Below are 55,205 nucleotides of genomic sequence, written 5' to 3' on the forward strand. Positions count from 1 at the left end.
TCGACAAGCTGCGCTGGTGGCGCGTGGAGACGGCGCGCACGCACAACGTGCCCGCCTACGTGATTTTCGTCGACGCCACCCTGCGCGAAATCGCCAAGGCCAAGCCCACCTCGCTGGAACAGATGCGCGGCGTGAGCGGCGTGGGCGAGAAAAAACTGGCCTCGTACGGCGACGAAATCGTCGCCATGATCCTGGAGATGATTTGATGGAAGCACTCTCGCCGGACCTGATTTATCAGGCCGTGAAAATCCTGGGCGCGCAGCCCGACGCCGAAGACGCGGTGGAAGCGCAAGTGCGCGCCCTGGTGCAAGACGACCTTACCGTGCGCCGCCTGGCCGACGTGGTGCCGGAGGCCTTCGGCCTGGTGCTGGCGTCGCACCTTCCCGGCGCCGAAAACATGACCTTGCCCGATACTTTCTGCGCGCAGGACGAGGACGGCGAATGGGTGGAGTTCCCCCAGCGCCGCGAGCCGATCTTTGTCGTCGCCGCGGATATCGCCCAGCACACCTTCCACAACGGCCCGCGCGCGCTGCTGCAAAATCTGGCCAGCCGCAGCTCCCTGCTGGCGGCCATCAACAAGGGCTTGAACGCGGGCGGCTCGCTCGATGGCACGACCCTGGGTCCGCCGTCCTTCTTTGGCCTGCCCGCCGCGCTGTACCAGCCGGCGGCATCGCCCGAGACGCCCTGACCACTTTACCTTGCCCCTGCCCTTGATAACGGAACGGTCCCGCGATGGAAACCAAATGGCTGGAAGACTTCATCTCGCTCGCTGAGACGCATAATTTCAGCCGTTCCGCGGCCCTGCGCCACGTGACCCAGCCCGCCTTTTCGCGGCGCATCCAGTCGCTGGAAAACTGGCTCGGCATCGACCTGGTGGACCGTACCTCCTACCCGACGCGGTTGACGCCGGCCGGCGCCGTATTCTACGAACAGGCGCTGGAAATGCTGGGACAGATCAACGGCGTGCGCGCCCTCTTGCGCGGCAAGCGGGCCGCCACGCAAACGAGCGTCGATTTCGCCGTACCTCATACCCTGTCGCTGACCTTCATGCCGAAATGGCTGACGGCGCTGGAAGAAGGTTTCGCGCCGATCAACAGCCGCCTGATGGCGCTGAACGTGCACGACGCCGTGCTGCAGCTGGTCGATGGCGGCTGCGATTTGCTGCTGTGCTATCACCATCCGCGCCAGCCGGTGCAGCTGGACCCGGGCCGTTACGACATGCTGGTGATGGGCCGCGAAACCCTGCGCGCCTATGCGCGCTGCGGCCAGGACAAGGTGCCGGACTTCGTCCTGCCCGGCAGCGCCAAGGAGCCGCTGCCCTTTCTCTCCTACACCAGCAACGCCTACCTGGGACGCATGGTGGAATTGCTGCTGGCAGACGCCAAGGCGCCCCTGTTCCTGGAAACCTGCTACGAAACGGACATGGCCGAAGGCTTGAAAATGATGGCGCTGGAAGGGCGCGGCATCGCCTTCCTGCCCGAATCGGCCGTCATGCGCGACGTCAAATACAAGCACCTGGCGCGCGCCGACGGCGGCGCGCCAGGCTGGGAAATCGAGCTGGAAATCCGTTTATATCGCGAGCGGCCGTCCAGCCTGCGGCCAGGCAAGCAGATCGTCGAAAGCCTGTGGCAATACCTGGTGCAGTCGCAAGATGGCAAGGCGCGCGGCGGCAAGCGCCGCAAACGCGCCATCGAGGCCACGACATCCTGACTGGCAATCCTAGCAATACAACTATGCAATAAATGCATAACCGGATGCGCACAAAGCATTGGCCGGGGCATGAGGCTATCGCCTACGATGCGGTTCCGCTGCGCGCAATGCAATTGACTGCGCCACCACAGCATTTTTGAATGCCAGGAAAAATCGTCGCGAGCGGCAGTGATTTGTGGCCGAGAAGCGCAGCTGTACGAAGGTACAGCGAGCATCGCCGGCCGCAAAGCACGACGCGCAGCAGATTTTTCGGCATTACCCCACCGTTTTGTCCAGGAGCTTATCAAGCATGACCAGCAAGCACGCACTTCCTTCCTACCTCAATCCTGAAGACCTTGGCCCATGGGGCGTCTACCTCGAGCAGATCGACCGCGTTACGCCGTACCTGGGCAACCTGTCGCGCTGGGTGGAAACGCTGAAGCGTCCAAAGCGCATCCTGACGGTCGACGTGCCTATCGAGCGCGATGACGGCACCATTGCCCACTACGAAGGCTACCGCGTGCAGCACAACCTGTCGCGCGGCCCGGGCAAGGGCGGCGTACGCTTCCACCAGGACGTGACGTTGTCGGAAGTGATGGCCCTGTCGGCCTGGATGACGGTCAAGAATGCAGCGGTCAACGTGCCATACGGCGGCGCCAAGGGCGGTATCCGTGTCGACCCGAAGACCCTGTCGCGCAACGAACTGCAACGCCTGACCCGCCGCTACACGAGCGAGATCAGCATGATCATCGGACCAAACAAGGATATCCCGGCGCCGGACGTCAACACGAATGAACAAGTCATGGCGTGGATGATGGACAGCTACGCCATGATCGGCGGCAATATGTCGACCGGCGTGGTAACGGGCAAACCAATCTCGCTGGGCGGCAGCCTGGGCCGCCGCGATGCGACGGGCCGCGGCGTGTTCGTCGTCGGTTGCGATGCGGCCGCCAAGGTCGGCATGTCGCTCGAAGGCGCGAAGGTCATCGTGCAAGGTTTCGGCAACGTGGGCGGCGTCGCTGCACGCATGTTCGCTGAAGCCGGCTCGAAAGTGGTCGCGGTACAAGACCACAAGACGACCGTCGTGCATTCCGGCGGCTTGAACATCCCGCAATTGCTGGCACACGTGGCCGAAGTGGGCAGCGTCGAAGGCTTCCCGGGCGCCGAGGCATTCGTGCCGCGCGAAGATTTCTGGGGCATCGATTGCGACATCCTGATCCCGGCCGCGCTGGAACAGCAGATCACGGCCGAACGCGCACAAGTCATCCGCGCCAAGATCATCCTGGAAGGCGCCAACGGCCCGACCCTGCCGGCAGCGGACGACATCCTGACCGACCGCGGCGTGCTGATCGTGCCGGACGTGCTGGCCAACGCCGGCGGCGTGACCGTCAGCTACTTCGAGTGGGCGCAGAACTTCTCGAGCTTCTTCTGGACGGAAGAAGAAATCAACAGCCGCCTGACCCGCATCATGCGCGAAGCGTTCGATTCGGTATGGCAAGTGTCGCAAGAGAAGAAAGTGTCGATGCGTACCGCGACCTTCATCCTGGCGTGCACGCGCGTGCTGCAGGCTCGCGAAGTGCGCGGTTTGTACCCATAATGGCTGCCTGAGAAAATGCCCGGGGCGTTGTTGCCAGCCCCTCGCCGTACTAGCGTACTGTCTTCGGGGCGGTGCCTAGCCCTGGGCATTTTTCAGGCGCCATTGGGTTGATGGCCTCAAAAAAAAATCCCGCCACACTTGCGTGTGAGCGGGATTTTTTATGGGCGCCAGCTTTGCTTCAAGCTGCGTAGCCTTGCGGGTTCTGGTGCTGCCAGCGCCAGTGGTCGCGGCACATGTCGTCGATGTTTTTCTGCGCTTGCCAGCCCAGCAATTGCTTCGCCTTGTCGGCCGAGGCGTAGCAGCTGGCGATGTCGCCGGGGCGGCGCGGCACGATCTCATACGGCACCTTGCGGCCGCTGGCGGCTTCGAACGCGCGCACGGTCTCGAGCACGCTGTAGCCGTGGCCCGTACCCAGGTTGACGGTAAAGCCGCCCTCGGTGGAGAACAGGCGGTTCAGCGCCGCCACATGGCCCAGCGCCAGGTCGACCACGTGGATGTAGTCGCGCACGCCCGTGCCGTCCGGCGTATCGTAGTCATTGCCAAAGACGGCCAGGCGCTCGCGGCGGCCCACGGCCACCTGGGCGATGAAAGGCATCAGATTGTTCGGGATGCCGGCCGGATCTTCACCGATCAAACCGCTGGCATGCGCGCCAACCGGGTTAAAGTAGCGCAGCACGCCAACTTGCCATTGAGCATCAGCATGCACGAGGTCGGCCAGGATCTGCTCGACCATCAATTTCGAGCGGCCGTACGGGTTGGTCACGGACAGACGCGACGATTCCAGGATCGGCAAGGCTTCCGGATCGCCATACACGGTGGCCGACGAGCTGAACACAAAACGCTTCACGTTCGCCGCCGCCAGCACTTCCAGCAGCGCCACGGTGCCCGACACATTGTTATCCATATACATCAGCGGTTGGGCCACGGACTCGCCTACGGCCTTCAAGCCTGCGAAATGGATCACGGCATCGATGGCGTGCTCGCGCAAAATGGCGGCCATGGCCGTGCGGTCGCGCACGTCCGCTTCATAGAAGGGTACGCTTTTGCCAGAGATGCGCTCCACACGCGCCATCGCTTCGCGCGCGCTGTTGCACAGATTGTCCACTGCGACCACGTCAAAGCCAGCGGCCAGCAGTTCGACGCAGGTATGCGAGCCGATGAAACCGGACGCGCCTGTCACGAGTATCTTTTTGGTCATAATGTCAATCAATGCAAAAAAGATAAGCCTACCTGAATTCACCCGGCCTGCCAAGCCGGCACGCCAAACGAATCACCGTTGGGCATAAAAAAGCCTGCGGCGCGGTGGCGGCAGGCTGATTCTGTTCCAGTACACGGCGCCGACAAGCCCCAGCGCACTCGCGTCTATTTCTTGATGAACACCAAATCCCACACGCCATGGCCCAGCTTCAAGCCGCGGTTTTCAAACTTGGTCAGCGGACGGTACGCGGGCTGCGGCGCGTAACCGTCGGCGCTATTGCGCAGTTGCGGCTCGGCACCCAACACTTCCAGCATTTGCACCGCGTAATCTTCCCAATCGGTGGCGCAATGCAGATAGCCGCCCGGTGCCAGGCGATCGGTCAATTGCTTGACGAACGGCGACTGGATCAAACGGCGCTTGTTGTGGCGCGCCTTGTGCCATGGATCAGGGAAAAACACGTGGATGCCGGCCAGCGAATTGGCTGGAATCATGTGCGTGAGCACTTCCACGGCATCGTGCTGCAGCAGACGCAGATTCGTCAGCGACTCTTCGCCGATCAACTTCAACAGGCTGCCGACGCCAGGCGTATGCACTTCGACGCCGATGAAATCCTTCTCCGGCATCGCCTTGGCGATATGCGCCGTCGTCGCGCCCATGCCAAAACCGATTTCCAGGATCACGGGCGCCTTGCGGCCAAACACCTGCTCGAAGTCCATGGGCTCCTTGGCGAAAGGCAACAGGAACTGCGGCCCCAGGGTCTCAAGCGCGCGCGCCTGCGCGACAGACAGCCGTCCCGCGCGGGTCACGAAACTGCGGATGCGGTGTTCGGTCGGATCGTACATCATCGGCCGCACCGGGCCGTTTGCTGGGGTATCAGAAGACATGGGAATGAAGAAAGTAGTGGCCGCGCCGCACAAGACCAGGCGCCAGCGAAAAATGGAGCGGGTGAAGGGAATCGAACCCTCGTCGTAAGCTTGGGAAGCTCGACAAGGAACTCAACAGCCATGCGGGCTTGCGGCCCGTTTCTGCTCCGCGAATGTGACATTATAGCAGCCGTACAAGCGGCCATCCATGCGGTGTATTTTGGGCTTGTGGAGCAAACTATTCTGGAAAACAGTACCGATCCACGGACCGCATCGCTGATTTAACTGCTAGTGCCGGACGCGCGCCCTCGGCGCGCGGATGTGCGCCGCAGTGAGCGCAGTGGTGTATTGCAAATAGCCAATCCTGACAAGACTTTCATGCACCATGCCAATCTTCGTACCTACTAAAATACCTACACACGGACACCGGTGCAAAAATACTTAACGCATATCCTCACGCTGATTAACCTTGATCAGCACGAGGTCAGCTGGTTGAGCATATATGCGAGGAATTCAGGCGACAGGTGTGCAGGTGGACTAGAGGGGGATTTCACTATGATAGCGGGATCAAACTCAGATGACTATTGTCATTTTTCTTCAGTATCCTTTACACGGTTCTCGACGGCGCAACCAATTAATCACTTTTGAAATTTGACGGTGACGTTGTGTAAGTTCGCAAAGTTGTGAACTGAAACGATTGAACTCCTGCATTTGAAGCTCCTGCAGGTAAAGACTTTAATGCTCGCTCGACAACAGCAGAATTTGTTATCAATGTGGAAAGCTTAAGTTCAGTATCAGAAGAGAATTTGAATTCATACTTCTTCTTTTCACTGCCGTCGTTATGCGAAATGGTGATCAAATAATCCATTAAAATCCTTTAAAAATACATTGACATCCTCAGGATTAATTCCCAAGAATTCTATAAGCTGGATAGTTTATTTTTAACCAATATAACATATCTGGTTATCACTATCCAGCCACCACTTTTGGCAATTCGCTCCAGTTCATGGTGTACCGTGAAGGGACGCGAAAGTCAGGCCTACCAAATGTCCTGTTTTCACCACTCTGCACAGCCCATGCGGAAACGATTAAAACCCCTCTCCACTATCCTCTGTGATTTCGAATGGCAGAAGCATCGTCTCGTTGTATGGTGGATGGATTCTGTCGATCTTTTGCTTGAAATCTCCCCAATTGTTACTCAGCTTCATTATCGTCGTAACAGAGGTTATTAAATCACGCAAACGTGGATCACCGATTTCCTGGGTTAAATTTTGATGCAACTTATGCTTGGGCCTGCCATTTTCGTTTTTTGCAACCTTAGCTTTCAACTCCTTCCAAACACCAGGAGCCAAGCGACGATAAATAATGTCATTTGTAAGGTGACCAAAATACTGCGGCCGACGCACGGAAGACGAGGGGAACTCAAGCTTTCGGAGCCTAAAAATTTCCTCATAAAACGAAGGCGGAAACTTCTTTATCCACGGTTGCAATTCTTTAGCTACGAAAGCTTCCAGAATTTTTGAAAGCGCGTCCTTAGCCCTAACGTTTTGGTACCCTGTTGCCTCATCGACCAGCGCGATAATGCCGATGTGTGCAAGCGCCCTCATAAGAACTTCAGCTTTTTGAGCCTTGTCTAGTTGCTGAGCTTGAAGTGCACCAGCTTCACGTGCTTTAAGCCAAATATCGCAGACGGTCGGCAAAATTCTGGCGTCATAGCCAATCACGATTCGATTGCCATCCACATACTCGATTGGCGCCAATAACCCGCTAGATATTTCGACTTCGATAAAGGGGGTAAGCTGTCGTGGTGCCAGGAAGATGGGCACAGGGGCCCCAGCGTCTTGGGACGCTTTTTTGAGTCGCTTAGACGCACCGCTGCGTGTCCCAAGTAAAGCCTCTGTTATGCCGCTTTCCGTCAATACCCGACGGACCTCGCCTTTGCCTTCGCCCTCAATAATTGCACATGGTATGTTCAACCCAGCCAAGCAAAGATCATTCTGCTTCAGGACGACACTTGGAAGAGCACTCCTACGAGCAGCATTTTCCCAGCGAGTAGCAATAGCATTGGCAGAAATTTCTTTGCGCTTTTCAACACTCAAGCTTTCAGCCCGAGCAACTCCCCCTTTGGACCGACCTTTTGGACTCTCTTCCATGTTCCAGCTCCTGTTTTGATGATCTGGAGCAAATTATACCTGCAAAACATCTAATGCAAGTATTTTACTTACATAATTCCATATGCAAGCATTTCAATACGTAATTTCAGGCCTATCAGAAGGCTTGGCGGATCATGCGCCTGTAGGGCCCCCACCCATTACGCGGGAGGCGGCACCGTCCTGGTGCCACCAAACTAGGCACAAGATTCGGGTCTGTCATTTCCCCACACGCTGATGTGTTCGGCGTTTTAAAAGCCAGCTCAGCCGAGAACCTACTTAGAGCCATGCATGCCCCTTGGCGCGCGGAGCTGCCAAGCAGCGACAGCAAGGAGATGATTCGGGGCAGTCTGGGTCCGTAAGCCCAGCTCTTCGAATCTCACCCGCAGAACGCGCAGGCGCACCGCTCGCTTCCGCCAGGCAATAAAAAACCGCCTGAAGGCGGTTTCTTTATTTTACGGAAGCGGTGTAATGCGAATACCGATCTTAAATGCGGTTTGCAGCCATTATGCTGGTTCGCACCTACAAATGTGCCTACAACAATCAGACCTATCCTCGCAATATCATAAGACTGTTTTAAGGACCTTTAGAATGCTACCGTCCAGATTTGGGACCCCAATCTGAAGCAAGCGAGCGTTCTCCGTATCAAGGTGAGTTACCAATTCACCGATCTGCTCTTTGGACAATTGGTGTCTAATCAACGTACCAAGGGCAGCCTCAAGCAAAGCTATACGGCCGACTGCAATCTTAAGTTGTTTTTCCACTTCAAGCATACTATCTGACATATTGTCTCCTGAAATTAGTCTTCGCCCGGTCACCGCGGAATTCGAAGGCCCTTGAAATATAGTTGATCCCATGAAGGGGATAGTAATGGATTTACACTAACAAACCGATTGTAGGCGGCATCTTCAGCGGTGACAAGCATGCGCGAGGCCTTACGTATTAAAAGCAGGTCCTTAACAGGTTATTGCAACCACGATATAGCCCCGCCAGGGCGTCAAAATTCACATTCCCATAGGAGTGCACCGCACACGAAAAACACCTCCAAAGTGCGTCAAAATGCGTCAAATCGCATACCCCTCTTCGCCCCGCCGCGCCAGTCCTCATGCGCCTTCGGCCATGGCGCAAATTTGAGTCAAAAGAGCCCTAACTAGCGGGCAGGTGTGGAGGGGGGACAACTGCGCGCGCCGGGCAGAAATGGGGCTTTTTCTTGCTTCAATGACAATGCCAATCGTCGGGACGTGAAAAAGCCGCCTCATGGGCGGCTTGTGCGGTGGCTGGGGCGCTCTGGCGCGGCTGGGCTGTCGCGGCCCGGCCCTGCCGGTCAGCGCGGCGTGGCGGTCATGCTGGACGGCCGGCGCGCGCCTTCGCCGCCTGCTCCTTCTCGTAGTCGTCGCGGCAATCGACGTTGCAGAACGGCAGGCCGGGCGCCAGCGGCTCGTCGCAGTAGTGGCAGGCGCCGTGCGCCACCAGGGCGGGCCGTCCGCGCACGGCGGCCAGGCCGCGCGCCACCTCGGCAAAGATGATCTTGTCGGTGTTGTCCACGTGGTCGCTCATTGCGCAGTCTCCTTGCCCAGGCCCAAGTCATACGGGGCGAACTTCACCACTTCCACGCCGGCCCACTCGTTGATCGCCATGAACTGTGACTGCAGCGGCACCAGCTCGTTGCGGGCGAAGACGCGCGCGGCGGGTTCCACGGCGCCGAAGCCGCCGGCATTGTTTGGCAGGATGCCCATCAGCTGCGGCGGCACGCGATGCGCGGCCAGCTGGTCGTCGCGTGTCACGCTCTTGATGCTGAAAAACTCGTCCTTGGCGGCCACGTCCGACACAGGCAGAATCTGGATGCCATCCTTCTTGCCGTTCGGTGCGTACATGAACAGGTTGCGGAAGTTGCCCGGCCCCTTGCTGTCGCGCATGGCCTGGCGCAGGTTGTCCACGTCCTGCGTGTTCGCCGCGGCATCCGTCATGTAAAACACGAAGCCGGCATGCGAGCCGTTCTTGTAGTATTTGCGGCGGAACAGTGTGGCCGCCTCGTTGAGCCAGGCCGATTGCAGCGCGCTCAGGTACTGCGGCACGCCGTACAGCTCCTGATTCACGTCCGGTTCCATCAAATGGAACACGCGGCCCGTTTCGAACTGGTGCGCCGTGCCGTGATTGGTCACGAAAAAATACGTGTCCCAGTCGATGCCGCGGCGCATGTACTTGGCCAGCGCGTGCGCGAAGCTCAAAGGGCGCCCGCTGCGGCTGGGACGGTCTTCCAGGTAGCAGTTGCCGAACGTCAGGAAGTCGAGCGCCAGGCGCTTGAAGGCGTCGCGCGACAAATACTTGCTGGGCATCAGGGTGGACGCCAGCACGTTGGCCTTGAAGTGGATCGCGCTGCTGTGGTGCACGCCGGCATTGAAGGACTTGGCCAGGCCCGCCAGGTTGACGGGCGGCTCATACCAGTGGCCGTTCTTCCAGCATTCGAAGCAGTCGAGAATGTCGGCGTGCTCGAGCACGGGCGTCGGGTCGCCGAAGGAAAACGCCTGGATGCCGGCGGCGGCGGGCGCCGGGGCTGCGGCCGTATCTGCGCCAGGTGCAGAGCGCGCGCAGGCGCGCTGATGTCGTGCTTTGCTCAAGAATAAATCTCCATGATGGATTGGTGGTTGTCGGTACTGCCTTCAAAGGGTTCGTGGTCGAGCGCGTGCATGCAGGCCCATGCCAGGTCGGCGTGGCCTGTCTCGTCGCTGCGCCCCGCCACATAGGTGACGTGCCGCCCGCTGGGCGTGAGGGTCTTGCGGATCGCCATGAACGATTGCGCGATGTCGATCCAGCCGGCGTCAAATTCCAGCCGGCCCTTGCTGATGATGTTCTTGGCCTTCAAGACCATGCGCGTTTTGACTTCCGGCGAATAGTTCAGGGCCGTGACGGCCGGGAAGAAACCGCGCACGATGGGCAGCACGCCGATGCCCATGCCGGTCGTGTCGATGCCGATGTATTCGACGTTGTAGCGCTGCGTCATCTGGCGGATGGCTTCGGCGTGGTCCTCAAAGCTCTGACCGCGCCACTGATGGCGCTCGAGCACGCGGAACTTGCCGCCGGCCGTCATGGGCGGCGCCAGCACCACGCAACCGGCGCTGTCGCCGTTCAAGGCCGGGTCGTAGCCGATCCACACGGCGCGGTTGCCAAAGGGGCGCAGGCCCAGCAGTGGCTTGTAGTCGTCCCATTCGACCCAGGAATCGACCATGCAGCGCTGCAGCTCGTTCAAGGGGAAAACGCTATCCGAGTCGTCAATGAAATTGCACATCAGCAGGTTGTCGAACTGGTCCGGGCTGTATTCGAAGTTGCGCAGCTCGTCGATGTCGAACAGGTTGCAGCCGCCGCGCTCGGCGTCGAGAATGGTGACGATCTGGCGCCATATCTTGTCCTCGCCCGTGAAACCGGACGACAGGCGGGCATGGCTCACGTCGATATTCACCTGGTCGACCTTGGCGCGGCGCTTGTTGAACAGCTCGCCCGTCCAGAACGGATAGGCCTGGTGCGTAGTCGAGGATGGCGTGGAAAAGTAGGTCTTGCGCCACTTCTTGTGAATGGCCATGCCCGAGGCAACTTTGTTAAGTTCCTGGAAGTTCTGCGTCCAGAAGAATTCATCGAAGTAGAAATTGCCGTGGTAGCCCTGTGCCGTGCGCGCATTGGTGCCCAGGAAGTACAGATGCGCGCCGTTCGGCAGCACGATGGGGTCGCCCGTCAGCTCGATACCGGCCGCCTCGCGTGCGAATTGCACGATGTATTGCTTGAAGACGTGCGCCTGGCTTTTTGAGGCGGACAGGAAAATCTGATTGCGGCCCGTGGCCATGGCGTCGGCCAGCGCTTCGCGGGCGAAGTACCAGGTGGCGCCGATTTGGCGGGACTTGAGGATGGCGCGCGTGCGCTGGTCGCCGTTGCGATACCAAACTTTCTGGTAATCGAACAGCGAATCCTGGAAGGCGTCGAGCAGCTGGATTTTCTGCTCTTCGCTGAAGTCGTTGCGCGTCGGCTTTTTCTTCGGCCCCGCATTGCGGTTCGCCAGCTTGGGGTTGAGATCGACCTCGTTGCCGCCCGGCTGCTCATAGCGGCGCACGCGCGCCATCTGCACGATGGTGCGCGCCAGCAGATCGATTTCCTTGTAGTCGCTGCCGCTCTTGACCTCTTTTTCGATCAGCTTGACCAGGCGCAGCTCGGCCGACGCCTCGACGTGCTCGATGGCCTGCGCCTTGTCCCATTCGTCGCGCGCTTTCCAGCTATTGATGGTGCTGCGCTTAATTCCGAGGTGGCGGGCGATGGACGAAATGCGCCAGCCCTTCCAGTACAGGGCGCGCGCGGCGCGGCGCGGCTCGGATTCGGGCACGGCCAATTCGGCGATTTTCTCGTCGGGGGTTTGTTCGCTTGTTTTCTCAATTGTCAGCATGCCGCCAGCGTAGGCCGCGCGCGCGCGGAGCGGGGAAAGGCAAAAGTCGCTATGACCCATAGCAACCCGCACCGCATTGAATCGCGGCGCCAAGACGTTGACCATGGCGTTATCCGATCAACCGAGAACATCCACCATGTCCAAACCATCGACAAAGCCATCTAAGTTTTTCCGCGTCGCCACCGAAGGCGCCACCACGGACGGCCGCAACATCGACCGCGCCACCATCGAGCAGATCGCCGCCACCTACAACCCGAAAACCTACGGCGCGCGCATCTGGCTCGAGCACATTCGCGGCATCCTGCCCGACAGCCAGTTCAAAGCCTACGGCGACGTAATCGCTGTGAAAGCCGAGGAAGTGGACACGGACAGCGGCAAGAAACTGGCCCTGTTCGCGCAGATCGAACCCACGCCGGAACTGGTCGCCATCAACAAGGCAAAACAAAAGCTGTACACCAGCCTGGAAATCCAGCCGGACTTTGCCGACACGGCGCAGCCCTATCTGGTCGGCCTGGGCGTCACCGACAGCCCGGCCAGCCTGGGCACCGATGCCCTGAAATTCTCGGCCAACCGCAAGCAGCACAGCACCAACCTGTTTAGCACTTGCGTCGAAGTCGAACTGACATTCGATGAACCGGCTGGCGTGAAACTGGCTGATGCCGTCAAAAACCTGCTGTCGCGTTTTTCCAATAAATCCGGCAGCGACGCCGCGCAGTTCGCCGACATCAGCGAAGCCGTGCAAGCGCTGGCCGGCCACGTCGTCACGGCGAATGACAACTACGCCAGCGCCCTGACGCGCCTGGACAAAGCGGAAACGGCCTTGACAGCCACGCAGGCCGACCTGGACGCCTTCAAGGCGCAGATGGACGCGGCGCCCGGCAACGCGCCGCGCCGCCCGTCCGCCACCGGCAACGACGGCGCCGTGCAGACCGAGTTTTAAGCGTCCGCGCCCGCCCCCCACACACCATCAATCACGGAGCAAAAACAGATGAAAAAGCAAACCCGCCAGGTGTACAGCCAGTACGAAACCCGCCTGGGCCAACTGAACGACACGGACAGCGTGGCCAAAACCTTCAGCGTGGCGCCCAGCGTGCAGCAAAAACTGGAAACGAAGATGCAGGAATCGAGCGAGTTCCTCTCAAAAATCAACATCATGGGCGTGGCCGAGCAGGAAGGCGAAAAGCTGGGCCTGGGCGTCTCCGGCCCGATTGCCGGCCGCACCAACACCAAAGACAAGGAACGCGAAACGCGCGACTTGTCCACCCTGGACAGCACGAAATACCGCTGCGAGCAAACCAACTTCGACACGCACCTGACGTATGCCAAGCTGGACGCCTGGGCCAAGTTCCCCGATTTTCAATCGCGCGTGGCCAATGCCATCGTGATTCGCCAGGCGCTGGATCGCATCGTCATCGGTTTTAATGGCGTCAAGATCATGGCCAACACCGACCTGGCCGCCAATCCGCTGCTGCAGGACGTGAACAAGGGCTGGCTGCAGCACTTGCGCGAACAGGCGCCCGAGCGCGTGCTGGGCCTGGCCGGCGCCGGCCTGCCGGGCAAGGTCGTCATCGGCAGCGGCGCGGATGACGACTATGCCAATCTGGACGCGGCCGTGGTCGATGCCGTCAACCTGTTGGACCCGTGGTATCAGGAAGACACGGGCCTGGTCGCCATCGTCGGCCGCAAGCTCTTGAGCGACAAATACTTCCCGTTGGTGAACACCAAGCAGGCGCCCACGGAAACCCTGGCGGCCGACATCATCATCAGCCAGAAACGCATCGGCGGCCTGCCGGCGGTACGCGTGCCCTATTTCCCGGACAACGCCATCCTGATTACCCGCTTCGACAATCTGTCGATCTACTTCCAGGACGGCGCGCGCCGCCGCCGCGTGGAAGACAAACCTTCGCGCGACCGCATCGAGAACTACGAGTCGTCCAACGACGCGTATGTCATCGAAGACCTGGGCCTGGCCGCGCTGGTCGAGCACATCGAGCTGAAAGCCTAAGCCATGGGCAATCTGTCTCCTGCCCTGCGCCACCGCGCGCGCATGCTGGCCGAGCGCACGGCCGGCGCCGCCGAGCCGCAGGGCGTGACCACCGGCAGCGCGTATGAGCTGATGCTTTATAAATTGTCCGACGACCGGCGCCGCCTGAAATCCATCCAGTCCGTCGAACGCAAGATCGAGGTCAAGGCCACCATGCTGCCGACCTATGCGCAGTGGATCGACGGCGTGCTGGCCGGTGGCAAGGGCGCGCAGGACGACGTCGTGGCCACCCTGCTGGTGTGGCACATCGACACGGGCGAATATGACCGCGCCCTGGTGATTGCCGCCTACTGCATGGAACACCGCTTTACTCTGCCGGAAACCTACAGCCGCGACATTCCGACCATGATGCTCGATGAATTCGCCGCCGCCTACCTGCAGGGCAATCTGGGTAGCGATCCGCAGCATGCCGTGGCCGTGCTGAGCGCCGCCGAAGCCATGACGGCCGCCAGCGACGCGCCCGACCAGGCGCGCGCCAAGCTGCACAAGGCCATCGGCCTGGCCATGGTGGCCGTGCTAGACAAGCAGGACGCGACGGACATCGCCCCGGCCCTGCTGGAACAAGCCGGCGCCGCCATGGCGCAGTTGCAGCGCGCGCGGGCCTTATCCGAGTCCGTCGGCGTCAAGAAAGATATGGAACGGCTGGAGCGGCGCATCAAGCGCGCGGCCGATTCCAGCTAAAGAGCAGCCCCCGGCGCACAGGCGGCACGGGGGGATTCTGGCCAACGCATTTACCAAAATACCGGCCTGATGAACCCCGTCCACCGCCTCCCCTTTCACTTCCACAGCACACGCCCATGTCCTTTATCGCCCTTCCTCCCCGTGCTCCAGATGCCGCCAGCACGCCGCCGGCGCCCAGCCCCACGCCCGGCATCGTGGAAAACGATGGCTGGTTTCCCGACATTTTGCTTACCGAAATGCGCGACGCCATGCGCCTGGACGGCACCGTCACCGACGCGCGCCTGGTGCAAGCCGTGGTCGATGCCATTTTGCAGGTCAACCGCGAGCTGGCAGCCTGGCAGGGCCAGCATGCGGCCGCCGGCATCGCTGCACTGACGGACGTGCCTGCCGCACGCATCAACCGCGAAAGCCGCTTGCTGGCGCAGTACCGGCGCGCCGTCTACAGCACGGCGAAAGCCGACTTGATCGAGCGTTACCGCGATTACGACACCACGGCGTCGTCGGCCAGCGACAAGAAAAGCATGGAATGGCTGGACGAAGCGCCCGGCGCGCAGCGCAGAAATGCGCAATGGGCCATCGCCGATATGGTCGGGCGCACGCATTTGACGGTGGAGCTGATTTGATGCAGGTGCGCACGCAGCAGCACGACACGGTAGACGCGCTCGTGTGGCGCTACCTGGGCGACGGCGCCGGCTATGTCGAGCAGACGCTGGAAATGAATCCGGCCCTGGCGCGCCACGGCGCCGTGCTGCCGGCCGGCCTGCTCGTCACCTTGCCGGAACCTGCCGCCAGCACAGCCACCGTGGCCGACGTTGTGCAGCTATGGGACTGACTTCTTTAACAACTTTTAATTTATCCTCATCATGGAGAAACAAGCTATGTCCGCAGAATCGTTTGGTGGCTTCGCCGCCCTGGTCAAACTGTACGGCTTCAAGGCCGCGCTGGGCATGATCGGCGCCGCCATGCTGTACATCGTGCTGCCGCCGCTGAACAGCGACGGCACCTTCAACAAGGGCGAATTTGTCGCCCGCCTGGCCTGCGCCGGCGTGTTCTCGTGCCTGCTGGGTGGCACCGCATACCAACTGCTGTGCGCGCAACTGCCCGCTATCGGCGCCATGGTCAACGCTTCCGCCGTCGACCTGATCGTGGGCGCGCCCGGCTGGTGGGTATCGCGCGCCGTGGCCCTGTGGTTCCAGCGCCGCAGCGACAAGGACATCGCCGAGCTGGTCAACGATGCGAAGGAGCATTGATGGCCACCACCGAGCATCCGCTGATCGCGCGCGCCATCGATGACGTGCTGCGCGCCGAAGGCGGCTATGTGAACGACCCGCACGACAAGGGCGGCGAAACCAACTTTGGCATTACCGTGGCCGTGGCCCGCGCCAACGGCTACCAGGGCGCCATGCGCGACTTGCCCGTGGCGCTGGCGCGCGCCATCTACCGGGCGCGCTACATCACGGGGCCGAAGTTCGACCAGGCGCTGTCCATCCACGCCGGCATCGGCGCGGAGCTGATCGACACGGGCGTCAACATGGGCCCGCGCGTGGCGGCCGAATTCCTGCAGCGCTGGCTGAACGGTTTTAATGATACGGGCGCGCGCTATCCCGTACTCACCGTCGATGGCCACCTGGGCGCGCAGTCGCTGGGCGCACTGGCCGCCTTTCTCGCCTGGCGCGGCCAGGAAGGCGCCACCGTCATGCTGCGCGCCCTGAACGGCTTGCAGGCGGCGCGCTATCTGGATATCACGGAAGCGAACAAGACGCAGCGCCGCTTTCTGTTCGGCTGGCTGCGCACGCGGGTGGCGCCGTGATCGCGGCGCCGCCCTGGCGCGCGCTGGCCGTGGGCCTGCTGGCGGGCGCCGTGCTGGGCTGGACGGTGCAGGGCTGGCGCAAGGACGCCGACCTGGCCAACTTGCGCCGCACCGCGGCCACCGCCCAGGAAACGGCCGCTACCGCACTGGTCCAGGCCACCGGCCGCGTGCTGCAAGTGGAACGCGCGGCCGCCGGCCAGCTCACCGCGCGCACCGATCAACTCACCGAGGACAACCACCATGCACAAACTGACCGCAACCGCTTTATGGCTGACGTGCGCAGCGGCGCTATCCGCCTGTCAATCCCCATCACTGGCCTGTGCCCCGGCACTGGCCCCGGCCCCGCAGATTCCGCCCCTGCCGACGGCGATCGCCACCAAGCGCGTGCCGAACTTGGCGGCGCGGCTGCGGCAGCTCTTGACGCCATCGCCAGCGACGGCGACGCCGCCACCCGGCAACTGAACGCCTGCATCGATGCCTACAACCTAGTACGGGACAGCTACCATGTACAAACCGAATAGCCTGCGCCAGCACCTGGCCGCCGCCATCCCCGAGCTGCAGCGCGATCCTGATCGCCTCGTCGTCTTCGTCGACGAAGGCAACGTGGTGGCCACCGCCACCGCCTCCCTCTCCTTCGAATACCGTTTTAAATTGAACCTGATCGTGACCGACTACGCGGGCGACGCCGACGCCATCATGGTAGCCACGATCGCGTGGCTGAAAGTCCACCAGACGGAACTGATGGCCAACGAGGAACAGCGCAAGCGCGGCATCAGCTTTGAAGTGGATTTTAATAACCATGAAACCGTTGATATCTCGATCAAGCTGGATTTGACCGAGCGCGTCATCGTCAAGCGCGGCGAAGGTGGCCGCCATGACATCAAGCATGCGGCCGAACCGCAAGGCACGCCCGGCTATGCAGACGAGTTCTGGACGCTGTACGACGGCGGCACCCTGCTGGCAGAATGGCAAGTGCCGCAGGCGACATCATGAGCGACGACCTGCACGCGCTGGAAGCCTGGGCCGGCGCCCTGCTGGCCAAGCTGCAGCCAGCCCAGCGCCGCGCCATCAATCACAAGGTGGCCATCGACCTGCGCCGCAGCCAGGCGCAGCGCATCAAGGCACAGCAGGGGCCGGATGGCACGGCCTACCCTGCGCGCAAGCGGCGTAAAGAATTCAAAGGCAAGAACGGACGGATCAAGCGGCAGAAGGCGGCGATGTTCGCCAAGATCCGTACCGCCAAACACCTGAAAGTGAAGGCAACCGGCGACCAGATCGAGGTCGGCTTCTTTGGCTGGGTAGCGCGCGTGGCGCGCGTGCACCAGTGTGGCCAGCCCGAGTCCGTTTCAAAAAAAGGACCCGTTTATAAGTATCCAGAGCGCCAACTGCTCGGTTTGAGTGGATTGGATAGGACGTTAATACGAGAATCCTTGCTAAGTCACATGAAATAGAACTAATATACTTCGAAATGGAAATATGATTGCAAGAACTACACAGAGGAATGGAAAGGAAATTTACCCATTAAATATAAAACGAATTAATTCATGAAAAAATTTCAAATGCAAAATAGAAAATAGAAAAATTAATACCATAAAAATAAATAACTACATTCTTTATTCTTAAAAAATATTTAAAATCATAAGGCTTGAAATGAAAGAAGAAGAAAAAAACAAAAAAACAAAAGAACTTGCAATAAGCTTAATTGGATGGTTTGCTTTTATACTTGTCTACATTATTGCGGGCTCATGGGGACAATCAGATATTGCCATAATTAGATCTTTATCTCCATATGCACTTTGGCTTGGCATTGCGCTCTTTGTTTTCTACCAATTTCTTTTTGTGGCGAATTCTCGAATTGCAAAAGCATTCAAAGGCGATCTTGCATTGCAACTTGGATTGGCAGCATTGATGGCATTTTTCGTATATACGAGTTCAATAGAAGCAGCAAACAATTTGAATAGAGTATTCGGGATAGATGCTTCCGCATTTCCAAATGCCTTACGAATAATGACCCTAGTCCAAGTGTTCTTACTGGGAAAGCCATTATTTTGGGCGCTACTTATCTGGAGCATTATAGCGTTCGCTTATTTTTTCCTATTTGGAGACAACGAAAAATCTTGGCAGGCTTGGATTTTTTCGATATCAGGTATAACAGTAAGTGGCGTTTCACTTCTGTTTATCTACTTCCTGTTAGGACCCGAACAATTAAGTAAACGGACATATGTCCTAGCCCGTGCCACTGATTTTTACTCAAACGTGAACTGTGCAGGGAGACCAGTGTCTGGTAACGCCGTTTTCTTGGGCCCTGAGCAACAAAGGATTCTCGTTGACGATACCAAAATACCTGAAATATCTTGGATTCAAGCTGTAACGGCAAGAAATGAGATGTTTGAAAAAGTACAATTACCGAGTTCATTCGCAACTTATAGCTGTACCGATAAAAATACTCCCCCAAGTAGTTGACCTTAGTTACTAAGCCCCATATCAACCCGCCCCCGCGTGCATCTGCACGCGGACTTCGGCAACATGCATTGCATGAACACCGACCTGTCCGACCTCCTCCGCTTCTTGCAAAACCTGATCCGCCTGGGCACCATCGCCGAGGTCAAAGGGGCCAAGGCGCGTGTCCGGCTCGGCCCTAACCTCACCACCGAATGGCTGAAATGGGCCACCCCACGCGCCGGCAGCACGCGCACCTGGTCGGCGCCGACTGTCGGCGAACAGGTGATCGTCTTTTCCCCTGGCGGCGACCTGACGCGCGGCATCATCGTGCCCGCGCTGTATTCCCAGGAATTTGACGCACCAGAAACCAGCGATACCATCCACACCACGCATTACCCTGACGGCGCCGTGGTGCAGTACGACCATGCGGCCCATGCCCTGACGGCCACCCTGCCCGGCGGCACCGCTACCATCACCGCCGACAAGGTGACGTCGAACGCACCCAGCACCATTTGCACGGGCGACCTGACCGTCATGAAAAACCTGATCGTCAAGCAGTCCACCACCGTGGAAGGCGCCACTACCCTGAACGGCGGCGTGAATGCCAGGGCCGGCGCCGCTGGCGGCGTGGCCATGGCCGTGCAAGGTTCCATCAAGGCGACCGACGACGTGCTGGCCGGTGCCATCAGCCTGGCCAAGCATCCGCACGGTGGCGTCAAGGCCGGCGGCGACCAGTCGGGCGGGCCACAAGCATGATGGGCATGCACGCCGCCACCGGGCGCAGCCTGACGGGCCTGGATCACCTGCGCCAGTCCGTGGCCGACATTCTCACCACGCCCATGGGTTCGCGCATCCGGCGCCGCCGCTATGGCTCCGAAGTGCCAGAGCTGATCGACCAGCCCCTGAACAGCGCCACGCAGTTGCGCATCTACGCGGCCACCGCCTTTGCCCTGCGCCGCTGGGAGCCGCGTTTGCAGCTCGCCAGCGTGCAGCTCACGCGCGACACGGACGGCGCCATCACCCTGCTGCTCGATGGCACGGCGAATGGCCAGGGCATCACCCTGGCCGTGCCCGTCAAGCAAGGCGGCAGCATATGAGCACGCCCATCGACCTGACCCAATTGCCCGCGCCCAGCGTGGTAGAAGTACTCGACTTCGAAGCCATCCTGGCTGGCCGCAAGACGCATCTGGTCAGCCTGCTGCCGGAAGCCGAGCGCGCCGCCGTCACGGCCCTGTTGGCCCTGGAATCGGAACCGGCCACCAAGCTGCTGGAAGAGAACAGCTATCAGGAAACCATCCTGCGTAACCGCGTCAACGATGCCGGCAAGGCCGTCATGCTGGCATTTGCCCTCGACGGCGACCTGGACCAGCTGGGCGCCAACGTCAACGTGGCGCGCCTGGTCATCACGCCGGCCAATCCCAACGCCATGCCGCCCGTGACCGCTGTCATGGAAGACAACGACGCCTACCGTCTGCGCATCCAGGAAGCGCCGGACGGCCTGTCCGTGGCCGGCCCGAAAGCCTCGTATGAATTTCACGCCCGCAGCAGCGATGGCCGCGTCAAGGACGCCAGTGCCACCAGCCCGGCGCCGGCGCACGTCACCGTCACGGTGCTGGCCAACAACGCCACCGGCATTGCCGACGCCGCGCTCTTGGCCATCGTGGCGCGTGCGCTCAACGCCGAGGAAGTGCGCCCCCTGGGCGACCGCCTGGTGGTACAGGCCGCACAGGTCATCGACTACCAGATCGAGGCCACCTTGTTTATCGGCGTCGGCCCGGAAGTGCCGATTCTGCTGGATGCCGCGCGCGCCAACGCCGCGCGCGTGTCGCAGCCGCGCCGCCCGCTGGGTCACAGCATTTATCGTTCCGCCTGCAGCGCCGCCGTGCACGTCGAGGGCGTGCGCAAGGTCGTCTTGACCAGCCCGGCGGCGGATATCGAACTGGACGCCACCCAGGCCGCGCGATGCATCGGCATCAACTTGAACGTGGTGGTGCTCGATGAATAGCATCGTGCCCACCCTGCCGCCCAACACCACGGCGCTCGAGCGCGCCATTGCCGTGGCCTGCGCCGAGCTGGTCAACGTGCCCGTGCCGCTGCGCGACCTGTGGAACGCCGACCGCTGCCCGGTCAATCTGCTGCCGTTCCTGGCCTGGGCCTGTTCCGTCGATCGATGGGACGACGCCTGGCCCGAGTCGATCAAGCGCGGCACGATCAAGGCGTCCTATTTCATCCACAAGCACAAGGGCACGATTGCCGCCGTGCGCCGCGTGGTCGAGTCGCTGGGCTATCTGATCCGCATCACCGAATGGTGGCAGACCACGCCACCGGGCACGCCGGGCACATTCCGCCTCGACGTGGGCGTGCTCGACACGGGCATCACGGACGCCATGTTTCAGGAAATGGAACGCCTGATCGCCGACGCCAAGCCCGTCAGCCGGCATTTGACGGGCCTGGCACTGTATCTGGAAAGCCGTGGCCAGGCACAGATCGGCCTGGCCACCTACCACGGCGATGCGATGACGGTTTATCCGTGGATCGCCGAAGAAATCGAAGTGCGCGGCACGCTGTTGCAAGCCGGCGCATCCCATACCATTGACACGATGACCATCTATCCATGAGCACATACTTTGCCGTTCTGACGCAGGTGGGCGAGGCCAAGCTGGCCAACGCCATCGCCCTGGGCCAAACCCTGAAACTGAAAAAAATGGGCGTGGGCGACGGTAACGGCGCCTTGCCGATTCCTGACCGCATGCAAAAGGCGCTGGTGCGCGAAGTGCGCCGGGCCGACCTGAACCAGTTGGCCATCGACCCGGCCAACGCCAGCCAGATCATCGTCGAGCAAGTCTTGCCCGAGAACGTGGGCGGCTGGTGGATACGCGAAATCGGTATCTACGACGAGGCGGGCGACCTGTGCGCGGTGGCCAACTGCCCGCCCAGCTACAAGCCTGTCATGGCCGAAGGCAGCGCGCGCACGCAAGTGGTGCGCGTGGTGCTGATCGTCGCCAGCACGGCCGCCATCGAGCTGAAAATCGACCCGGCCGTCATTCTGGCCACCCGCAAGTACGCGGACGATCAAATTATCGAGGTGCGCGCCTATGCCGACACGCTGCTGGCGCAGCACCTGGCCGCCCCTGACCCGCACCCGCAATACAAGCCGAAAGAGCTGATCCTCCTGAATAAATCCGTGGCTGGCAAGGTGGACGTGGTGCTCACCGACGCCGAAGCGCAGGCCGATGTGCTCACCTTCACGGGGCTGCTGACGGGGAGCGTCAACGTCATCGTGCCGCCAACGGCGCGCAGCTGGACGGTGCGCAACAAAACCACGGGTGCGTTTGCCCTGGCGATGAAGACGGCCACAGCGGCGGGCGTCGCATTGCTGAAAGACCGTGAACGCCTGCTGTACTGCGACGGCAGCGCGGTGCTCTCCGGCACGGCCGATGTCGGTGCCGCCTGTGGCGAGACCGCCGCGCCATTCGACATCTCCTTGCGCCTGGCCACCATGGAAAGCCTGCAGAAGCGCGGCATGCAGCACGGCGAAATGGTGGCCGTGTCGGCCAACCGCATGTTGCTCGCCAGCGATATCGGCAAGGTACTCTGGTTCAGTGGCGACTACAGCGTTACCCTGCCAGCGCCCAGTGCGCTGGGCCTGCCAACCGGCGCGGCGGTGACGTTCTATTGCACTGGTGGAACGGGTAAAGCCATTGCCGGCGCGCAGGCGTCCTTCATCACGCGCACCTCCCCCGTCATCTTTCACGTCGGCGACTTCCTGACCTTCGTGGCGGTCACGGCCACGCAGTGGGCGCCCATGGGCACGGCGCAGCAAGGCGACACGCTGCAATTTTCCTCGTCGATGACGCCCTACGGCCACAAACGCCTGCCCGGCGACTTCCTCATGCAATGGACGAGCGTTGCCCTGCAGGCCAACGTGCCAAGCAAAGTGAGCTGGACCATCGCTTTCCCGACCGCACTGGTCGGCGTGTGGACGGCAGCCAACAACAGCGGCGTGGCCAGCCCACCGGCCACCTACCTGGAAAACAACAACGACGTCACGCTGATTTGCGCGTATAGCGGCAACGTGCGCGTTTTCGCCATTGGACACTGATGATGCATACCCGCTACTCCCCCACTACCGGCAACTTTTATCCCTTTGACCTGGCGTATCCGAATGGCTTACCGGCTGACGTGATCGAGGTCAGCCAGGAAGACTTCGCCGCCGTGCTGCAGCGCCCGCCAGGCCACAGCTTTGCCTTCCTTGACGGCGAGCTGGCCATCAGCGCGCCGGAGCCGGAACCGTATGCCCAGGTGGCGCAAGCGTACCTGGACAGCGTGCGCACCAAGCGCGACCAGATCCTCAACCGCTTGAGCGGCATCGGCTTTGCCGCCGTCGAGGAGGCCGACCAGCGCACCGTGCAGGCCGTGCTGGTGACGCGGCAAGCTTTGCTCGATATCACCGAGGTGCCGGCCGTGCTGGCGGCGACGCATGCGGACGCGCTAAAACAGGCCGTCAATGCCGCTTATCAGCACATCGTCGCCCAGGCGCCCGCCGCGCTGCTGGGCGTCTTCCCGCCAGGCGAACTGTAAGACCGACCATCCCACAACCGCATTACCGAAGGAGAACAGAGTATGGCCACCGACTACCACCATGGCGTGCGCGTCATTGAAATCAACGAGGGTTCGCGCCCGATCCGCACCGTGTCCACCGCCGTGCTGGGCCTGATCGCCACGGCCGACGATGCCGACCCGGCGGCCTTCCCGCTCGACACGCCCGTGCTCGTTACCAACGTGCTGGCCGCCATGGGCAAGGCCGGCAAGACAGGCACCTTGTACCGCAGCCTGCAGGCCATCGCCGCGCAAACCAAACCCTTGACGGTCGTGGTGCGCGTGGCCGAAGGCGAGACGGAAGCGGAAACCACCAGCAATGCCGTGGGCGGCGTCTCGCCGGACGGCAAGTACCTGGGCGCCCAGGCGCTGCTGGCCGCGCAAAGTAAACTCGGCGTGAAACCGCGCATCCTGGGCGCGCCGGGCCTCGATACCCAGGCCGTGACAAACGCCTTGGCCAGCGTGGCGCAGCGGCTGCGCGGCTTCGTGTATGCGTCGGCCTACGGCTGCGCCACCGTCACGGCGGCCACCACCTATCGCGGCCAGTTCGGCCAGCGCGAGGTCATGATCATCTGGCCCGATTTTGTCGACTGGAACACCGCCATCGACGAGGAAGCCAGCATTTCCGCCGTCGCCTACGCCATGGGCCTGCGCGCCAAGATCGACGAGGAAGCGGGCTGGCACAAAACCCTGTCCAACGTGGTCATCAACGGCCCCACCGGCATCAGCAAGGATGTCTTTTTCGACCTGCAAGACCCGGCCACCGACTCGGGCGTGCTCAACGCCAAGGAAGTGACTACCCTGATCAACATGGGCGGCTACCGCTTCTGGGGTTCGCGCACCTGCGAGGCGCCGGGCGGCTTCTTCTATTTCGAGAGCTACACGCGCACGGCCCAGGTACTGGCCGACACCATCGCCGAGGCGCACTTCGCCTATGTCGACCTGCCCTTGCATCCGTCCCTGGTGCGCGACCTGCTGGAAAGCATCAACGCCAAGTTCCGCGACCTGAAATTGCAGGGCTACATCATCGACGGCCATGCCTGGTATGACGAGCAATACAACGACAAGACGGCGCTGAAAGACGGCAAGCTGGCCATCGATTACGACTACACGCCCGTGCCGCCGCTGGAAAACCTGAAATTCCAGCAGCGCATCACCGACCGCTACCTGGCCGACTTCGCCTCGCGCATCGCCGCGTAACCGTCCAATCACCACCCTGCCCGCGCCTGCACGGGCGCACTGAACTACTGGAGAAATTATGGGCCTGCCCCGCAAACTGAAAAATTTTAACTTGTTCCAGAACGGCGTCTCCTTCATGGGCATGGTGCCGGAAGTCACCTTGCCCAAACTGAGCCGCAAGATGGAAGAGTACCGCGCCGGCGGCATGAGCGGCCCCGTGTCCGTGGACTTCGGCAACGAGGCGCTGTCGCTGGAATGGAGCGGCGGTGGCCTGATCGCCGAAGCCCTGAAACAGTACGGCGCCCACACGCACGGCGCCGTGCAACTGCGCTTTGCCGGCGCCTACCAGGAAGACGACGATGGCACGGTCGCCGCCGTCGAGGTCGTCGTGCGTGGCCGTTACAAGGAAATCGATATGGGCGGCGCCAAGATGGGCGACGACACCACCCACAAGTACACCATGGCCTGCAGCTATTACAAGCTGATGATCGACGGCACCACGGTCATCGAACTGGACTTCATGAGCGGCACCGAGAACTTCGGCGGCGGCGACACCAACGCGGCCATCCGCAAGGCCATCGGCCTGTAGTCCCCTTTTTTAATCACACCACAACAAGGAAACCACCATGAACAACGATACCCAAAACAGCGCCGTCATCGAACTGGACGACCCGATCAAACGCGGCGACACCTTCATCACTTCGCTGACCGTGCGTAAACCCAAGGCGGGCGCCCTGCGCGGCATTTCCCTGATCGAGCTGGCCAACCTGAACGTGTCGGCCCTGCAGATTGTGCTGCCGCGCATCACCGAGCCGACCTTGACCGCGCACGACATCGCCAACATGGACCCGGCCGACCTGCTGGCCGTGGGCGCCGAGGTTGCCGGTTTTTTGGCGAGCAAAGCCGATCGCCTTTCGGTATCCCCGGCGAAATAGAAGACGCCATGGCCGACATTGCCGGCGTCTTCCACTGGACGCCGGCGGCGATGGACGATTTTACGATTGATGAACTGATGGCCTGGCGCGAACGCGCCCGGCAACGAAGCGGAGCGGAATAGATGGCTGGTCGGGATCTGAAATTACAGGTGGTATTTGCGGCACTGGACAAGATTACCGGCCCGCTGAAAAAAATCATGGGAGGCTCCAGCGACACGGCCAAGGCATTGAAGGCGACCAGCGACCGCTTGCGCGAGCTGAACACCCAGCAGAGAAACCTGGGAAAATTCCGCGAACTGCATAGCGGGATCAATGCGACGCGTACCAAGCTGAAAGAAGCGCAAGACAAACTCAATGATCTTGCTGCGAAAATGAAGCAGACCACGACGCCCACGCGTGCCCTGACGCGCGAATTTAACGCTGCAGTCAAAGTCACGCAGGCCTTGACGCTGAAAGGCCGAGAACAGAGCCAGCAATTCCGCGTCCTGCGCACCAGCCTGAAAGACGCAGGCATCGACACGCGCCAGTTGGGCAAGGCGCAGGAATGGCTAAAAAACAGTATCCAGTTGACGAACGTTGAACTGGCCTCGCAACAAAAGCGCCTGGCCGCGTCCGCCGCCAAGCAGCAGCGCGTCACCAACGCTACCCAGCATGCCGACAAGCTGCGCAACAAGGCGGGCAACCTGGCCATGGCCGGCGCTGGCGCGACCGCCACGGGCGCCGTGCTGGGCGCGCCCGTCGTCAAGGGGCTGAACGAGGCCAAGCACTATCAAACGGAGGTGGGCAGGGTCAACGCGCTGGGCCTGGGCGACAAGGTATCGGCCGAGGCCGTCGCCTTCGCGCGCAACATGAAAACCTACGGCACCAGCCAGCTCGACAATCTGCAGCTCATGCGCGACGGCATGAGTGCTTTTGCCGATGTGCACCACGCGGAAATGGTCGCCCCTACCCTGGCCAAGATGAAGTTTGCCAATCACGCTTTCTTTGGCGAGGCCGAGGGCGCCGACAATGAACGCAAGTTCATGGACATGCTCAAGGTGATCGAGCTGCGCGGCGGCCTGGAGAGCAAGGAAAAGTTCGAAGCCCAGGCCAATATCGTGCAGAAAGTGATTACCGCCACAGGCGGGCGCGTCGGGCCGAATGAATGGCTGAACATGATCAAGACGGGCGGCCTTGCTGCCAAGGGTTTGAAGGACGATGCGTTTTACTACCAGATGGAACCGCTAGTGCAGGAAATGGGCGGCAACCGCGTCGGCACTTCCTTGATGAGCGCGTATCAGAACTTGTACCAGGGCCGTACCACGAAACGCTCGGCCAAAAAGCTGGAAGAGTTCGGCCTGATCGGCGACAAAAGCAAGGTCAAGCACGACAAGGCCGGGCAAATTTCCTTTCTCGATCCTGGTGCGCTGCTAGGTTCCGAGCTGTTCCGCGAAAACCAGTTCGAATGGATGGAAAAAGTGCTGTTGCCGCAATTGGCCAAGAAGGGCATCACGGAAAAGAAACAAGTGCTCGATGCCATCGGTAGCATCTTTTCCAACCGCACCGCGTCGAACTTGCATTCGCAAATGTATTTGCAGCGCGTGCAGATCCACAAGAATGAAAAGCTGAACCGTGGCGCGGCGAACATCGATCAGCTGGACAAGCTGGGCCGCAACTCGGCCGCCGGCAAGGAACTGGAAGCGCAGTCGAAGCTGGCCAACTTGAAACTGACTATGGGCGAAAAAATCCTGCCGCTGTACGCGCAGGGGCTGGAAATGGCGATTACCGCCGTGCAGCGCCTGAACGGCTTCATGGAACGCAACCCGACCGTGGCCAAGGTCATGATTACGGCCTTTGCCGTGCTGGCCGGCCTGCTGCTAGTGCTCGGCCCGTTGATGCTGGGCATCGCCGCCATGATCGGTCCATATGCCATGCTGCACGTCATGTTCGCCAAGATGGGCGTGACGGGCGGCGTGCTCACGCCCATCCTGCGCGGCCTGGGCGGCGCCTTCATGTGGGCGGGCCGCGCCGTGCTGTGGCTGGGCCGTGCCCTGACGCTAACCCCGATTGGCATCGCCATCACGGTCATCGCCGGCGCCGCCTTCCTGATCTACAAATACTGGGAGCCGATCAAGGCTTTCTTTAGCGGCCTGTGGTCAGACGTCAAGGCGGCGTTTGCCGGCGGCTTCGTCGGCATCAATAACCTGATCGCCAACTGGTCGCCGCTGGGCCTGTTCTATCGCGCCTTCGCGGGCGTGCTGGGCTGGTTCGGTGTTGCGCTGCCGGCCAGGTTCACCGACTTTGCCGCCGGTATCCGGGGCCGCCTCGCCAAGGGTCTTGCGCCACTGGCTGGTTTCTTTACCGGCATCTGGTCGCAGATCAAGACCGCGTTTGCCGGCGGCATCGCTGGCGTCAGCGCACTGGTCGCCAACTGGACACCGCTCGCCCTGTTCTATCGCGCCTTCGCGGGCGTGCTAGGCTGGTTCGGCATCACGCTGCCGGCCACGTTCACCGACTTCGGCGCCAACATCCTGCAGCGCATCACCGCATCATGGCAACCTATCGGCGCCTTCTTCGCCGATATCTGGTCGCGCCTGCGCACCGTCTGCGCTGGCGGCATGGGCAGCATCACCGCCCTGATTGTCAACTGGTCGCCGGTCGGCGTGTTTTACCAGGCATTCGCGGGTGTGTTGAACTGGTTCGGCATCAAGCTGCCGGCGCAGTTCACGGAGTTTGGCGCCAACATCCTGCGCGGCCTGGTCAACGGCATCACCGGCTCGATGGGCGCCGTGAAGGAAGCCATCAGCAATGCCGGTTCCAGCACCATTGCCTGGTTCAAGGAAAAGTTGGGCATCCACAGCCCAAGCCGCGTGTTTGCCCAGCTCGGCGACTTCACCATGCAGGGCCTGGCAGTGGGCCTGGACCGTAGCGAGGGCGCGCCGATTGCCAAGGTATCGGGCCTGGCGCAGCGCCTGACGCAACTGGGCGCCGGCATCGCCATCGGCACGGCCACCGCCCTGCCGGCCAGCGCCTTCGACACGCGGGCACCGCTGGCCCAGGGCGGGTTCGGCGCCGGCATGACGATTCAAGGCGACAAGATCGAAATCACCTTCCATGTGCAGGTCGGCACCGATCCTCAAGCCATCGCGCGCGCCGTGAGCGTGGCGCTCGATCAGCGCGACCGCGAAAAGGCGGCACGCATCCGCTCGTCCTTGCGCGACCACGATTAAAGAAAGAAGCACACCATGATGATGATTTTAGGAATGTTCGTGTTCAGCCTGCCGACCTTGGCCTATCACGAGCTGCAGCGGCAAACGGAATGGAAGCACGCCAGCACGGCGCGCGTGGGCCTGCGCGATGCGCACCAGTACGTGGGACCCGGCGATGACACCATCACCCTGTCGGGCTGGGTGGCGCCGGAACTGACCGGCTCCCTGTATTCGCTCGATGCCCTGCGCATGATGGCCGACACAGGCAAGTCGTGGATTTTGATCCAGGGCACGGGCCGCATTCTCGGCTCGTACCGCATCACGAGCATGACGGAAGGCCGCAGCATCCTGGACGGCAGCGGCGGCGCGCGGCGCGTCGAATTCTCGATTGCGCTCAAGCGCGACGACGACGGCGTGCTGGCCATGGTCGGCCTGGGCGACATCGGCGACCTGAAAAACATGCTCAGCATCGACGGCATGACCAGCAGCATTGCCGGCGCGGCCAGGAATGCCGTGGGCAGCGTGGTGGGCAATGTGGTCGGCGGCATCACGTCGAAATATGGCGGCGTGGTCAGCGAGATGAAAGACAGGATCGGCGGCAGCATCAGCGGCGCCATCGGCAGCGCGGCGGACAAGTTCAAATGAGCGAGCACATTCCCGCCTTCAAGGTCAGCATCGAGGACAAGGATTTGACGGCCATCGTGTCGGCGCGGCTGATCAATTTGACCTTGACCCTGTGCCGTGGCGACGAGAGCGACCAGCTCGACATTTCCCTGGACGACAGCGACGGCAAGCTGGCCCTGCCGCCGCGCGGCGCGCAGATCGCCCTGTGGCTGGGCTGGCAAGCGTCCGGCCTGGTGGATATGGGCAAGTTCACTGTGGACGAGGTGGAGCACAGCGGCGCGCCCGACACCATCACCCTGCGCGCCAGGTCTGCCAACCTGATCGACACCTTCAAACAGCAGCAGGAACACAGCTTTCACAAGACCACCCTGGGCGCCATCATCGAGGCGATTGCCTTTCGCAACGAGCTGGCGTCGGGCGTGTCGGCGCGCCTGCGCGATACCGCCGTCGAGCACATCGACCAGACCCACGAAAGCGATGCGGCCTTCCTGCGCCGCCTGGGCAGAAAATACGACGCGGTGGCCACAGTCAAAAATGACACGCTGCTGTTCATCCCTATCAACCAGAGCCGCACCGCCAGCGGCAAGGCGCTGCCCGTCATCCCCATCAAGCGTGCCCTGGGCGACGGCCACCGCTACCACAGCGCCGAAAGCGACGCCTACACGGGCGTGCGCGCCTTCTGGCATGACGAGCGCTACGCGCGCCGCCGCAGCGTGGTGGCCGGCGTGCCCGGCAACAGCAAGCGCCTGCGCACCACCTTCGCCAACGAAACCGATGCGCGCGCGGCGGCCGTCGCCGAATGGCAGCGCATCCTGCGCGGCCTTGCCACCTTTGAAATGACCCTGGCCCTGGGCAACCCGGCCGTGTTCCCGCAATCGCCTGTCACCGTGCAAGGCTTCAAGCCCGAGATCGACGCCACCGAATGGCTATCGGTCAAGGTCACGCACAGCCTGGGCGGCAACGGCTTTACCACGCGGGTGGAATTTGAAACGAAGACGGAAGCGGTCGAGGACGAGCGCGAGGACGAGAAAGACCCGGACGAAGGCGTCACGGGCGTGGTGGCAAAGTGGAAGGACGTGGCGGCGAAGAGGAAAAAAGCGGGACAGGAACAGGCAGGTGTCACGGGCATGCTCAAGACGCTGGAGCATCTTTACAAGAGCAAGCAGGCCGCGAAGCGGGCGGCCCTGCATGCGTGGAGACATATCGAGGAAGTACGAGAAATCATTCGTGAAAACAGTGACGATAATCGATTGCCTACTCAAGCCCGCAGCAACGAAACCGCATGAACCTGCTCATAACGACGGCTTCTACGCCGTTGAGATCAATCGTCAGTAGAGGTATCGGGAGCTTGATCTTAGGCCACCACTCCATAACTCACCCCCGCCTGCTCTCAATGAATTAATTTCCACTCAGTGATTCATTTTTTGGCGAGCACAATTTTCCCATTTAGATATTAGCGGCACCACTTCCTTACTTTTTACTTGGCATAACATCATCCCCCATTTCCATCAACTCAATTATCAATGCCACTTCTCGCCTTTCAAGAAAATTGGAGTTTAATTCAAAAGCATTAAGGGTGGAGCAGCAAATAAAAGCACTTAACTTATAGAGATAAGCTAATGCGCTGATCATATTGTAGTCATGCTGAGCTTCCAGCTTGAGTGAAGCGTGGCTAGTATGTGCATATAGACTAAGGACATGATACTGAAGAATTCCATACTCATGTGGAATTTTCGTGTAGGCGAGTAAATCGTTCCAACTCAACTTTTTCTCCGCATCGACCCGCCAATAACCATTTTTCACAGCATCTTTTATATCTTTATTCAGTAATTTATAAACTGGACTTTTAACAATAAATTCCTTGCATTCAGTAATTTCACTTTTAATGTTGACAATTTCCCTATCATATATCTCACGATATCCTGAAAAATCCTTTATTCTCTCGTATGTTCTTTTACTATCCAACACCCCTGAAAGCCGGTAACACTCATATTTAAAATCTTTCTCATCCAAGTCTCCATTCCCAATTGTATTTGTTGTTATATATTGAAAAAGAAGATACAGTTCATGACACGTTCTAATTTGAACATTTATTGACCTAACATCTATGTATTTTCTTTCTGGAGTAAAGACGTAATTCGTACCTTTTGACAAAGTCAGTATTGTATTGTAATTTTTGAAAAATATTTTAAATAAACCATATTTCCACTCATCTGCCGCCGTCATTTCTCCAGCAACTTCTTCCAGCTTCATATGGATTTTGACAAGCGCACCAAAAACTATCTCAGCAACTTCGTCATTTCTTATGCTTTTCGTAATTCCATCGAACTCTTCCTGATTCATTTGCATAAACACCCCTTAGTTAATTAGTTCATAAAATAGCCATACTCGTGCAATTTATATATTTATTTTTGCATTACTACAGGCCAATAATTAAATATTCGATTGTGGATGTAGTATCAAATGGATCTGATCGCATCACCTTCGTCAACCGCTCGCCCCCAAGTTGTTGAAAATTATGCAGAAAAAACAAGTGGCAATTACAATAAGCATAAGAAGATTTATCATTTGCAGACTATTTTTCCTTTTTTCGTCCGCTGCCGGTCACATTAAAAGTCTGCGGCCCAATGATGTTCCCCACGAAATTCTGCCCAATCTTGCCGTGGGTTTCAACGTGTGGGGCATTCCCTGCTTGGGATGCTGGGGGCGTTGGCGAGCGCATGCCGTCAATCATCCCAAGTACGCCTGCTTTCCCGCGAACATCCATACTTCTATAGCCATCCAACAATTCTCTCTCATCCGAAGTAACGGCTGATTGCAATCTCTCACCCGTAAGTATGTAGTGGACATCGACCCCGATCCCAGCCAGCGCTCGTAAGTAAAGCGCATCCGGGGCACGCTCGTCTTGTTCATACAGCGTTTGTGCGCGTCGCTTCAGCCCGGCGACGGCAGCAAAATCTTCCTGATTCATGCCCAGCCGTTGACGCTCTTCTTTTAGTATTTCACCAATTGATCTCATTTGTGCGCAAATTCTTCTTTACAATGCTCTCATTTGAGAGCTATAGTTATGCCATACCATAGCGATTACAGATCATAACATTATGAAAAACGTATCCATAGCGAGGCGCACGGCCAAGGGCGTCACGACTAAGCCCCTTGGCGTCCGTCTGACATCGGACGAGGTGAATGAAGTCGAAGGCTACGCAGAAAAACTGGAGCGCTCCCGTGCCTGGTTTCTCCGCTTCCTGATCCTTCGCGGCCTCGCCGATTACAAGCGTGAACTCGCTTCTAAATCCATTCACTAAGGACAACGTCATGTACCCCGATGCAAAACGTATCCGCAGCCACCGCGTCATGCTGCGCCTGGACGCTTACGAGCACCAGCTTGTTTCCTCAATCGCTAATTACCAGGGCGAAGAGCTTGCGGTGCTGGTGCGCCAGATCGTGATGCGTGAAGCCTTGGCCGTGATCGCCTTGGATGACGCCACCATCGACAGCGTACAGCGTCGCAGTGTGTAAACCGAGTCACTTTTGAGCAACTCTAAAGTTACAGAAAATGCCAGACCATCAAATTAACCTCAATGACGAAGAGCGCGCGGTGCTGGAACTCGTGCGCCAACGCCAGGGGCTGGCAAGTATCGACCAGGCGGCTGAATGGCTCGTCAAGTCGCGCTTACGCAAGCAGTCAAAAAACATGACAGGTCGCGGTCGCGCCCTGTACCAAGTGGAAAGAAAGCTGAAATGAGAGTCATCGGCCTGCCCTGCCCGCATTGCGAATACACCGTCCGCGCCGTCAAAAGCCGCACGATGTCCGCCATGTTCAAGGAAATCACCTACATGTGCCAGAACCCCGACTGCGGGCACTCCTTCGTGGCAGGCCTGGAAGTACTGCGCACGCTCTCGCTGTCCGCCATGCCCAAGGCCGATATCCGCATCCCGATGTCCCAGCATGCGCGCGCGGCAGCCACCAGCCAGCTGGCCCTGGACCTGACTGCGGGCTGCTGATGACTATCCCGATCCTCGCGCCGCCGTAATCCAGCCGCCGTAACTCCCCCCTCATTTGCTGTGCCCTGCAGCGCTCCCTTCTGAGCGTGCGGGATTCGTTCAACCTGAAATAAGGAAAACCGATGGAAAACACGCTACACGCGACCAGTCATGCTGACAAATCCATGGCATCAAGCACGATCCGCCCGACCTTCCAAAATTGCATTGTCCCCGTGGCACCTACGTGTTTTCTGCTGCAAGCTGGCGCGGGCATCGGCATCGCGGCGCTGACCGCCCGCATCCATGAGATTGCCAAGACCTATCACGCCTACGGCGCCGCCAATCTGACCTTCATCGTCAGCGATGCGCAGGCACTGGAGCGTGACGGCTTTTTCGCGCCAGCCAAGCAACGCGCCCTGGTCGGCAAACTGCCCATCAAGGTGAACTACCTTTTCGCCACTGAAACGGGTTCCCGGCACTGCTGCGGCACATCGCACACGCTCCCGTACTGGGCAGAACATTTTCTCAAGCCAGGGGCACGCTGATGCAGCGCCTGGCCAAGACCTGCGGCATCTGGCTGCTGTCGCTCCTGATCGTCATTACCCCTGACGTGCTGCGGGCCATCGGCACCATCAAGGACTGAACCATGCCGGCGTCCCTTATCGACAATCACCTGTCCTTCCAGCCTGCCGCCGAGATTCTGGCCGCGCGCGACAAGGACATGCCGACGCCACCGGGCGCCGGGCATGCGCTGGCCGCCATCGCCGAAGCCAAGGCCCAGTTGCGCAGCATCAAGCCGCGCAACCTGGCGCCCTTCATGGCCCAGGCCTGGGGATTGTCACCGCGTGGCGCGCGCCGTTCCGTGCTGATCGCCGCCGACATGGACGCCGACCGCTGGGAATCGCCGATTCACTCATTTACAGAGGAGGAGCGCATCGCGCTGCGCGCCGCCACCTCTGCCGCTATCCGTGTGTACGAAAGACTGTTGAATGCAATCTAAACAAATCCTGCTGCCTGCCCCGCAACGTCACGAAGCCTTCTTGCGCTCCGCGCAGTTTGCGCCCGAGCTGGCCCGCATCCCGTACAAGTGGCGCAACCGCATCATCACGGCCGCCCTGGCCAAAATGGCCTGGTCGTCCTGGTACAAAATTTACGAGTCCATCGCCATCGGCTTTGTACGCGAGTTCGCCGAGCAGTACGTGCCGGCCGGCGTCGACCTATCGCAAAGCGACGCCGACATCGTGGCCACGGCCGAACGTGCGGCCGCCGGCGTCACCAAAATGCTGTGGATGGCCATATCTGAAACGCACGCCTTGCAGATCATGGAAGACGAATGCGCCTCGTATGGCATCGAGCTGCCAGAGTTCGACACGCTGACCGACACCATCGCCCGCCTGGTGGACGCCCGCTGGTGGCGCCGCCAACTGCGCAAGCGCGTCAAGCGCGCCTTCGAGGCGGGCAATATCCGCCTGGGCTATGTGAACTATCGCGGCGAACCCTACGCCAGCAACGACGCCGTGCTGTCGCGCCTGGCTCAAAACCGCCGCAACGCGGCAGCGCTGGCCGCCACCCTGGTGCAAAACGAGAACGGCCAGCAATTCAGCATCGCCGAACTGGCCGAGAAAACCACCGCCAACAAGGCCATCCGGCGCGGCGAGCTGATGTTGCGCATCAACGGCTTTGAACAGATCGCCCGCGAGTGCGGCGACCAAGGCATTTTCATCACCTGGACCTGCCCATCGCGCTTCCACGCCATGCAGCACAGCGGCAAGCCGAACGACAAGTTCGACGGCTCGACGCCACGCGAAGCAAATGCCTACCTGGGCAAGATGACATCGCTGTGCCGCTCCGCGCTGGCGCGCCGTGGCATCGGCCTGTACGGCTTTCGCATCGCCGAACCACATCACGACGGCTGCCCGCATTGGCATCTGCTGCTATTCGTGCGCCCCACCGCGAAATACAAGACGGCCTACCTGCAGGACGTGGCAGGCCGTGCCATCCGCATCATGAAGCGCTACGCCTGGCGCGTGGACCGTGGCGAACCGGGCGCCTTTGCGCGCCGCCTGGACGTGAAACGCATCGACTGGGCCAAGGGCAGCGCTGCCGGCTACATCGCCAAGTACGTGGCCAAGAACATTGACGGCGTGGCCGACCACAGGACGAAAGAAGGCTATGTCGTCACGGCCGACACCGAAGGCGATGTCGAGCTGACGCCATCGGCGCGCGTCGAGTCCTGGGCGGCGTGCTGGGGCATCCGTCAATTCCAGCAATGGGGCGGCGCACCCGTTACCGTATGGCGCGAACTGCGCCGCATCGAGGAAAGCATGCTCAACGAAGCCCCGGCCGCCATGCGCCGCGCCTGGGACGCCGTGCAAAAGATCGACGGCGAAAAGCGCGCTTGCTGGGCGGAATACCTGCGCGCCCAGGGCGGCGCCCTGGTGCCGCGCAAGGAATTGGTCGTCACCCTGGCCAAGGACGAAAAGACCGTCATCGGCCGCTACGGTGAAACGCTGCGCACCACGCCCTACGGCGTGCGCTGCAGCGACCTGATCGGCGTGGTCTTCAAGTCCGTGCGCCATACGTGGACGCCAGTACAGGCCACAGGCGCTCGCGCGGTGGCTGTTGGGGTTGCCGTTCCTCGGACTCGTGTAAATAACTGTACGCACCCCGACCGCCCTGCCCCGGCCCCGCCGCCAGCGGCCCCCATACCGAACCTATCGGACGAGGCAAAAACAGCCTTGATTGCCGCCTGGGCGGCCGTCAACGCCTGCCCATACCCCCGGCTGATCGTCACAGACAACCCACCCCAAGAAGGAAATGGCACATGAGCACCTATGCCGTGATCGTTCGCACGCAAACCGAACGCTTTGAATTTTTTGAGGTTGCCGCATCCAGCGGCGACGTGATCGACGCCGCCATCGACCGCTACGGCGTGTGCGGCGTTACCGCCAAACTGAAAGGAGCACCGCAATGCTGAACACCCTGACCGATTCACCGCGGCAAGTCGCCCTGGGCGACCGCGTGACATTCGATACCGACGAAGGCTACCAGGCCGGCACCGTCAACGACATGCGCCGCGACGTGGGCAATGGCGAGCTGCATGCCTGGGTGGAGCTGGATCACCAGTGGGCGGGCATGTTTCGGGCCGTGCCGCTGGGCGCCATCGAGGCGGTCAAGAAAGCAGCCGCGCCTGTCGGGTGCCCAGCATGACAACGGCCTGCTCATTGCCCACCGTGGCGGCCTTGTTCGTGCGCGCCAATTCGATCTACAAGACCATGCCGGCGGTTGACGCCTGGGATGCGGAGCGCGACGCCCGCACCTGGCCAGGCGGCGTGCCCGTGGTGGCCCATCCGCCGTGCCGCTCCTGGGGTATGCTGCGCCATCTGGCCAAGCCGCGCCCGGACGAAAAGGAACTGGCGGTGTGGGCCGTCGCCCAGGTGCGCAAGTTCGGCGGCGTGCTTGAGCACCCGAAGCGCTCGACCCTCTGGCCACACTGCGGCTTGCCAGCGATCGGCGAGCGGGACAAATTTGGCGGCTGGACGCTGCCTATTTTCCAAAGCTCGTTTGGCCACCGCGCCGAAAAAGCCACCTTGCTGTACATCGTCGGCTGTGCGCCAGCTCAAATACCGGCCATGCCCATCGTCCTGGGCGAAGCCTCGCATGTGATCGCCCCATCCGGTCGCAACCGCGCTGGCGAACGGCGCCGGAAAGGCGATCCGGGCTGGCGGCCGGAATGCGGCAAGGCAGAACGCGAACACACGTCACCCGAGCTGGCGCATTGGCTGGTGGCATTGGCTCAACGCTGCGCGGTACAAGCATAAGGAAACCCAGATGAGCACGTTCTTGTCCATGGACGAAATCTGCGCCCTAACTGGCCGCAAGATGAAAACGAAACAAATTGAGGCACTGCGGAAGATGGGCCTCCCCTTCTGGGTCAATGCCATCGGGCGGCCGATTGTCGCGGTTGCTGCAATAGAGGGGCGCAAGGAAGCGCCACGGGAAAAAACATGGGTAATGCCAAGGATCAATAAAAATGGGCCGACGAAACACACGTAATTTGAACATGCCGCCGTGTATGCACCCGCGCACGCAGCGCAGCGGCAAGGTGTACTACTACATGTACACCAAGGACAAGCCGCGTAAGGAAATTCCACTTGGACCCGACTTCATCCTGGCACTTAGGAAGTATGCCGAGCTAAACATCGTGGTTGAGCCGACCGCCGGCGCGACGTTTTCCGATGTGCACAAGCGCTACCTGGTCGAGGCCGTGCCAAAGCTGGCCGTCAGCTCCGCCCGCATGTATCGATCAGACATCAAGCATCTGCTGGCCGCCTTTCATGAGGCGCCACTGGATCAAATCAAGCCGATGCACATTCGGCAGTTTCTTGATGACCATGCGGACAAGCCGACCACAGCGAACCGATGCAAACGCGTATTCTCCACCATGTGGAACCATGCACGGGGCTGGGGCTATACAGACCTGCCAAACCCATGCGAGGGCATCCAGGGCCATTCTTTGGCAAGGCGAACCGTCTACATTACCGACGAGGTGTTTGCTGCAGTGCGCAAGCACGCAAGTGCGCCTCTACTAGATGCGATGGACTTGGCCTACCTGACAGGCCAGCGCCCTGCCGATGCATTGCGCATGACAGTGCGGGACATCGTTGACGGCTACTTGATTGTCACGCAGCAAAAGACCAAACAGCCACTGCGCATCACGATTACAGGCGAGCTGGCTAAGTTGATGGAACGCATCCGGGTGCGCAAAGCTACGCACACGGTTGTGACAGGTGCGTTGCTGACCAATATGCATGGCAAACGCCTGACCGCGCCAGCGCTGCGCAGCCAGTTCGACACCGCAAAAAAACAGGCGGCAGAACACGCACCCTTGCTAGCAAAGGAGATCATGGAATTCTGGTTCTACGACCTGCGCGCGAAGGCGGCAGACGATACTTCGGATGATCGCGGCGACCAGGCGGCAAGCGATCTCTTGGGCCACGACAGTGTGAAAACGACCCAGCGGCACTACCTACGACGAGGCAAGATTGTAGCCCCTACTAAGTAATTTATGATGGATGTTCTTATGAGGTGACAATCGACCATCACATGATCGTTATCAAGTGAAAGTAATGAAGAAACATAGTTGCTTAGACAACCCCATTGACTGTCACTAACCTGTGTTGGACTGGCTACTATGCTGGTAGTTTTGAGCGTTATCGAAGACACTTTCAACGATCTCTATGCTGCAACATGAAGGGCAAATCTCGCGTACTCCGTGCCCCGACTTAGCTGAGCTTTTCCATCCACAGTCCTCAACACTAGAGGATTACGCAAAAAAAACCCCAGCTCTGCTGGGGTCTTGCGGCATTTGTAAAATTTATATTTTGGTAATTACTTTGGCTACCATGATGTTCCTCCTGAAAGTTCAGTTACACACTCATACTACATAAAAAAACAACCTCGTAGGTAATTTTTTTTGTGCTGTATGATAGACGTCTAACTTAGTGCACAATCCTATCACACTATACTTTTTACTGCAGGGAGTGCCTCCGGAGCGCCCTCCAAAAGCAAGGTAGACTCTCGTTTTGGATGCCAGAACACAACAATTCCTTGACCTGGCACAATGGCATGCTCCATCCTCCACCGCTTAATTTCAGGATTGATGGGGTCGAACTGAGGAACCTCAGATTCTGGATGCAACGACATTGCAAAAATTGCCAACCCTGGGTCATGGCAAACAGTCTCCATCGTAAAGGAGTCCATCTGAACAGTCGTGCAGATTACCTCAGAAAAGTTGCGAGGACCAACTTTATTATATTGAATTTCGACATGAACTGGCTTGTCTTTCGGCACCTTGCCACGTACGATCAGTCGACAGTATGCGCCTTCCTCGCTGCGGATCATTGACTCGCTGAGCAAATCGCTTGCAATTTGTTTTCCATCAATAGATGCGGATATGAACTTGCAGTAGTCCTCATATCCCGGCGTGATATCAATAATAGTAGATATGATCGCCTCATCCTCCAGATCGTTACCTGTAAGATTGATAACTTTATAAGAATTCGCAAATTGTAGATTTACAAAATTCTCAGGGTTAGGCTGCTCCATCGGGCGTATCGTTAACGAAGACGTGTATCCCTTCCGCATAATATCTCGCCGCAATATATGAGTATCAATGAACTTAAAAACATCTGGCTCAATATAGCGTTCATACACGGTTTGGAAAACATTTTTCAAAAGCTTAGTGCTAGTCTCATTGTATTTTTTATCGAGATCAGCCAACAATGTGACCGTCTGTGCTTCACGCTTTTTCTCCAGCTCGCTTCCAAGCGTTGCCAGCTGAGTACTATGCTCAGTACGAAGATCTCGAAGTAGTTCGGCCAATCGTTCCTGATGCTTTTCATCGATCAATTTAACAAGCGATACCTCTTGGTCGGCATGTCTCCGTCGATTGATCCACTCCACAGAAAGGTTTAGCATGAATGCCACTAATGCAGCAAACCCTGCCTCCTTCGCAACGATACTCAAAAATACTAAATCAGAGTCTGCCGCATGCTCCCAACGGTGATGTAAACAAAGCAGTGGGAGTGCCAAGACTAGGGTGACTACCTGCACAAACCAAAACCTCTCATGCATGCGTTTAGTTGTACTATGATGCTTGTTGCTCATGAATTTTCCAAAAGAGATATATTTTATTACGGAATAATAGTGTATTGATTAAGAAACGGGAAGCTTAGCCACTTTTATAGCATATCAGAAAAACTATACAGTCAATTAATTTTCGTCTCTAATTTTTAAAAGATCGATACCATTGATGATAAACAATCATTACTTAATCCTATGTATTTTTCCCGCATTCACTTCTTGAAAATTTTCTTACTCTAGGGAGTTGCTGTTCAATTCGTTTTCTTAACGAGTGGGCGCGCCAAATGATAGACCGGTGAGCCGCCGCGCTACCTTCTTCTTGGCAGCGTATTCGAGGTAGGAAAAGCTCTTTTGCATGGTCGCTGCCAGACAGTGGATATACCGTTATTGTCTCAGGTCGGATCGTCACAGGCAGCAACGTCCGACGAAGTAATCAGTGCTTCCCTAGAAGATACTGACGCGGCGGCGCAAGGTAGTCCGTAGGCGCACCTGCTGATGGCATACATTGAGAGTTGTTAGATCAAAACCTAACTTAGTTCACACTTAACGCAATTTTGTGGAGCGGCTTAGCTTTGTGGATCGGCGAAAACAGGTTTTTCGCCGTTTTTGACTGGAGCGGGTGAAGGGAATCGAACCCTCGTCGTAAGCTTGGGAAGCTTCTGCTCTACCATTGAGCTACACCCGCGAAGCCTGCATTTTACGCCGAATGGAATGCGGCAAGCAAATCTTCGCGGTGGCGAGGCTTACTTCAGGCTGCCGAAGACCTTCCCGATGATCTTGCTGCCATATTCGAGCGGATTGCTGCGGATGGCTTTTTCCTCTTCGCCGATCATCAGGTACAGGCCGTCAAGCGCACGGTCCGTGACGTAGCCTTCCACCGTCGATTGCTGCTGCGGCACGAGTCCCGTCTTGCCGATCTGGCTCATGGTGCTGTTGTATTTGCTGGCCAGGCCGGAGCGGTCGGTGACGGATTTCACGATGGGCAGGAATTTGACGGCCAGGGGCGCCGATGTTTTCTGGCGGAAGAAGTCCGTCACCGACGTGTCGCCACCGGACAGGATATTTTTCGCATCGCTCACGCTCATCGACTTGACCGCGTCGAGCAGCAAGGGCTTGGCCATGGGTACGGCCGACTCCGCGGCACGGTTCATCGACACGACCAGATCATCCAGCTGCTGGCCGCGGCCCGTCATTTTCAGCAAGGGCTTGGCTTGCTCCAGGATGCCGGGCAGCTTGATCTTGACCTTGTCATTGTTCAGGAAGCCATTCTCGACACCGAGCTTCGATACGGCGGCAGCGGAACCGGCTTCCAGCGCCGCTTTCAAGCCATTGCTGGCATCCTGGTTGCTGAGGGCATCGAGGGGACCGGCGGCGGCGGCGCCGGCGCCGGACGACAAGAGCGCGAACGCGCACAGCATGGCGGCCGGACGGCCAGGGAAAGGGTTCAGGCGCATGGTTTTCCTTTTCTAAAACATAGACAGACCACCTTCTTCCGGAACCTTAGCACATCAAAACTGCAAATACCGCAGCAATTTGTTGCGTCAGGAGGAAACAAGGGGCGCCACAGATGGCGAAGGGAAAGGACTATACAGCACCTGCTGTTGTATCCGCGCACGCCAACGCGGGTAGCGCAGCTTAGGCTGCTATCGCCGCCAGCTGTTCACGCACCCGCGCCAGATCCGTCTCGCGCATGCGCGCCACAGTCTGGCGCAAGGATTTCTCCGCGCCGGCCACGCCGGCCGCCACCGCCATCGACAGCCAGATATACGCCTGCTGCAAATCGAGCGGGCTGCCCTGGCCGCTGGCCGCCATCAGGCCGAGGTTGAACTGGGCCCGCGCATGGCCCTGGCGCGCAGCCAGCGCATACCAGTCCCAGGCCGCGGCATAGTCCTGCGGCACGTCCTGGCCATTGTCATGGCGCAGGCCCAGAGCGAACTGGGCCAGGCTGTGGCCTTGCGCGGCGGCGCGGCAATAACAGGCGCAGGCCTGCTGGCTGTCGGGCGCCGGGCCATCGTCGCGGTCGTGCAGCACGCCCTGCATGTATTGCGCGGGCGCGTAATCGTGCTCGGCGGCGCGGCGGTACCACTCCAGCGCCAGCGACAAGTCCGGCGGCACGCCCTGGCCATGTTCATAACGCAGGCCCAGGTCGAACTGCGCCCGCACATGCCCCTGGTCGGCCGCCTTGCGGTACCAGAAGATGGCTTCCTGCGCATCGGCGGGCATGCCCTGTCCATGCTCGTACAGCAGCCCCAGCTGATACTGGGCGGCTGGGAAGCCCTGCTCTGCCGCCTGGCGGTAGAACGCTTGCGCCTGCGCGTAATCGTGGGCGCCATGTTCATGGTGCAGGCCCAAGTTGTGCTGGGCCGCCGCATGGCCCAGTCCCGCCGCCTTGACATACCATTCCAGCGCCGCCTGTTTATCGCAGGGCACGCCCTGGCCATTGTCGTAGATCAGGCCCAGGTTGAACTGCGAACTGGCGTGGCCCTGCTCGGCCGCGCGCCGGTACCAGGCGATCGCCTGCCGGCTGTCCTGCGGCAGCACGTCGCCATTTTCATAGCGCAGCGCCAGGTTGAACTGGGCCGGCGCATAGCCTTGCTCGGCCGCCTTGCGCATCCAGGCCGTCGCCTGCTGGCGGTCCTGGCGCACGCCCTGGCCATTGTCGTAGCGCAAGCCCAGGTTGAACTGCGCGCGCGCATAGCCCTGTTCGGCTGCCTTGCGGTACCAGGCGATCGCCTGCACGAAGTCCTGCGGCACGCCCTTGCCATTGTCGTACATCATGCCCAGATTATTCTGCGCGCCCGCGTCGCCCTGTTCCGCCGCGCGGCTGAACCACAGCATGGCTAGTCCGCTATCCTGCGCGAGCCCCTGGCCCTTGGCGTACAGCCAGCCCAGGTTGTACTGCGCCGCCGCGTAGCCCTGCTCGGCCGCCTGCTGGTACCAGTGCGCCGCTTGCGCAAAATCCTGCGGCACGCCCTGGCCCTTCTGGCACATCACGCCCAGGTTGTATTGCGCGTGTTCGAGTCCCTGCGCGGCAGCCAAGCCGTACCAGTGCAGCGCCTGCGCATAGCTTTGTTCGATACCCTGGCCATTGAAGTACATGAAACCCAGGCTGTGCTGGGCGTTCGCATTGCCCTTCTCGGCCAGACCTTTCAGGCGCAGGTAATCGGCCGTGTAATGAGCAGCCGTGGAATGAGCGGCCGTGGAGCGGGGAGCGGCAAGCGGCACGGTCAAGCCTCGATGGTCAGCGTCCGGGACGGCGCGGGGGCCGCATCGGCGATCAAACGGTTCTGCTCCTCCAGCACGGCGATGAAGCTGCCCAGCGAAATGGGCCGGTGGTACAGATAACCCTGCATCGTGGTGCAACCCTTGTCCTGCAGGTAGCGCGCCTGCCCTTCCGTCTCCACGCCCTCGGCGATCAGGTGCAGGCCCAGGCCGCGCGCGATCGAGATGATGGCCAGGATGACAGGGTAATGCCCGTGCTCGTCGTGGATTTCCTTCACAAACGACTGGTCGATCTTGATCGTGTGGATGGGGAAGCGGTGCAGGTACGACAGCGAGGAATAGCCGGTGCCGAAATCGTCGATGGCCACCGACACGCCCAGCTGGCACAGCGTATTCAACTGCTCGATCGCATACTGCGGATTGCGGATGCAGATGTTTTCCGTGATCTCCACTTCGATCTTTTCCGGCGCGATGCCGTAGCGCGTCAGCGCGCCGCGCATCTTCTCGAAAAAGTCGCCCCGGTCCAGGTATTGCGGCGACAAATTGAGCGACAGGCGCACGGCTTCGCCGCCAGCCGCATCCCATTGCAGCAGGTCGCGGCACAGCGCGCCCAGCATCCAGTCCGAGATCGGCAGCATCAAGCCGTTTTCCTCGGCAAACGGCAAAAATTCGCCGGCCGTCAGCAAGCCCCGCTGCGGGTGGTTCCAGCGCATCAGGCCTTCGGCGCCAACGATGCGGCCCGTCATCACGTCCACCTGCGGCTGGTAATACATCTCCAACTGGTTCAGCTCCAGCGCCTTGCGCAAGCTTTGCTCGAGCGCGATCTTCTGGTGCGACACGTCGAGCATGGACTCGTGATAAAAACTGTGGCCGTTCTTGCCCAGCGCCTTGACCTGGTACATGGCGATGTCGGCGTGGCGCAGCAGCTCGTCGATGGTCTCGCCGTCGCCCGGATAGATGGCGATGCCGATCGAGGCCGAGATATGCACCTGATTGCCATCGAGGTCGAAGGGCTGGTGCAGGCATTCGAGGAATTTGTCGGCGATCAGGCGCGCATCCTGGCGGTCGCGCAGTTCCGGCAGCACGATGGTAAATTCATCGCCGCCCTGGCGCGCCAGGGTATCGCCGCGGCGCAGACAATCCTTCAGGCGCAGCGCCACCTGCTGCAGCAATTCGTCGCCCTTCACGTGGCCCAGGGTATCGTTGACCAGTTTGAAGCGATCGAGGTCGATGAACATCACGGCCAGCTCCGTCAGCTTGCGCCGCGCCTGGATCACGGCCAGCCCCAGGCGGTCCTTGAACAGCATGCGGTTCGGCAGGTCCGTCAGGATGTCGTGGTAGGCCTGGTAGGAGATGACTTCCTCGGCGCGTTTGCGGTCGGTGATGTCGCGCGCCACGCCGTAGGTGCCAAAATATTCCTGCTTTTTCGCTTCCTGATCGTGGCTGTGCATGCCGATCGAATTGAGCGGAATCGTCATCAAGGTGTTGTTGAAGGTGCGGTCGCTGCCGCTGCCGCTATGGCACTTCAGACGCAGCTCCACATTGCGCGAGGCGCGCTCGTCGAGGCGGCGCTCATTGAAGGCATAGCGCGCCCGCTCCTGGTCTTCATCGTGCACGAGGATGGAGTAATGGCTGCCGATCAGCTCTTCGCGGCTAAAGCCCAGCAACTGGTGCACCCTGTCGTTGATGAAGGTGATGCGGCCTTCGTGGTTCAGGGTATAGATGATGTCGGGCGAGCTGTCGACCAGGTAGCGGTACATCTTTTCCGAGTTTTCCAGCTGCAGCGCGATGCGCTCGTTTTCCAGCGCCAGCTTGCGCTTTTGCAGCGCGTTCTCCACCGTCTTGAGCAGCTCCTCGCGGCTGTAGGGCTTGCGCAGATAATCGTAGGCGCCGCGCTTCAGGGCGCCGATGGCCGCCTCGATGCCGACGTCCCCGCTCATGACGATCACGTCGCCCTCGATGCCGCGCCGGTTGATGTGGTCCATGATTTCATGGCCGCTCATGTCGGGCAGGCGCAGATCGAGCAGGATCAGGTCGAAGCGCAGTTTCGACAACTGCGCCAGCGCCTCGCTGCCGCAGGTGGCCGTGTACAGCTGGTAGCCGCGGTCTTTCAGCAATTCGTGGAGGGAGGCGAGCAGGCGGGGCTCGTCGTCGACCAGCAGGATGCGCGGGCTGTTTTCCAGGTCAAATGGAATGGCGGAGGAGTTCATGGGCGTTACGAGGACAAGGCGGTATTGCCGGGCGCGGGCAACGCGGCCGCGGCGCTCGCCGGCATGGGGATGGGCAGTAAAATTTCAAACGAGGTGCCGGACTTGCTGCTGCGGCAGCCGATCACGCCATGCAGGCGCGTGACCAGGTCGTGCACGATGGACAAGCCCAGGCCGTGATGCGCGCCGTCCTTGCTGCTGCGCACAGGCGAGAACAGATTGGCCAGCACTTCCGGCGCCAGACCGGCGCCATTGTCGCTGACGCACAGTTCCAGGTACAGGCGGCGGTCGCGGTTGACGTGGCCACGGTTCGCCACTTCGATGCGTCCGCCATCGGGCAAGGCTTCGACGGCGTTTTTCAGCAGGTTGAGCAGGATTTGCTTGAGCATGTCGGCATCGGCCTCCACCTCGCATGGCGCGTCCTGCATGCGCGTGACCACCTCGATCTTCGGCGGCAGGAAGTCGGTGGCGCGGAACAGGCGCAGCACGTCGTCGACGACGCGCGCGCAATCGGTCACGCCACTGGCCGCTGCCGGCTGCAGATCGGCCAGGCCGCCGATCAGCTGGCCGACCCTGTCGATTTCCTCATTGAGGATCGCCATTTCGCCCGACACCGGCTCCTGCTTCTCCAGCTTGTGATCGAGCACGCTCAAATAGTTCTTGATGATGGACAGCGGGTTGTTCACTTCATGCACGACGCGGCGCGACGCGGCGCGGTATTCCTCGGCCACGTGATCGAGCTGGCGCCGCGCCAGGCCGCGCGCGCTGATGGCCGTTTCCAGCGCCGTGGCGGCCTGGTTGGCATACGCGCGCAAAAAACCTTCGCGCTTCTGGCAAGCAGGAATCTGCCACGCCGCCACGCCGCCAATCAGCACGCCCAGGCTGCGCTGGCCCGCCACGAGCGGCACGCAGACCAGGCTGTCGGTACCGAGTATGCGGAACAGCTGCTCCTCGACGATGCCCAGCGCCGGCATGTCGCGTTTCAGGAACGCCAGCTTGCACTCGATCGCCGATGCGGCCAGGAGTCCCCCCTTGGCCAGCGGGATCGAGAAGCCGGCCAGGCGCTGCTGATGCTCGCCCGCCGCCACGCCGACGAGCGCATGGCCGGTCGGGTTTTGCAGCAGGATGACGGCGGTGTCGAAATCGAACAGGATGCGCGCCGAGCGCGTGATGGCTTCGAGCAGGCTGCTCTCGCCCTGCTGCCGGGCGAAGGTCTGCCCCACTTCGGACACCAGCACCATATTGCGCACTTCGTCGGACAGGCGCCGCTGCACCGGATCGACGGCTGGCGGCGCATACGCGGGCGGCGTGGCGATCTCGTCCGCGCCGGCAAGGTCGATGCCCAGGTGCTGCGCGGCCTGTTCCACCTGGCGCGCGACGCTGCCGGCCAGGTCGTGCAATGCCTCGACGTCCAGCGCGCACAGGCTTGCCGCCTGCGTGATGGACTCGGCCTCGTCCGCATCGTCGGCATGGCAGCACAACAGGTGCGCCAGGCGTACGATGCGGATCAGGGGATGGCTCGCTTCCAGGCGCGCCAGCGGTTCATGGTGATACAGCACGCTGTCGGCCAGGAAGGAATCGAGATGCCAGCGCTCGATCAGCCAGGCACCCGCTTCGGCATGCGTGATCTGCAAGGTGCGCTGCTCCACCGCGCACAGGGCGGCATCGTCGCGCGCCGTGAAATTGAACGCGTATTCCTTCGGCGCCGTGGCCAGCAAGGCCAGTCGGCCCACGTTGTGCAGCAATCCCGCCAGATAGGCTTCCTCGACGTGCGGATAGGCCATGGCCTTGGCCAGCGCGCGCGCCATGACGGCGGCCGACAGCGAACTTTTCCAGAAAGCGCGCAAATCCGTGCTGCCGGAATGGGGAAAGCTGTTAAAGGTCTGGAACACGGATTCGCTGATGACCAGGGTCTTGATCATGTCCGTACCGAGCGAGACGAGCGATTGCTCCAGGCTGACGACCTTGCTCTGGCGATGGTAGGCCGAGCTGTTGGCCACGCCGAGTATCTTGCTGGTCATGCCCGCATCCTTGGCGATCAGGGCGGCCAGCTCCGGCATGCCGGCATCGTCGGCCTGCAGGTGGGCGATCAGCTTGAGGAGGATCTGCGGCATGGCCGGCAGGCGGGCAATCAGCAGGCGATTGCGTATATCTTGATCAGATTGATGCATCGTATCAGGCATTGCCGGTTCGAAAAGGAAGAGCGCTCAGCAGCGAAGCGCGGCCACGTTCAGAGGAATCCTCCACTCCTGTAACCAAAAAATCTATTGCCTGAGAGGATGCCGGGAAAGCAGCCATCTTATCATAAGCGCCGGATATTACTTGCAATATAGAAAATTAAGTTGAAATAAATCCAGCGTTCTACAGTGGAAACTTATGCCTTGAAGGAACCCAGCAAACGGTGGCGGAAGCGCCGCGATATCAGCCACAGGGCCAGCGCCAGGCCTGTAAACGCCAGCTGGCCCGACGCCAGCCACAGCACGGAGCCGGACAGCAGCGGCGAGATCACGCCGGCCACCACGGCGCCCAGCAAGGTGCTCGCAAACGACTGGCACGAGGCCACCGTGCCGCGGATATGCGGGAACAGGTCGAGCGCCAGCAGGGTCGCGCCCGGCCCCACCAGCGACATGCCGAAGGTGTAGAAGAACAGCGGCAGCACCGACCAGGGCAACGATGGCGGCAGGAACAAGTGATACACGACATTGACACTGGCGGCGCACAGCAGGAAGGCAAAGCCGATGCCGATCTGGCGCGCGAACGTGACCTTGCCGGCGATGCGGTTGGCCGCTGCGGCGCCCATGAAGATGCCGCTCACGCAGGGAATGAACAGCCAGGCGAATTGCGATGGTCCCAGGCCCAGCTGCTTGGGCAGCATTTCCGGCGCGGCTGTGATGAACAGGAACAGGCCCGCGAAATTGAGCGCGACGATGCCGGCCTTGATGTGGAACAGGGGCGAGCGCAGGATCTGGCCATAGCTCGACGCGAGAAAACGGGGATTGAACGGCTGGCGTTTGGCCAACGGCAGGGTTTCGGGCAGGCGCCAGTAGCAGAACGCCAGCAGCACCACCGTGTAAAAGGCGAGGAACAGGAAGATCGAGCGCCAGTCGAACCAGATGACGATCCAGCCGCCGAGAATCGGCGCCACGGCCGGCGCGATGGAAAAGATCATCGTCACCAGCGACAGCAGCCGCGCCGCCGCCGCATCGGCATACAGGTCGCGGATGATGGCGCGGCTGATCACCACGCCGGCGCCGGCCGACACGCCCTGCATGATGCGGAAGAACCACAGATAGTGCACCGTGTGCGCCGAAGCGCAACCGAGCGAGCCGATGGCAAACATCAGCAGCGACACGAGAATGACGTTGCGCCGGCCGAAAGTATCCGAAATCGCGCCATGCCATAGCACCATGCCGGCAAAGGCCAGCATGTAGAACGTCAGCGACTGCTGCACTTCCAGCGGCGAGGCCTGCAGCGAACCCTGGATCGCGCCAAACGCGGGCAGATACGTATCGATCGACAAAGGGCCCAGCATCGACAGCCCGGCCAGCATCATCGCCAGCGCACCGCGGCTCAGCGGCGCCATATGGCTCGGCGTGGGAGGCGGAACGGGGGTGACCGGGTCTGGCGGCACATCGGCCGGAGGGGTGGGAAACATGGCGGATCCAAGGTGGCGCGCGGACCTGCATTGGTCCGCGCGCGGGGTTACTGCGGGTGTCTTGCGGTGAACGCTTACTGCTGTGGTTTCGGCTTCGCCTCTTCACGGCGGTTGTAACCTGCGACCATATCAAAGCGGAACAGACGGCATTCCAGCGCGCCGTTGAAGAATGGCGTCTTGCGCGCTTCCTTCAAACGCAGCAGCTTGGGCAAGCCCAGGTCGGCCGTAAACAGGAACACGGTCCAGCCGGCGAAACGCTGCTTCAGGGTCGTGCCCATGGCCGAATAGAAGGACGTCGACAGTTCGTCTTCCGGAATGGTGCTGTCGCCGCGCACGCCGATACGTTCACCGTACGGCGGATTGGTCAGCATGATGCCCGGCACGTCGCTTGGCGGCTTGACTTCCTGCGCTTCGATCTGTTTCAGGGGCACGTCGAAACGCACGCCGGCGCAGCGCAGGTTGTGGCGCGTCATGGCCACCATGTCGCCCGAGATATCGCTGCCGAAAATCGTCGGTTCGGCCGGCAATGGATTGACCTTGATGGCGTTTTTCATGGCATTCCACGGCGCCGGGTCGAAGTCGTGGAAGTTTTCAAACGCAAACTGGCGCGACGCGCCCGGTGGAATCCCCTGCAGCATCTGCGCCGCTTCGGCCAGGATGGTGCCGGAACCGCACATCGGGTCGAACAGCACCATGCCGGGCTTCCAGCCCGACACGCGCAACAGGCCGGCGGCCAGGTTTTCGCGCAGCGGCGCGTCGCCCGTCTCTTCGCGCCAGCCGCGCTTGAACAGGGCTTCGCCCGAGGTGTCGAGGTAGACGGTGAACGTATGCGCATCGAGGAAGCCGACGATGCGCATGTCCGGCGTCTTGGTATTGACCGATGGACGCTCGTTGAACTGGTCGCGGAAACGGTCGCAGATCGCATCCTTGATTTTCAATGTCGTGAATTCCAGGCTGCGCAGCGGCGATTTGACGGCCGTGACGTCGACGCGGATCGTGTGGTGCACGCCGAACCAGTCTTCCCAGGATTGCGCCAGGGTCAGGTCATAAATATCGTTTTCCGTCTTGTAGCCGGAATGGGCCATGCGCATCAGCACGCGCGAAGCGATGCGCGAATGCAGGTTGATGCGGTAGGAGTCCAGCAGGTCGCCCGAGCAATGCACGCCGCCCGGCACCTGGTTGTGGACCTTCATGGTCGCACTATCCTGGGCGATCTCGCCCAGTTCCTCGGCCAGCGCCGCTTCCATGCCGCGCGGGCATGGGCAAAAATATGAAGCCATGGTGTACCTTTTATCCGTTGAAAAACAATTAACTAAAAATCCTGCATATCACGTAGGTCGGCTTAGCCCGCCAGGGCGTAAGCCGACGTGGCCGCTGACTGAGCTTGTCGGATTACGCGCGGGGCGCTAATCCGACCTACATCCTCTATCTATTTTGCGTCCAGCGCGCGCTCGACGAAATCGAGGCGGTCCTGGCCCCAGTAGCCTTCGCCATCGACGATGTACCACGGCGAGCCGAAGACGGATGCGGCGGTGGCCGCTTCCGTATTGGCGTCGTATTCCGCCTGCACGCTGGCCGTTTCCGACGTTTTCAGCAACTGGCGGCCATCGAAACCCGCGTCAACGGCGATCTGCACCAGGGTCTCTTCGTCACCGATGTTGCGCTCTTCGGCCCACAGGCCGCGCATGATGGCGTGCGCCAGGTTCAGCGATGCTTCCACGCCGTGCGCCAGGCGCGTGGCGATGATCAGCTTGGCCGACGCTTCCGGCGACACGGGGAAAAACTTCGGCTGCAGGGTCAATGGCACTTGCAGAAAGGCCGACCAGCGCGCCAGTTCGGCCAGGCGGTAGGCCTGGCGCTGCGGCGCGCGCTTGGCCAGCGGCAGGCCGCCCGAGACGCTGAAGACCTTGCCCAGGTCGAAGGGACGTACGTCGATCTGGGCGCCCGTCTTCGCGGCGATGGCCATCAGGCGCGCGTGGCCCAGATAGGTCCATGGCGAGTGGGGGGCGAAGAAATACTGCACGACTTTGTTCTGGCTTGCACTCATCTCGACTCCCTTAGAAAGGCTTGACCACGACCAGCACGACGACGGCCAGCAGCATCACCACCGGCACCTCGTTAAACCAGCGGAACCAGGTGTGGCTGCGCTTGTTGAGACCTTTTTCAAACTTGCGCAGGATGGAGCCGCAGGCGTGGTGATAGCCGAGCAGCAGCACCACGAACGTCAGCTTGGCATGCATCCAGCCCGGCATCTTCATGCGGCCTTCGCCCCCGCCATACAGCATCCACATCAGGGCCAGCCCCAGCACCATTGCCGGCAGCGCCAGCAGCGACATGAAGCGGTACAGCTTGCGCGCCATCAGCAGCAAACGCTCGGTGGCGACCGTCTCCGTCTCCATCGCCAGGTTCACGAAGATGCGCGGCAAATAAAACAGGCCGGCGAACCAGGACATGACGAAGATGATGTGGAAGGCTTTGGTCCAGAGAAAGAGCATGGGGTTCCCAGTGTCGGAGGTGGAGAGTAACAGAGCGCGGGCCGCCTTGTGGGCCGCCCGCGAGAAGACTACTTGCGGACTTCGCCGTGGCCAAAGACCACGTATTTGAGCGAGGTCAGGCCTTCCAGTCCCACGGGGCCGCGCGCGTGCAGCTTGTCGTTAGAGATGCCGATCTCGGCGCCCAGGCCATATTCGAAACCGTCGGCGAAACGCGTCGACGCGTTCACCATCACCGAGGCGGAATCGACTTCGCGCAGGAAGCGCAGCGCATCGCTGTAGTCTTCCGTGATGATCGATTCCGTGTGCTTCGATGAATACCGGTTGATGTGGTCCATCGCTTCGTCGATGCCGTCGACGACCTTCACCGACAGGATGGCCGCCAGGTATTCGGTGGACCAGTCTTCCTCGGTGGCGGGCACCAGGTGCGGATATGCGGCGGCGGCCAGGATCGCATGGCTTTCCGGATCGGCGCGCAGTTCAACCTGCTTGGTCAGGTACAGTTCGGCCAGTTGCGGCAGCACGGTGGCGGCGATGGCGCGCGACACCAGCAGGGTTTCCATGGTGTTGCAGGTGCCGTAGCGGTGGCACTTCGCATTGAAGCCGATATCGATCGCCTTCCTGATGTCGGCCTTGGCGTCGATGTAGACGTGGCAGATGCCGTCGAGGTGCTTGATCATCGGCACGGTGGCCTCGTTCATCAGGCGCGCGATCAGGCCCTTGCCACCGCGCGGCACGATGACGTCCACGTACTGCGGCATGGTAATCAGGGCGCCGACGGCGGCGCGGTCGGTGGTGTCGATGACTTGCACGGCATCGGCCGGCAGGCCGGCTCCCAGCAAGCCTTCGGCCACCAGCTTGGCCAGCGCGCGGTTGCAGTGTATCGCTTCCGAACCGCCGCGCAAGATCGTCGCATTGCCGCTCTTGATGCACAGGCCGGCCGCATCCACCGTCACGTTCGGACGCGCTTCATAAATGATGCCGATGACGCCCAGCGGCACGCGCATCTGGCCCACCTGGATGCCCGTCGGGCGGAATTTCATGTTCGAGATCTCGCCGATCGGATCGGCCAGCGAGACGATCTGCGTCAAGCCTTCGACCATGGTGGCGATGGCGGCGTCGGACAGGGTCAGGCGATCGAGCATGGCCGGCGCCAGGCCGGCGGCAGCGGCCGCATCGAGGTCGCGCTGGTTGGCCGCGCGCAGCAGGTCCGCATCGCGCACGATGGCGGCCGCGATCAGGCTCAGGGCGCGGTTGCGCGTGGCGCTGTCGGCACGCGCCATGGCGCGCGAAGCGGCGCGCGCGCGCGTGCCCACGTCCTGCATATATTCTGTGATGTCCATGCTCGTATCCATAAAAGTTAACCTCGGGCGATCTTCAGGCCCAGCTGCAGCATGGCGTCCCAGGCGTCGCCCGCGTAGCCCTTGGCGCGCAAACCCTTGATCATCTTGTCCACCTGTGCCGCCTGCTGCAGCGCCGCTTCCAGCACGGGCAGCGAAATGCGCCGCAGGGCCGGTTCCATCATCCGCTCGCGCGGCCCCCAGATGCGGTATTCCTTCAGCAGCGCGCCCAATGGACGCCCTTGCGCCATGCCTGCCTTCAATTTTAACAGCGTGCGGATTTCCTCGGAGACGGCCCACAAGACCAGCGGCAGCGCCTCGCCCTCGCCTTTCAAGCCTTCGAGCATGCGCACCAGGCGTGCCGGATCGCCGGCCAGCATGGCTTCGGACAGCTTGAAGACGTCGTAGCGGGCCACGTTCAGCACCGCGTCCTGCACTTGTTCGTACGTCAGCTTGCCCGCGGCATGCAGCAAGCCCAGTTTCTGGATTTCCTGGTGCGCCGCCAGCAAATTGCCTTCCACCCGCTCGGCGATGAAGTCGATGCTGGCCCGTTCGGCGCTTTGTCCCTGCGCGGCCAGGCGCTGCGATATCCAGGCCGGCAACTGCGCCCGTTCCACGTTCGGAATGTCGATGTACACGGCCGCCTGCTGCAGGCTGGCGACCCAGGCCGCCTTCTGCGTGGCCCAGTCCAGCTTGGGCAAGGTGATCAGGGTGAGATTATCGGGACTGAGGTTTTTGGCGTAGCTTTGCAGCGCCGCGCCGCCATCCTTGCCCGGCTTGCCGGTGGGGATGCGCAGCTCGATCAGTTTTTTATCGCCGAACAGCGACAATTCCTGGTTCGCCGCCAGCAGTTCGCCCCACTTGAAGCTGCGCTCCACCGTCAGCACGTCGCGCTCGGAGTACCCTTGCGCGCGCGCCGCGCGGCGGATCTTGTCGGCCGCTTCCAGCGCCAGCAAGTGTTCGTCGCTGGTGATCACATACAGCTGCGCCAGCGGCTTGGCCACATGCCCATCGAGCGCGTCTATCCGCAATTGCATGGCGTCCCCGTTACTGCTGCGGGGCTGGCGCGACCGGCGTCACGGGCGCCACTGGCGCCACCGACATGGCCGGCAGCACCGGCTTGATGGCGGCCAGGCGGCGCATGATCTGCTGCACCAGATCGTTGCGCATGTCGCGGTACAGCGCCGCTTCCTCGGTTTCCTTGGCCAGCACCTGCCTGTCGTCGAAGGTGATAGGACGCACGAGGCTGATGGTCGTCGGCGCCAGCAACTGGTTGCCGGCCTTGTCCAACACGCGGAAATTGATCGAATAACCGAGCTGGTACTCTTGCACGCGACCGCTCGTGTTCAGGGACAGAATGGTCTTGGTACGATTCCTCTCCGGATCGGTGAGCACCTCGAGGACGGCGTCGGCGCCATCCTTGGTATTGACCACCTCCGTGCTGCCAATGGCGCGAATATAGCGCTTCAGGCCGATCGCCAGCGGCGACGAGTCGGGCAAGCCGATGTACATCGTCGCGAACGGCAGCATGAAACTGCCGTTCGAACCGCGCAAGTGAAAGCCGCAGGCCGACAGCAAAACGGTCAGGCCCAGCGCCAGCACGGCGCGGCGGCCCAACAGCGATACTTGAGAGGAAGTCGTCATGATTACACCACGATGCTGATTAACTTGCCCGGCACGACGATGATCTTCTTCGGCGTGGTCTCGACGTACTTCTGCACACTTTCGCACGCCAGCGCGGCCGCTTCGATGCTGGCCTTGTCCGCATCCTTGGCCACCGTGATCGAGCCGCGCAGCTTGCCGTTCACCTGGATCATCATCTCGATCTCGGACTGCTCCAGCGCTTGCGGGTCAACTTGCGGCCATGCCACGTTCAGCAGGTCGCCGTGCACGCCCGCGTAGCCCAGCTCTTCCCACAAGACGTGGGTGATGTGCGGCGCGACAGGGTTCAGCAGGCGCAGGAAGATGGAGAAGCCTTCGGCGATCAGCGCCTTCGACTGCGCGCTATCGTCCAGCTTGGCCGATTCCAGAGTGTTGAGCATCTTCATGCAGGCCGACACGACGGTGTTGTACTGGATGCGCTTCAAGTCGTAATCGGCTTGCTGCAGCAGCTTGTGCAATTCGCGGCGCAGGTTTTTCTGCGCGTCGCCCGTGGCCGGTGCGGCGCCGCCAGCCAGTGCGGCCTGGATCGTCGCCGACTGCGCGTAGCCGAAGTTCCACACGCGGCGCAGGAAG

General features: G+C 60.6%; 63 protein-coding genes and 1 tRNA gene (2 of these 64 cut by a window edge). 40 read left to right on the plus strand and 24 right to left on the minus strand.

Annotation, left to right across the window (positions count from 1 at the left end; translation table 11 throughout):
* The 4 genes from recQ to CLU90_RS16195 form a co-directional block, all read left to right on the plus strand.
* Positions 1-206 carry the end of a DNA helicase RecQ gene (recQ, locus tag CLU90_RS16180; protein ID WP_100428382.1) on the plus strand. The gene continues 1,618 nt to the left of window position 1, outside the view, so 206 of the gene's 1,824 nt are visible here — the last part of the coding sequence; the start codon falls outside the window, past its left edge; its stop codon occupies positions 204-206.
* Positions 206-688, plus strand: a complete 483-nt coding sequence (locus CLU90_RS16185) for a hypothetical protein (protein WP_100428383.1) — start codon at positions 206-208, stop codon at positions 686-688. Before recQ ends, CLU90_RS16185 begins: the two co-directional genes overlap by 1 nt.
* A 44-nt stretch (positions 689-732) precedes the next feature.
* Positions 733-1,710 (plus strand): LysR family transcriptional regulator, encoded by a 978-nt coding sequence (locus tag CLU90_RS16190; protein ID WP_100428384.1) that lies wholly within the window; start codon positions 733-735, stop codon positions 1,708-1,710.
* A gap of 289 nt (positions 1,711-1,999) precedes the next feature.
* Positions 2,000-3,286 carry a Glu/Leu/Phe/Val family dehydrogenase gene (locus tag CLU90_RS16195; protein WP_034745922.1) on the plus strand — a complete coding sequence of 429 codons (1,287 nt, stop codon included), beginning with the start codon at positions 2,000-2,002 and terminating at the stop codon, positions 3,284-3,286.
* A gap of 178 nt (positions 3,287-3,464) precedes the next feature.
* Here CLU90_RS16195 and galE read toward each other — a convergent pair whose 3' ends face one another.
* From galE to CLU90_RS16230, 8 genes are all read right to left on the minus strand, one after another.
* Positions 3,465-4,484, minus strand: a complete 1,020-nt coding sequence (galE, locus tag CLU90_RS16200; protein ID WP_092711935.1) for a UDP-glucose 4-epimerase GalE — start codon at positions 4,482-4,484, stop codon at positions 3,465-3,467.
* A gap of 164 nt (positions 4,485-4,648) precedes the next feature.
* Complete coding sequence (trmB, locus tag CLU90_RS16205) at positions 4,649-5,329, minus strand: tRNA (guanosine(46)-N7)-methyltransferase TrmB (RefSeq protein WP_092711937.1); 681 nt, start codon at positions 5,327-5,329, stop codon at positions 4,649-4,651.
* Positions 5,330-5,981: 652 nt separating this feature from the next.
* Complete coding sequence (locus CLU90_RS29355; protein WP_157808839.1) at positions 5,982-6,215, minus strand: hypothetical protein; 234 nt, start codon at positions 6,213-6,215, stop codon at positions 5,982-5,984.
* A gap of 220 nt (positions 6,216-6,435) precedes the next feature.
* Positions 6,436-7,500, minus strand: a complete 1,065-nt coding sequence (locus CLU90_RS16210; RefSeq protein WP_100428385.1) for a P63C domain-containing protein — start codon at positions 7,498-7,500, stop codon at positions 6,436-6,438.
* Positions 7,501-8,060: 560 nt separating this feature from the next.
* Positions 8,061-8,282, minus strand: a complete 222-nt coding sequence (locus tag CLU90_RS16215; protein WP_100428386.1) for a hypothetical protein — start codon at positions 8,280-8,282, stop codon at positions 8,061-8,063.
* 556 nt (positions 8,283-8,838) lie between these two features.
* Positions 8,839-9,054, minus strand: coding sequence for a hypothetical protein (locus CLU90_RS16220; protein ID WP_086144206.1), 216 nt, complete (start codon positions 9,052-9,054; stop codon positions 8,839-8,841).
* Positions 9,051-10,115: a phage portal protein gene (locus tag CLU90_RS16225; RefSeq protein WP_100428387.1), complete on the minus strand. Its 1,065-nt coding sequence runs from the start codon at positions 10,113-10,115 to the stop codon at positions 9,051-9,053. Before CLU90_RS16225 ends, CLU90_RS16220 begins: the two co-directional genes overlap by 4 nt.
* Complete coding sequence (locus tag CLU90_RS16230; protein WP_100429482.1) at positions 10,112-11,923, minus strand: terminase ATPase subunit family protein; 1,812 nt, start codon at positions 11,921-11,923, stop codon at positions 10,112-10,114. Before CLU90_RS16230 ends, CLU90_RS16225 begins: the two co-directional genes overlap by 4 nt.
* A gap of 136 nt (positions 11,924-12,059) precedes the next feature.
* On the opposite strand from CLU90_RS16230, the gene CLU90_RS16235 reads away from it, so the two are divergent.
* The 24 genes from CLU90_RS16235 (at position 12,060) to CLU90_RS16345 (ending at position 30,711) form a co-directional block, all read left to right on the plus strand.
* Positions 12,060-12,863: a GPO family capsid scaffolding protein gene (locus CLU90_RS16235; RefSeq protein ID WP_100428388.1), complete on the plus strand. Its 804-nt coding sequence runs from the start codon at positions 12,060-12,062 to the stop codon at positions 12,861-12,863.
* 48 nt (positions 12,864-12,911) lie between these two features.
* Positions 12,912-13,928 (plus strand): phage major capsid protein, P2 family, encoded by a 1,017-nt coding sequence (locus CLU90_RS16240; RefSeq protein ID WP_100428389.1) that lies wholly within the window; start codon positions 12,912-12,914, stop codon positions 13,926-13,928.
* A gap of 3 nt (positions 13,929-13,931) precedes the next feature.
* Positions 13,932-14,648 (plus strand): phage terminase small subunit, encoded by a 717-nt coding sequence (gpM, locus tag CLU90_RS16245; RefSeq protein WP_100428390.1) that lies wholly within the window; start codon positions 13,932-13,934, stop codon positions 14,646-14,648.
* 116 nt (positions 14,649-14,764) lie between these two features.
* Positions 14,765-15,271 (plus strand): head completion/stabilization protein, encoded by a 507-nt coding sequence (locus CLU90_RS16250; RefSeq protein ID WP_100428391.1) that lies wholly within the window; start codon positions 14,765-14,767, stop codon positions 15,269-15,271.
* Complete coding sequence (locus CLU90_RS16255; RefSeq protein ID WP_100428392.1) at positions 15,271-15,480, plus strand: tail protein X; 210 nt, start codon at positions 15,271-15,273, stop codon at positions 15,478-15,480. The genes CLU90_RS16250 and CLU90_RS16255 overlap by 1 nt, the downstream gene beginning before the upstream one ends.
* Before the next feature lie 46 nt (positions 15,481-15,526).
* Complete coding sequence (locus CLU90_RS16260; RefSeq protein WP_086138193.1) at positions 15,527-15,898, plus strand: hypothetical protein; 372 nt, start codon at positions 15,527-15,529, stop codon at positions 15,896-15,898.
* Entirely contained in the window at positions 15,898-16,458 is a 561-nt protein-coding gene (locus CLU90_RS16265) for a glycoside hydrolase family 108 protein (RefSeq protein WP_100428393.1), read from the plus strand. Before CLU90_RS16260 ends, CLU90_RS16265 begins: the two co-directional genes overlap by 1 nt.
* A complete protein-coding gene (locus CLU90_RS16270) occupies positions 16,455-16,979 on the plus strand; it encodes a lysis system i-spanin subunit Rz (protein WP_232731225.1) in 525 nt (174 codons plus the stop codon). The genes CLU90_RS16265 and CLU90_RS16270 overlap by 4 nt, the downstream gene beginning before the upstream one ends.
* Positions 16,963-17,451, plus strand: coding sequence for a phage tail protein (locus CLU90_RS16275; RefSeq protein ID WP_100428394.1), 489 nt, complete (start codon positions 16,963-16,965; stop codon positions 17,449-17,451). Before CLU90_RS16270 ends, CLU90_RS16275 begins: the two co-directional genes overlap by 17 nt.
* Positions 17,448-17,909 carry a phage virion morphogenesis protein gene (locus tag CLU90_RS16280; RefSeq protein WP_100428395.1) on the plus strand — a complete coding sequence of 154 codons (462 nt, stop codon included), beginning with the start codon at positions 17,448-17,450 and terminating at the stop codon, positions 17,907-17,909. Before CLU90_RS16275 ends, CLU90_RS16280 begins: the two co-directional genes overlap by 4 nt.
* 199 nt (positions 17,910-18,108) lie before the next feature.
* The gene (locus CLU90_RS29360; protein WP_157808840.1) at positions 18,109-18,921 is read left to right on the plus strand and encodes a hypothetical protein; all 813 of its coding nucleotides are present in this window, start codon (positions 18,109-18,111) and stop codon (positions 18,919-18,921) included.
* A 72-nt stretch (positions 18,922-18,993) separates the two neighbouring features.
* Positions 18,994-19,656 (plus strand): phage baseplate assembly protein V, encoded by a 663-nt coding sequence (locus CLU90_RS16285; RefSeq protein ID WP_100429484.1) that lies wholly within the window; start codon positions 18,994-18,996, stop codon positions 19,654-19,656.
* Positions 19,653-19,997, plus strand: coding sequence for a GPW/gp25 family protein (locus CLU90_RS16290; protein ID WP_100428396.1), 345 nt, complete (start codon positions 19,653-19,655; stop codon positions 19,995-19,997). The genes CLU90_RS16285 and CLU90_RS16290 overlap by 4 nt, the downstream gene beginning before the upstream one ends.
* Positions 19,994-20,905 carry a baseplate assembly protein gene (locus CLU90_RS16295; RefSeq protein ID WP_100428397.1) on the plus strand — a complete coding sequence of 304 codons (912 nt, stop codon included), beginning with the start codon at positions 19,994-19,996 and terminating at the stop codon, positions 20,903-20,905. Before CLU90_RS16290 ends, CLU90_RS16295 begins: the two co-directional genes overlap by 4 nt.
* Positions 20,898-21,518 carry a phage tail protein I gene (locus tag CLU90_RS16300; protein ID WP_198511225.1) on the plus strand — a complete coding sequence of 207 codons (621 nt, stop codon included), beginning with the start codon at positions 20,898-20,900 and terminating at the stop codon, positions 21,516-21,518. Before CLU90_RS16295 ends, CLU90_RS16300 begins: the two co-directional genes overlap by 8 nt.
* The gene (locus CLU90_RS16305; RefSeq protein ID WP_100428398.1) at positions 21,515-23,002 is read left to right on the plus strand and encodes a phage tail protein; all 1,488 of its coding nucleotides are present in this window, start codon (positions 21,515-21,517) and stop codon (positions 23,000-23,002) included. The genes CLU90_RS16300 and CLU90_RS16305 overlap by 4 nt, the downstream gene beginning before the upstream one ends.
* Positions 23,002-23,481: a hypothetical protein gene (locus CLU90_RS16310; protein ID WP_100428399.1), complete on the plus strand. Its 480-nt coding sequence runs from the start codon at positions 23,002-23,004 to the stop codon at positions 23,479-23,481. Before CLU90_RS16305 ends, CLU90_RS16310 begins: the two co-directional genes overlap by 1 nt.
* A gap of 42 nt (positions 23,482-23,523) precedes the next feature.
* A complete protein-coding gene (locus CLU90_RS16315) occupies positions 23,524-24,699 on the plus strand; it encodes a phage tail sheath protein (RefSeq protein WP_100428400.1) in 1,176 nt (391 codons plus the stop codon).
* A 58-nt stretch (positions 24,700-24,757) separates the two neighbouring features.
* Positions 24,758-25,267: a phage major tail tube protein gene (locus CLU90_RS16320; protein ID WP_100428401.1), complete on the plus strand. Its 510-nt coding sequence runs from the start codon at positions 24,758-24,760 to the stop codon at positions 25,265-25,267.
* A 37-nt stretch (positions 25,268-25,304) separates the two neighbouring features.
* Positions 25,305-25,613: a phage tail assembly protein gene (locus CLU90_RS16325; protein WP_100428402.1), complete on the plus strand. Its 309-nt coding sequence runs from the start codon at positions 25,305-25,307 to the stop codon at positions 25,611-25,613.
* Between the two features lie 8 nt (positions 25,614-25,621).
* The gene (locus tag CLU90_RS16330) at positions 25,622-25,735 is read left to right on the plus strand and encodes a GpE family phage tail protein (protein ID WP_071650277.1); all 114 of its coding nucleotides are present in this window, start codon (positions 25,622-25,624) and stop codon (positions 25,733-25,735) included.
* Positions 25,736-25,810: 75 nt separating this feature from the next.
* The gene (locus CLU90_RS16335; protein ID WP_157808841.1) at positions 25,811-28,822 is read left to right on the plus strand and encodes a phage tail protein; all 3,012 of its coding nucleotides are present in this window, start codon (positions 25,811-25,813) and stop codon (positions 28,820-28,822) included.
* 15 nt (positions 28,823-28,837) lie between these two features.
* Positions 28,838-29,446: a phage tail protein gene (locus tag CLU90_RS16340; protein WP_100428404.1), complete on the plus strand. Its 609-nt coding sequence runs from the start codon at positions 28,838-28,840 to the stop codon at positions 29,444-29,446.
* A complete protein-coding gene (locus CLU90_RS16345; protein WP_100428405.1) occupies positions 29,443-30,711 on the plus strand; it encodes a phage late control D family protein in 1,269 nt (422 codons plus the stop codon). Before CLU90_RS16340 ends, CLU90_RS16345 begins: the two co-directional genes overlap by 4 nt.
* A gap of 184 nt (positions 30,712-30,895) precedes the next feature.
* Here the strand turns inward: CLU90_RS16345 and CLU90_RS29365 are convergent, their stop codons facing one another.
* Positions 30,896-31,774 (minus strand): DUF5677 domain-containing protein, encoded by an 879-nt coding sequence (locus tag CLU90_RS29365; RefSeq protein WP_157808842.1) that lies wholly within the window; start codon positions 31,772-31,774, stop codon positions 30,896-30,898.
* Positions 31,775-32,000: 226 nt separating this feature from the next.
* Positions 32,001-32,444, minus strand: coding sequence for a helix-turn-helix domain-containing protein (locus tag CLU90_RS16350; RefSeq protein WP_100428406.1), 444 nt, complete (start codon positions 32,442-32,444; stop codon positions 32,001-32,003).
* Positions 32,445-32,526: 82 nt separating this feature from the next.
* Between CLU90_RS16350 and CLU90_RS29370 the strand changes: the two genes are divergently transcribed.
* The 12 genes from CLU90_RS29370 to CLU90_RS16405 all read left to right on the plus strand — a co-directional run bounded on the left by CLU90_RS29370 (position 32,527) and on the right by CLU90_RS16405 (position 38,474).
* On the plus strand, positions 32,527-32,730 hold the full coding sequence (locus CLU90_RS29370; RefSeq protein WP_157808843.1) for a hypothetical protein: 204 nt from the start codon (positions 32,527-32,529) through the stop codon (positions 32,728-32,730).
* Between the two features lie 10 nt (positions 32,731-32,740).
* Entirely contained in the window at positions 32,741-32,944 is a 204-nt protein-coding gene (locus CLU90_RS16360) for a hypothetical protein (protein ID WP_100428408.1), read from the plus strand.
* 37 nt (positions 32,945-32,981) lie between these two features.
* Positions 32,982-33,170: a hypothetical protein gene (locus CLU90_RS16365; RefSeq protein WP_035820911.1), complete on the plus strand. Its 189-nt coding sequence runs from the start codon at positions 32,982-32,984 to the stop codon at positions 33,168-33,170.
* A complete protein-coding gene (locus tag CLU90_RS16370) occupies positions 33,167-33,430 on the plus strand; it encodes an ogr/Delta-like zinc finger family protein (RefSeq protein ID WP_100428409.1) in 264 nt (87 codons plus the stop codon). Before CLU90_RS16365 ends, CLU90_RS16370 begins: the two co-directional genes overlap by 4 nt.
* A 122-nt stretch (positions 33,431-33,552) precedes the next feature.
* Positions 33,553-33,954: a hypothetical protein gene (locus tag CLU90_RS16375; RefSeq protein ID WP_100428410.1), complete on the plus strand. Its 402-nt coding sequence runs from the start codon at positions 33,553-33,555 to the stop codon at positions 33,952-33,954.
* A 101-nt stretch (positions 33,955-34,055) separates the two neighbouring features.
* The gene (locus CLU90_RS29920) at positions 34,056-34,409 is read left to right on the plus strand and encodes a hypothetical protein (RefSeq protein WP_232731226.1); all 354 of its coding nucleotides are present in this window, start codon (positions 34,056-34,058) and stop codon (positions 34,407-34,409) included.
* Positions 34,399-36,237 (plus strand): replication endonuclease, encoded by a 1,839-nt coding sequence (locus CLU90_RS16385; RefSeq protein ID WP_100428411.1) that lies wholly within the window; start codon positions 34,399-34,401, stop codon positions 36,235-36,237. The genes CLU90_RS29920 and CLU90_RS16385 overlap by 11 nt, the downstream gene beginning before the upstream one ends.
* Positions 36,234-36,386, plus strand: a complete 153-nt coding sequence (locus CLU90_RS29705) for a hypothetical protein (protein WP_175539401.1) — start codon at positions 36,234-36,236, stop codon at positions 36,384-36,386. The genes CLU90_RS16385 and CLU90_RS29705 overlap by 4 nt, the downstream gene beginning before the upstream one ends.
* Positions 36,380-36,619, plus strand: coding sequence for a hypothetical protein (locus CLU90_RS16390; protein ID WP_100428412.1), 240 nt, complete (start codon positions 36,380-36,382; stop codon positions 36,617-36,619). Before CLU90_RS29705 ends, CLU90_RS16390 begins: the two co-directional genes overlap by 7 nt.
* Positions 36,616-37,230, plus strand: coding sequence for a hypothetical protein (locus CLU90_RS16395; RefSeq protein WP_198511226.1), 615 nt, complete (start codon positions 36,616-36,618; stop codon positions 37,228-37,230). The genes CLU90_RS16390 and CLU90_RS16395 overlap by 4 nt, the downstream gene beginning before the upstream one ends.
* 10 nt (positions 37,231-37,240) lie before the next feature.
* Entirely contained in the window at positions 37,241-37,465 is a 225-nt protein-coding gene (locus CLU90_RS16400; protein WP_100428413.1) for a DUF4224 domain-containing protein, read from the plus strand.
* A gap of 61 nt (positions 37,466-37,526) precedes the next feature.
* Positions 37,527-38,474, plus strand: a complete 948-nt coding sequence (locus CLU90_RS16405) for a tyrosine-type recombinase/integrase (RefSeq protein WP_232731227.1) — start codon at positions 37,527-37,529, stop codon at positions 38,472-38,474.
* A 452-nt stretch (positions 38,475-38,926) separates the two neighbouring features.
* On the opposite strand, the gene CLU90_RS16410 is transcribed toward CLU90_RS16405, so the two are convergent.
* The 14 genes from CLU90_RS16410 to leuS all read right to left on the minus strand — a co-directional run.
* Positions 38,927-40,078, minus strand: coding sequence for a hypothetical protein (locus CLU90_RS16410; protein ID WP_100428415.1), 1,152 nt, complete (start codon positions 40,076-40,078; stop codon positions 38,927-38,929).
* A gap of 587 nt (positions 40,079-40,665) precedes the next feature.
* Positions 40,666-40,739, minus strand: a tRNA-Gly gene (locus tag CLU90_RS16415).
* A 58-nt stretch (positions 40,740-40,797) separates the two neighbouring features.
* Positions 40,798-41,508 (minus strand): DUF4197 domain-containing protein, encoded by a 711-nt coding sequence (locus CLU90_RS16420; RefSeq protein WP_100428416.1) that lies wholly within the window; start codon positions 41,506-41,508, stop codon positions 40,798-40,800.
* 181 nt (positions 41,509-41,689) lie between these two features.
* A complete protein-coding gene (locus tag CLU90_RS16425) occupies positions 41,690-43,279 on the minus strand; it encodes an SEL1-like repeat protein (protein WP_100429488.1) in 1,590 nt (529 codons plus the stop codon).
* A gap of 2 nt (positions 43,280-43,281) precedes the next feature.
* Positions 43,282-45,486, minus strand: coding sequence for an EAL domain-containing response regulator (locus tag CLU90_RS16430; protein ID WP_092711941.1), 2,205 nt, complete (start codon positions 45,484-45,486; stop codon positions 43,282-43,284).
* Positions 45,487-45,491: 5 nt separating this feature from the next.
* A complete protein-coding gene (locus CLU90_RS16435; protein WP_232731228.1) occupies positions 45,492-47,654 on the minus strand; it encodes an HDOD domain-containing protein in 2,163 nt (720 codons plus the stop codon).
* Between the two features lie 203 nt (positions 47,655-47,857).
* Entirely contained in the window at positions 47,858-49,138 is a 1,281-nt protein-coding gene (locus CLU90_RS16440; RefSeq protein ID WP_198511227.1) for a multidrug effflux MFS transporter, read from the minus strand.
* 74 nt (positions 49,139-49,212) lie between these two features.
* Positions 49,213-50,418, minus strand: a complete 1,206-nt coding sequence (locus tag CLU90_RS16445) for a THUMP domain-containing class I SAM-dependent RNA methyltransferase (RefSeq protein WP_374106838.1) — start codon at positions 50,416-50,418, stop codon at positions 49,213-49,215.
* Positions 50,419-50,567: 149 nt separating this feature from the next.
* Positions 50,568-51,185, minus strand: coding sequence for a 2-hydroxychromene-2-carboxylate isomerase (locus CLU90_RS16450; protein ID WP_034745748.1), 618 nt, complete (start codon positions 51,183-51,185; stop codon positions 50,568-50,570).
* A 10-nt stretch (positions 51,186-51,195) separates the two neighbouring features.
* Positions 51,196-51,633 (minus strand): CopD family protein, encoded by a 438-nt coding sequence (locus CLU90_RS16455; RefSeq protein WP_034745744.1) that lies wholly within the window; start codon positions 51,631-51,633, stop codon positions 51,196-51,198.
* Between the two features lie 68 nt (positions 51,634-51,701).
* Positions 51,702-52,973 carry a glutamate-5-semialdehyde dehydrogenase gene (locus tag CLU90_RS16460; RefSeq protein WP_100428418.1) on the minus strand — a complete coding sequence of 424 codons (1,272 nt, stop codon included), beginning with the start codon at positions 52,971-52,973 and terminating at the stop codon, positions 51,702-51,704.
* A 17-nt stretch (positions 52,974-52,990) separates the two neighbouring features.
* Positions 52,991-54,007 (minus strand): DNA polymerase III subunit delta, encoded by a 1,017-nt coding sequence (holA, locus tag CLU90_RS16465; protein ID WP_058048018.1) that lies wholly within the window; start codon positions 54,005-54,007, stop codon positions 52,991-52,993.
* Between the two features lie 10 nt (positions 54,008-54,017).
* On the minus strand, positions 54,018-54,614 hold the full coding sequence (locus CLU90_RS16470; protein ID WP_100428419.1) for an LPS-assembly lipoprotein LptE: 597 nt from the start codon (positions 54,612-54,614) through the stop codon (positions 54,018-54,020).
* A gap of 2 nt (positions 54,615-54,616) precedes the next feature.
* Positions 54,617-55,205 carry the final stretch of a leucine--tRNA ligase gene (gene leuS / locus CLU90_RS16475; RefSeq protein WP_100429489.1) on the minus strand. Its footprint extends 2,051 nt past the window's final position, so 589 of the gene's 2,640 nt are visible here — the last part of the coding sequence; its start codon lies beyond the right edge, outside the window; its stop codon occupies positions 54,617-54,619.

The sequence above is a fragment of the Janthinobacterium sp. 67 genome (assembly GCF_002797895.1).
GTDB lineage: Bacteria > Pseudomonadota > Gammaproteobacteria > Burkholderiales > Burkholderiaceae_D > Janthinobacterium.

Coding starts and splice junctions, on each gene's coding strand:
- CLU90_RS16185 (WP_100428383.1), top strand. CDS start 206: ATGGAAGCACTCTCGCCGGACCTGATTTATCAGGCCGTGAAAATCCTG.
- CLU90_RS16190 (WP_100428384.1), top strand. CDS start 733: ATGGAAACCAAATGGCTGGAAGACTTCATCTCGCTCGCTGAGACGCAT.
- CLU90_RS16195 (WP_034745922.1), top strand. CDS start 2,000: ATGACCAGCAAGCACGCACTTCCTTCCTACCTCAATCCTGAAGACCTT.
- galE (WP_092711935.1), bottom strand. CDS start 4,484: ATGACCAAAAAGATACTCGTGACAGGCGCGTCCGGTTTCATCGGCTCG.
- trmB (WP_092711937.1), bottom strand. CDS start 5,329: ATGATGTACGATCCGACCGAACACCGCATCCGCAGTTTCGTGACCCGC.
- CLU90_RS29355 (WP_157808839.1), bottom strand. CDS start 6,215: ATGGATTATTTGATCACCATTTCGCATAACGACGGCAGTGAAAAGAAG.
- CLU90_RS16210 (WP_100428385.1), bottom strand. CDS start 7,500: ATGGAAGAGAGTCCAAAAGGTCGGTCCAAAGGGGGAGTTGCTCGGGCT.
- CLU90_RS16215 (WP_100428386.1), bottom strand. CDS start 8,282: ATGTCAGATAGTATGCTTGAAGTGGAAAAACAACTTAAGATTGCAGTC.
- CLU90_RS16220 (WP_086144206.1), bottom strand. CDS start 9,054: ATGAGCGACCACGTGGACAACACCGACAAGATCATCTTTGCCGAGGTG.
- CLU90_RS16230 (WP_100429482.1), bottom strand. CDS start 11,923: ATGCTGACAATTGAGAAAACAAGCGAACAAACCCCCGACGAGAAAATC.
- CLU90_RS16235 (WP_100428388.1), top strand. CDS start 12,060: ATGTCCAAACCATCGACAAAGCCATCTAAGTTTTTCCGCGTCGCCACC.
- CLU90_RS16240 (WP_100428389.1), top strand. CDS start 12,912: ATGAAAAAGCAAACCCGCCAGGTGTACAGCCAGTACGAAACCCGCCTG.
- gpM (WP_100428390.1), top strand. CDS start 13,932: ATGGGCAATCTGTCTCCTGCCCTGCGCCACCGCGCGCGCATGCTGGCC.
- CLU90_RS16250 (WP_100428391.1), top strand. CDS start 14,765: ATGTCCTTTATCGCCCTTCCTCCCCGTGCTCCAGATGCCGCCAGCACG.
- CLU90_RS16255 (WP_100428392.1), top strand. CDS start 15,271: ATGCAGGTGCGCACGCAGCAGCACGACACGGTAGACGCGCTCGTGTGG.
- CLU90_RS16260 (WP_086138193.1), top strand. CDS start 15,527: ATGTCCGCAGAATCGTTTGGTGGCTTCGCCGCCCTGGTCAAACTGTAC.
- CLU90_RS16265 (WP_100428393.1), top strand. CDS start 15,898: ATGGCCACCACCGAGCATCCGCTGATCGCGCGCGCCATCGATGACGTG.
- CLU90_RS16275 (WP_100428394.1), top strand. CDS start 16,963: ATGTACAAACCGAATAGCCTGCGCCAGCACCTGGCCGCCGCCATCCCC.
- CLU90_RS16280 (WP_100428395.1), top strand. CDS start 17,448: ATGAGCGACGACCTGCACGCGCTGGAAGCCTGGGCCGGCGCCCTGCTG.
- CLU90_RS29360 (WP_157808840.1), top strand. CDS start 18,109: ATGAAAGAAGAAGAAAAAAACAAAAAAACAAAAGAACTTGCAATAAGC.
- CLU90_RS16285 (WP_100429484.1), top strand. CDS start 18,994: ATGAACACCGACCTGTCCGACCTCCTCCGCTTCTTGCAAAACCTGATC.
- CLU90_RS16290 (WP_100428396.1), top strand. CDS start 19,653: ATGATGGGCATGCACGCCGCCACCGGGCGCAGCCTGACGGGCCTGGAT.
- CLU90_RS16295 (WP_100428397.1), top strand. CDS start 19,994: ATGAGCACGCCCATCGACCTGACCCAATTGCCCGCGCCCAGCGTGGTA.
- CLU90_RS16300 (WP_198511225.1), top strand. CDS start 20,898: ATGAATAGCATCGTGCCCACCCTGCCGCCCAACACCACGGCGCTCGAG.
- CLU90_RS16305 (WP_100428398.1), top strand. CDS start 21,515: ATGAGCACATACTTTGCCGTTCTGACGCAGGTGGGCGAGGCCAAGCTG.
- CLU90_RS16310 (WP_100428399.1), top strand. CDS start 23,002: ATGATGCATACCCGCTACTCCCCCACTACCGGCAACTTTTATCCCTTT.
- CLU90_RS16315 (WP_100428400.1), top strand. CDS start 23,524: ATGGCCACCGACTACCACCATGGCGTGCGCGTCATTGAAATCAACGAG.
- CLU90_RS16320 (WP_100428401.1), top strand. CDS start 24,758: ATGGGCCTGCCCCGCAAACTGAAAAATTTTAACTTGTTCCAGAACGGC.
- CLU90_RS16325 (WP_100428402.1), top strand. CDS start 25,305: ATGAACAACGATACCCAAAACAGCGCCGTCATCGAACTGGACGACCCG.
- CLU90_RS16330 (WP_071650277.1), top strand. CDS start 25,622: ATGGCCGACATTGCCGGCGTCTTCCACTGGACGCCGGCGGCGATGGAC.
- CLU90_RS16335 (WP_157808841.1), top strand. CDS start 25,811: ATGGGAGGCTCCAGCGACACGGCCAAGGCATTGAAGGCGACCAGCGAC.
- CLU90_RS16340 (WP_100428404.1), top strand. CDS start 28,838: ATGATGATGATTTTAGGAATGTTCGTGTTCAGCCTGCCGACCTTGGCC.
- CLU90_RS16345 (WP_100428405.1), top strand. CDS start 29,443: ATGAGCGAGCACATTCCCGCCTTCAAGGTCAGCATCGAGGACAAGGAT.
- CLU90_RS29365 (WP_157808842.1), bottom strand. CDS start 31,774: ATGCAAATGAATCAGGAAGAGTTCGATGGAATTACGAAAAGCATAAGA.
- CLU90_RS16350 (WP_100428406.1), bottom strand. CDS start 32,444: ATGAGATCAATTGGTGAAATACTAAAAGAAGAGCGTCAACGGCTGGGC.
- CLU90_RS29370 (WP_157808843.1), top strand. CDS start 32,527: ATGAAAAACGTATCCATAGCGAGGCGCACGGCCAAGGGCGTCACGACT.
- CLU90_RS16360 (WP_100428408.1), top strand. CDS start 32,741: ATGTACCCCGATGCAAAACGTATCCGCAGCCACCGCGTCATGCTGCGC.
- CLU90_RS16365 (WP_035820911.1), top strand. CDS start 32,982: ATGCCAGACCATCAAATTAACCTCAATGACGAAGAGCGCGCGGTGCTG.
- CLU90_RS16370 (WP_100428409.1), top strand. CDS start 33,167: ATGAGAGTCATCGGCCTGCCCTGCCCGCATTGCGAATACACCGTCCGC.
- CLU90_RS16375 (WP_100428410.1), top strand. CDS start 33,553: ATGGAAAACACGCTACACGCGACCAGTCATGCTGACAAATCCATGGCA.
- CLU90_RS29920 (WP_232731226.1), top strand. CDS start 34,056: ATGCCGGCGTCCCTTATCGACAATCACCTGTCCTTCCAGCCTGCCGCC.
- CLU90_RS16385 (WP_100428411.1), top strand. CDS start 34,399: ATGCAATCTAAACAAATCCTGCTGCCTGCCCCGCAACGTCACGAAGCC.
- CLU90_RS29705 (WP_175539401.1), top strand. CDS start 36,234: ATGAGCACCTATGCCGTGATCGTTCGCACGCAAACCGAACGCTTTGAA.
- CLU90_RS16390 (WP_100428412.1), top strand. CDS start 36,380: ATGCTGAACACCCTGACCGATTCACCGCGGCAAGTCGCCCTGGGCGAC.
- CLU90_RS16395 (WP_198511226.1), top strand. CDS start 36,616: ATGACAACGGCCTGCTCATTGCCCACCGTGGCGGCCTTGTTCGTGCGC.
- CLU90_RS16400 (WP_100428413.1), top strand. CDS start 37,241: ATGAGCACGTTCTTGTCCATGGACGAAATCTGCGCCCTAACTGGCCGC.
- CLU90_RS16405 (WP_232731227.1), top strand. CDS start 37,527: ATGTACACCAAGGACAAGCCGCGTAAGGAAATTCCACTTGGACCCGAC.
- CLU90_RS16410 (WP_100428415.1), bottom strand. CDS start 40,078: ATGAGCAACAAGCATCATAGTACAACTAAACGCATGCATGAGAGGTTT.
- CLU90_RS16420 (WP_100428416.1), bottom strand. CDS start 41,508: ATGCGCCTGAACCCTTTCCCTGGCCGTCCGGCCGCCATGCTGTGCGCG.
- CLU90_RS16430 (WP_092711941.1), bottom strand. CDS start 45,486: ATGAACTCCTCCGCCATTCCATTTGACCTGGAAAACAGCCCGCGCATC.
- CLU90_RS16435 (WP_232731228.1), bottom strand. CDS start 47,654: ATGCATCAATCTGATCAAGATATACGCAATCGCCTGCTGATTGCCCGC.
- CLU90_RS16440 (WP_198511227.1), bottom strand. CDS start 49,138: ATGTTTCCCACCCCTCCGGCCGATGTGCCGCCAGACCCGGTCACCCCC.
- CLU90_RS16445 (WP_374106838.1), bottom strand. CDS start 50,418: ATGGCTTCATATTTTTGCCCATGCCCGCGCGGCATGGAAGCGGCGCTG.
- CLU90_RS16450 (WP_034745748.1), bottom strand. CDS start 51,185: ATGAGTGCAAGCCAGAACAAAGTCGTGCAGTATTTCTTCGCCCCCCAC.
- CLU90_RS16455 (WP_034745744.1), bottom strand. CDS start 51,633: ATGCTCTTTCTCTGGACCAAAGCCTTCCACATCATCTTCGTCATGTCC.
- CLU90_RS16460 (WP_100428418.1), bottom strand. CDS start 52,973: ATGGACATCACAGAATATATGCAGGACGTGGGCACGCGCGCGCGCGCC.
- holA (WP_058048018.1), bottom strand. CDS start 54,007: ATGCAATTGCGGATAGACGCGCTCGATGGGCATGTGGCCAAGCCGCTG.
- CLU90_RS16470 (WP_100428419.1), bottom strand. CDS start 54,614: ATGACGACTTCCTCTCAAGTATCGCTGTTGGGCCGCCGCGCCGTGCTG.